The following is a 48,576-nucleotide window of genomic DNA, read 5'->3' as shown; positions in this document are numbered from 1 at the left end:
AGTTGTATTATTTCAAGATGAAAGCGATCAGTTTGTGGCCAAATTCCGATCCGTTTTCCTGTCCGAAAACCGATCAGTTTATTTTACCATTCACAGGGGTTCTACCCTTAGTAAATTGCTAATATAGATTACGACCACATTTGTGGCGAAACCCTGAAGATCTGAATATTCTAGAATATATTACCTATTATGGTATGATGTGGAGATGATATTATGTCTTATGATAGAATAAACCCATTTTGGAATCAACAATCCCTGCCCCAACAAAATCCAGGTTACCAACCTATGCCAATGGGGCAATTCAATCCTAATAACCAGACATGGAGGCCAGATCAGAGCTTTCAGCGATTTCCCTCGACAGGCAGAGGACAAAGTGGCGGAAATCCTAATTGGAGAAACAATCCACAAAACCCAGGTGGTCAAGGCTACTCGACACCTGGATACCCTCCTCAAGGATTTGGTACACTACAACGATCTCCTATACCTGGGATGCAAGGCCAGCAACTTCAAGGATATTCACCCTCACCCCAGAGATTTAAACAAGGGCATTATCCAGACCAACGCGGACAACTCCCTTTACAGCCACAGCCAGCCTGGGAAGAACCTAAAAAAGGTGGAATTAAAGGATTTATCAGCAATCTTATGGCAAAAAGAAAAAGATAATTTAGTACTATAAAAGAGCGGGGCGAGATACTAATCTCGCCCCGTTCAATCAAAAGCCAACCCCAGATACCCTAAGTCTTTCGGTGAAATTCTTACATCCGCTTCGTTATTTGATTTAATCAGTCCAAATAGACGTAAAGAACCTCCTAATTGTTCACCTAAGTAAGCGGGGGTGCGCAGTATATATTCCTTTGCTGTAATTTGTTGGACAATCCGCTTGATTGCTGGGTTTAGCAACTCTTCAGGAAGCAAGAATTCTTTGATCAAGACAACATCTGAAGAAACTCTTTCAACAGCAAAACATCCTTCAATTCCTTGTAAGTTAATAGCATAAATGTCAGCGCCGGAGTACTGGGATAGTTTTTTTTGGTAGACAATGTCTTGATCAAGATAAGAAATATAAAGTCGGCCTTTTAGCTGTCTATTCCTTATTCGATTATAGTTTTCCGGAGTTGCCGATCGTATTTCACAATTTAATTGCTTTTCGATTGGCAAGCAATCTACATCAGTCCGATTAAGAAAAGTCTCCCTAATGTAAAATCCATCTTGATAGCCACGCCTACGATAGTAAGCAAATAGCTCTTTTTTGGCCGGTACTAAAATAGAAAGTCCATATTTGTTCGCCCTAAGATATTGGTTACTAAAATCCATTAATTGAGTAGCAAAACCTTTGTTTTGGTAGCTTGGGTGGGTTCCAATAGCATATAACATAGCTGTATCAGTACTGCAATGATCCTTGAACACAGTTTTGACAGGCAACATAGTCAGCATTGCCGAAATGTCATTGTTTTTGAGCAAGATACAGGTATCTTCATTCTTATAACGATTGGCAAAGTATAAATCAATATAGTCTTCAGGATCACCGAAGCAAAGTCTCCATAACTCTTTAAGCTGATCAATCTCACCAGTCTGGGCTAGCCTTGTTTCAAGCATTTCTTGTATTAATCTCCATCTGCTTATTATTGGGTAAAACATGCTTCAATAAACGTAGGTCATCATCTGAACAATGATCTTAAGCCTCAAAATAAGTGGCAAAGTGTTTTTCTTCTAGGAATTCAGGATGGTAAGATGACTTGGCTTTTCTCAATCCTTCAATCCCCATATCTTCCTCGCGGTTTACATATACGAGCTCAGGATAGTTTTGCTGGATAAATGCAGCAAATTCACGGTTTACGATTTGATAGGCACCAGCTATCTCACCAAAGGCTTTTTCTATATGGATAACATAAGTATCAGAATTTAGTCTCTCCCCCATCGTGTAGGCAATTACTCTACCTTGTACACGAATTAGTCCTCCATCTAAACCCAGATCGGTATAATTCTCAAAACAACGTCGGACAGCACAACATTCTTTAGCGATCTCATCTTGCTCATGATCGCTATTTAGTTTACACCACTCTAAGTTCATCTCCCAGCACTCCGCAATATTTTCCGACGATATTTGTTCAAAACTCCAGTCAGGGTTTTCCTTAATAAATCGGTTGATGTGATTTCGCTTAGAATGTAGTTTATTACCGGTTAACTTCACTAACTTGTCCAATAAATATACATAATCGTAGCTTTCGCGCATCGGCTTATATTCGAAGTGTTCCGGAAACACCCTATTCATAATTGCCATGTTTTCGGGAGATACGCCTGCTAATACAAATTCATGACCGCAAGTAGCAGCGTCTTGCTTCATTGCTTCAAATACTGACAAAATATCATCTGACCCGGCCGGAAAAAAATAATAGGGGGAATCATTGATAACCCCTTTGACCACCAGGTGATGATTGACCTCGGCAATACGATAGTTATAGATTTTTGACCAGGCAAATATGTTTGTGTAGTTTTGATGACAACCACGACTATCTGAAGTGACAAGAAGAGGTTCCATCCACTTCTTATCAGCTAATTCTATTTCTTTAAACTCGATCATTTTATCACTCCAACACTTAACCTATTTTTGACTACTACTTAATATTTTGCTGCTTATTATAATTCGTATTCATAATTGCATAAGTTCTTATTGCCTAAAAATGTAGAAGTTTGAGTAGCTTAATTTATTTCAAGCGTTTGCCGACTCGATAATAATCATTCATTTCCCATGCCGGTACCATTTTACCGCCAGTTGCCCAGATAATATGCGAGGCATTCTGAATTCTATCTTGCAGTCCATTAGACTCAATGTATTTTTGACCAGCATCTGAGCCCAACAAATTAAAGATACCTGGGGCACCTGCCAGAGCAGAAGGTTCCAGAAATATCCCTTCTGTATCGACCATATTACTTAACAATCTATACAGAACTTGATCATTGACAGTGTAAATACCACTTAATAAATTTTCGATGGTTTTGCCCACAAATCTTGATGCTCTCCCGACAGCCAGCCCATCAGCATCAGTAAGGTTATCAATCCCAAAATCTTGTACACATAGGTTATCATGTTCCCCTGTCATACAGCCTAATAACATGCAAGGAGAATGAGTAGGCTCAGCAAAAAAGCAATGTACATTATCTTTGTAAATCAGTTTAAGCCCAAAAGATACCCCACCGGGTCCACCGCCAACACCACAAGGCAAGTAAACGAATAACGGGTGGGCATCATCGACAATAATATTTAGATGATTGAGTTGTTCTTTTACTCTTAATGCAGCCACAGCGTACCCTAAAAACAAGGTGGTTGAATTCTCATCATCAACAAAATAACTATTAGGAGTCATTTCAGCCTGTCTTCTACCCACCTCAACTGCTTTACTATAGTCCGACAGATGTTCAATTACGTTAACACCTTTACTCTTTAGAAGATCTTTCTTCCATTGTTTTGCCTCAGCAGACATATGTACAGTAACCTTAAAGCCTAATTTTGCACTGATAATACCGATACTGAGGCCCAAATTACCCGTTGAACCAACCACAATAGAGTATTTGGAAAAGAACTCCCGAAATTTATCGCTGTCAAAAATTACATAATCGTCTTCTCTTGATAATATCCCAAATTCCAGTGCTAATTTTTCAGCATAGTTGAGCACCTCATAAATGCCTCCTCTAGCCTTAATTGACCCTGAGATAGGCAGATGACTGTCACACTTAAGCAATAAGTTTTTGCAGACAACTGGTTTGTTGAATAAACTCTCCATTTTCTCTTTCATTCGAGGAATAGAAATTAGCGGAGACTCGATAATCCCAGCATTTTCTTTTGTTTCAGGAAATACTTGGGCAATATAAGGAGCGAATTTTCGCAAACGTTCTTCCGCATCCCTCACATCAGCTTCAGTCAAAGGAATCTTAGCAACTGCACTTTCATAATTTAGATAGTTTGGATTTAACCAGAATACCTCATTAGTCTTGAGCATTTCTATCAGAAGCGGATATTCCCGCTGCCATTCCTCTAAAGATTTACCTAAAATCATAGCTTACCTCCCACTAGCCGCTGCTATAAGACGTAATCATCAATCATTTTCCTTACGCATTCTTCACAATTCTTAATCTCAATCGAGTTTGGCAGTTTACTCTTTACAGTACAGTCTGGATGATACTGCTCGCAGGCAGCTCCGCCCACTGTGCCTCTGGATGATTTCATTAAAGTGATTCCTCTATAGAGGATCTCACATCCAGCTATACTTCTCGTTTCTTGAGTCCAATCATCAAAATCTGAAAGTGCTTCTTCAATTGAGTTATATTGATTATATTCTGGATTTCTGGCTCGTATAGGGCTAACAACCACCCATATTTTATTTGGATTATCTTTCATTTGATTACACCCTTCCATTTCTACATCTATTAATACAGTAATTCTAGAAAATAATCATCAACATTAGTTATCGTTAAATTTATTTCGTTGAACTAAGAGTTTAGAGCAGTATTCTATCATTTCTCGACGACGTACAATACCAATGAAAACTTCTTGATCGTCAACTACAGGCACAAAGTTCTGAACAACGGCTCTGGAAATTAAATCCTCCATTTGGGCATTAATCGTAACAGGTATATTTTGAACATGTTGCTTAACTTCGCTCAAACGAATATCCTCAGTATTTTGGAAAGTCAGACCGGGAGTATTTTTCAACTTCCAGAGTAGATCCCCTTCAGTTATTGTTCCAACGTATTTCCCTTCGTCATTAATAAGTGGAACAGCAGAATAACTATGATATTCCATTCTCTCTAAAGCCTGGCGCATGGTGGCACCTTCTTTAAGAAAGACGATATTCTTTTTGGGTATCAGAAAAAAAGCCACATTCATTCCTAAGCTCTCTCCATTTCCATGCAATACTACTACTAGTTTACTACGCACTAACATTAAGATTATATACTACGGCTTGTAAATTCGGTAAGGAAAACAATGGTTGAAGTATTTAGATATGATAACATCTTCAATCTATGGGTTAGTGCTGGCAAACTAACTAAAACAGCCACAAATTAAGCTTGTTCGTGAATAATAATAGCACTGAACATGCAAAAATAGCGTCAGTGCTACCATACATTGGTCTTACTAAGCTTTCGGTCAACATAGGATACCTACATCTTTATACACCATTTCCTATGTTTTTTCAAATGTAGGATAGGGTTTGTTAATGATTATGAATTAAAAAGATTTCTATTAACTAATTATACTACGTAATTATAATACTACAAAATAATAGTGAGTCTTTTTAGTTTTGAGACTCTCACTTCTTCAAGCGGTCATCAGCCCTTCCTTAACAATAGCTTTTAGCTGGCTACTATAACCTTCCACATAAAAATAGGGACTAGATGTACTCACACGAAACATCTGTCCCTAGATTATTTTATTTGTTGGTACTATGTTGTTTATTGGGGAGTTTCCGATCCGGATTTCCTTCACCTTGATTCTGATTATTCTTTAGAGTTTTCTCTTGAGATTTCTGCAATTTCTTTAAATCATCCATTTATTTTTCCTCCCTATATTTAAACCTTGTGTTACTTTAACCAAACCTTCCCCAAAAAATCCTTCATTTGTGAGGTTTTAATCTCGCTATATGAATACTTAGAATTTTACCGATTGCAAGAGTAAAAACCCTCTTGAAACTTTAACGAAAGGATGTATGCTAACTATTTCCTAAGAATGTCATTGACTTTTAGGCGATTATTCTGTAATATGTAAATCGTCTCTGCAATATCAATGGGCCATTAGCTCAGTCGGCTAGAGCACCTGACTTTTAATCAGGGTGTCCCGCGTTCGAGTCGCGGATGGCCCACCAAAAAACATCCTCTAATTAAAATGCCGATGTGGCGTAACTGGCAGACGCACGGGACTTAAAATCCCGCGGACTTAACATCCGTACCGGTTCGATTCCGGTCATCGGCACCAACATATTTTCATACATAGTATTTCAGTTTAAACTATTGACCAGCTCAATGGTTTTTTTGTTTATAGATCACTTCCTGAGTTTATCCGATGACTACCAGCCCTTATCTTATCTCCCATCCTCTACAAGTAGGAGATAAGGGCTGCAACGTCCCTGGATAAGTTCTTCTAAGCCTCAGATGGAGTATGTATTCCTATTAGGAAAACTCCATCTGAGGCTTAGAATCACTTGATCTTTTGCTTATAAATTGACAATTTCATAATTTTCAGTTGTTCGTATTTGAAAGCCCCAGCGAATATTATCTGGAGTTGTAACCTTTTTTCCCATGAGCAACTTGATACCTAGATCTAATAAGTTCACCCCTGTAAAACAGGATTTGTGAATGCCGGCTGACATGCGGGTATTAATTTCTATTAAATAAGCTTTTCCTCTATGGTATTTGATTTGAATATTAAATAAATAACTTAGGGAGAATTCTTTAGCGAGCTTTTGAGCCAGCTCAATGAGATCTTCTCGATATTCAATGTTCTGCCGATATAGGTCTAGCTTTCTGCGGGGAATTGCTATGATCAGTTCCCCCCTGTTTGCTAAACAATCAATAGAGTACTCGTCACCTTCTAAGTATTCCATTACCATAAATGGTTTTAGATTATTCGAATTCTTTAATATCCTAACGATTCTATCTTTAACAATTGTCGAACTTGTCGTTTTATAAAGTTCATCCTCTTCTGACATAGTGTCTATGATAAGTTTGAAGCCATCTCCTCCTATTCCAGAGATTGGCTTCAAACAAGTATTTCCGATTTTAGATATTTGATCTTCGGCCATCTGAAAATCCAGGTAATTTCTAACAGAAAAAGATTTCGGAATTCCTAAAATATCTTTGTTATTTAAAGCCTCATAAGTTTTCAATTTATTATCAAGAAGTTGATAAGTTTCACTGTTCCCCACAAACATTACTTTAACCCCAAGATTTTCAAAGCGATCCTTAAACTTAATCAATGTCGAAACATTATACCTGGGTATAAAAACATTAATATTGTGTTTCTGACAAAAGTCCAAACAATAGTTTGTATAGTCCTTTCCATCGATAACTGGCTCAACTTCAAAATAATCAGCGACTTCTTCCAAATAGCTATTGGGTGACACGTGTGAAATATAAAGTTCATACTTTTTGGAATCATTGTCTGCTAAAAACCTTTGGATAATTTTGTGAGTTGATGAAAAACAACGATTGAAATAGATTCTTGTTGTGGTTTCCTCCGAGTTTGTCTTTAAAGCTTGATTATTCATTGTAAAATGTTTACCTCCTATAAGCCCCTATAGGATTGGCAAAATACTCATATTCCATACATTTTCTTAATTAATTAATGCTTAAATACTACTTAGCACTGCTAGATTTTTTCTAAATATTACTTTTCGTACCCAATCTTTAAATCCCAATTTTACTGGCGTAGGTTTTCGTCCGTAAATTAGACCAAATCCGAAGTAACTCCGGTTACGCTTCATAAAGCCTGCATTCTTTTGCAATCTAGGCAAAAGAGTGGGCTGTCTTTTGATTTTATTGGTGAGATCCTTAATTAAAACCCAATCTTTTTTGAGCTCATTCATAACAATATTGCCATTATCCTTTAAGGCTTGGGGGTTCTTAATTTCCACATCCTGAAATCCGGCTTCTGCTAAACAGTTATGCCACTCTTCAAAAGATAACGGATTGGTTCCTGCACCAAAACAATCTTCCATTTGATGCCTAAGATTAACCGGCAATTCCTTTAGTAAGGCCATTTCCAAGTCAGCTATTCTTCCCTCAGGCTTTAGTACTCTAAAGAATTCTCGATAAACCTTTACTTTATCTAAAAATACTGTAATTGACTCTCCTATCACAATATCAAATTTATTGTCTGCAAAGGGTAGTTCATAAACATTGGCAATATTGAACTCGACCAAATGAGATACTCCCTCTTTTTCGGCCCTGATGCGCGCTTTTTCAATCATTTGAGAATTTATATCTATTCCCATAACTTTGCAGCCAATTGTTTTAGCTAAATAACATGCGGTGAGACCACTGCCACATCCAGCATCAAGCACATAATCATTGGGCAAGATTTGCAGGACAGCTAGATTTTGTTTGGTGGCAGGAAAGCCTCCTGGATGAGAACTGCCTATACCAAGCCAAGCAATTAATTCGAAATAGTTCATATCAGCCACGCGTTTGTTTTGACTTAACTCCATAGTGGCCCTCCTTCTGAGAATATATGGTATTATATTCCTGGAGCAAGCCTGCTTGAAACTTGTTCTTTCCTTTATTAAGGATCAGAAAACTAATTTGAGAACAGAAATACATGTCCACAAAAATACCATATAGGCTAAAAAACATATCCTAGATTCTTGATCCCTATTTGTTACTAAATCTCTGCAAAAGACTAATCCTAAGCCTGAAATTGTTAAATCCATTAGTACGGATATTATGTAATTTACTAAGGTGTCACCACTTAAATAAGCGAGCATAAGGTCTAGAGCGGTTAGTATTGACATGGAGATTAAAAAAGTATTTGCTAGTACTGGCCATTTTTGCGTTCCCCGCGAACTACTTCTTTTTCCAAACTCACCTAAACCGACTCTTGAAACTGCCATAATAGATACCTTCTTTCCATATAATAATGCTGCTATGTCTTAATCATTTATTTTATAGGTTTAACTCTAACACGAGGAAAAGACAAAAAAATGTTCAGCGAGATTATCGACCCCCGTAATAAAAAAGCCGGATAGATCAACTTTCGTTGACCTATCCGGCTACTGTTATCAAGCTTGCCTAAGGTATTATCGCTTACGCTATTTAGGAAATTTTTTTAGATTAATGGTTTCATGAACCTCTTCTGATCTTATATCGATAACTTCTCCAAAGGTATACATCTGGGATCTTGTACTATGTTTAGGAAATTTCTTTTTCGGGAAGTAATGTCGATATAATCCATATAGGCTCAGGGTGACTGCACCGACAATAAGGACTCCAAAGGAAAAAACAATCGTTGTGCTAACAATTAACAGAATCGCAAGGGACCAAATTATTCTACTGAATTTTGACATATCAAGACCTCCTTACTCCTCACTCTAATTGTATCACAAGTCCTAAGAGTTTAGAAATCATCTATTTCTATGAGTTCTCCGTCTTCAAAATTAATGTAAAAACTAGCTTGACGTGTACAACCCTGCACACCACAGGTTCCACTTCAAACGGGTTCCAGCATACTGCGGTTAATTTTATAGTTAGATACACAAATTCTACACACTTGGCTCCATGCTTTAGTACCATCGGAATGCTTTGGATTAGCATTTTTAAACTTAATGCCCTTATACTCGTACACTAGGATCCCTCTTTCTTAAAGATTACTCGGTTCACTTCATATTCCTATTCAGGATATCACGATCTCATTGGCATTTTTGTATAATAAGCAATTCCGATTGCACCGGGCCCGACGTGCAGACCGATGACTGGTCCAATATCCAATACTTCAGGATCTACGTTGATTTTTTCCTTAATCACTCTGGCAAGTTCCCTTGCTTCTGTCTGGCAATTGATATGGTGAACGATAATTTCTCCTAAACCATATTCTTTTATATCCTGCATCATCTTTTCAACCATAGCCAGAACAGCATTACCTTTAGTTCTAACTTTCATAAGTATATTTGTCTTGCCATTTTCTACTGTCAAGATAGGAATTATTTTAAAAAGGTTGCCAATTAAAGCACTAGCCCCTCCAATTCTGCCACCTTTTTTTAAATACTCTAGGTTATCCGGAATAAATATGAACCTGCTTTTTCTAATATTATCTAAGGCAGCTTCCTTAACTTGCTCAAGCGATTCTCCTGCTTGCGCGGCTCTTGCTGCTAACAGCACTGCAAAGCCAAGTTGCATGCAGTTTGATCTGGAATCAATAATCTCTATCTGGGCATCTTTATGCTTTTCTAATACCATAGCCTTGACAATTTGACCTGTTGAGAAAGTACCACTCATCTCTGCAGACAGAAAAATGCAGCATAGACTATCCCCCGTCTCTACGACACTTTTCATTTCCTGATAGAGTTCGCCAATTGAAGGCTGGGAAGATATGGGGATCCCTTTCGCAGACATCATTGGATAAAAAGTCTGGTTATCTATATCAACTTCTCTAAGACTGTCAGTTCCAAAGGTAAGATTTAAAGACACTGATCTTATATTGAATTCTTTTCTGGTGGCTTCAGGTAAGTAGCTTGTACTATCTGTTAATATCTGTACTGCCATTGTTTAGCTCTCTTTCATAATTATTCAGATCCGTTTATAGGCAGGTAGTTTCCGTAACTATGCTGCGGTCAATAGGCTTGATTCTAATTTATATTATACCCTTTCTTGAAGAGCAATGTGTAATATAAATATTGATTTTATCTTGCTTACTCCAGAGAGTAGTGGCTGGGGAGTCAAATATATCAAAAAAGCCCCGACGATGCGGTCATTATGATTCCGCTGTCGGGGCTTTCCGATCTATAAAAAGGATCTTTATCAAACTAAGCTAACATATAGACCTATGTTACTCTGCTGCCGGAGCCTCAGGAGCATCATCAGGCACTAAAGCATTCTCTATAAGAGTACTGAGATGGTGCATCTTCATACCCAGCTTATAGAATTTATTCATGTCATTAAACTGGTCAATACAGTTGTGGCAAGGGATACATCCGATTTTAGCACCGGTTGCCACTAATTGATCGACTTTTGGTTTAGCCTTAGCCATACGCTGTTGCTTTGTAGCTGCAACCGCTAAAGCTCCGCCTCCTGCTCCACAACAAATATTATACTTGCCCTCTGGATTCATTTCGCGATAATCTTCGACGACATGTTTAATAACATAGCGCTGTGGTTCATAGACTCCTTCTTTTCGAACCGTATTACAAGGATCATGAAGGGTCACTGGTAGAGGATTCTTGCTCTTATCCAGTTTCAGTCTGCCTTCCTTGATCCAATCAGCGTAAATTTCAACTATATGGCGTACAGGGAATTGTTTTCCCTTCCAGAAGCTGCGCTGAAACATTTTACTCGAGCGGAATGCGTGACCACATTCTGTAACGATTAATTCCTTAGCATTTAAACGTTCAACTTCTTCAAAAAGCGGACGGGAAATTTCTTGGAACTCATCGTTTTTACCTGTAAACAGGCAGATATTAGTAGCATCCCAACGCTTGCTGCTCAGGGTATAATTTGCTTTAGCTGCGTAGAAGACATGGAGGATCGTTTGCAGTTCGTGTGGGTAATGCTTGACCTCTCTGGCATTGAAGCCAAACATGAAATCTGCATCCGGCTTGTCGATAGGAATTTTGTAGTTTGGATCATTTAATTCTTTTTGGAGTTCCTCTTCGAGCCATTCTAGAGTTTCATCATAATCAAGTTGTTCGACTGCCATTTGGTTACCTGTACGTATATGGTCATCGGCAATGTGTTGTAAGTGACCCGGAGGCATAGCAGTTTTTCCACGGAAAGCTCTTGTGAGAGCTGCAATATTGACGCCCATTGGGCATTCAACAGTACATCGCTCACACATATTGCAGCTCCAGACAAAAGGATCATTTTCCACTTCTTCACGTAATCCTAGAGCAACTTTACGAATAAACTTACGTGGGTCATTATCCTCAACTAAATCACTGTACTTACATCCAGCCGTACACATACCGCAAGTAAGGCAGTTAGAGAAATCATATCCTTTTAATAATCCAGCCACTTCTTCTCTAAGGGTAGGATCTAAATCTTTAACTCTAATGGGTTCAGCCATTCTTACTATCACCTCCGACTTGATTAATATTCATTAGGCAGTTCTTTTAATTGAGCCATGGAGAAAACAGGGCCGTCTTTACAGACATATTCTGTACCGATATTACAACGTCCGCAGATTCCCAACCCGCATTTCATACGCATTTCTAAAGAAGTGTAGATTCGCTCGGGAGGGAAGTTTAATTTCTCTAAAACAGGTAAAGTAAATTTGATCATAGCCGGTGGTCCGCAGACAACAGCATAGGTGTCTACGGAAGAGGGAGCAATTTGTTCAGTTATACTGGGAATAAAACCTACGTGCTTAGTCCATCCTTCAGCCGGTCTGTCAATGGTAGTGACTAAGTTGATGTTGGGATTGTTTTCCCACTCTGCTAATTCTTCTTTGTAGAGCAATAAGCCGGGGTTTCTGGCACCGTAAATAACGGTAATATCGCCATAATCTCCGCGATGCTTATCATCAAGCATGTATTTTGCCAGGGAACGCAGGGTGGTAAAAGCAAAACCTCCACCAATGATAACGACATTTTTGCCTTTAAACTGTTCGATAGGATAATAGTTACCCATGGGGCCTCTAACCCCAACCATAGTTCCTTCTTCCATGAGGTGAAGAGCATTGGAGACACAGCCTACCTTAGCTACCGAGAATTTTAAAATTCCAGGCTCGGTGGGTGAGGTTGCGATTCCGAAAGGAGCTTCGCCATGGCCATAGGCACTAAGTTCTGCAAACTGGCCAGGCATGTATTTGAAGTTTTCTTCATCTTGTTTGTTCATAAATTCTAGGGTAAAGGTATTGATGAGTCTATCTTCAGTTTCCACTAAATTCTTAACTAGTTTCATGGTTATTGGGAGATATGGATTCTGTTGCATCATTCCACCACCAATTCTGCTTTGTTAGCCCCATCAACGACTTGTCGGATATCCATATTGACTGGGCAACTTTTTATGCAGCGACCACAGCCTACGCAGGACATAGACCCATTGTTGTGGACAAAATAGTTGAACTTATGCATCAATCTTTGACGCCAACGGGTTTTTTTGTTATCCCGCGGGTTATGACCCGATCCATGAAGTGTAAAGAGCGGAGCCATGCAAGCATCCCAAGTTCGTACTCTGGTACCTTCATTCTTGCGTACTTCCTCAGAAATATCGAAGCAATGGCAGGTAGGACAGGAGAAGGAACAAACATTACACCCCAGGCACTTTTCTTGCAGTGTATCCCAGTAAGGACTGTTAAACATTTTGTCAAGCTTACTGGTAGTGTTGGAAACATCAATCTTACTGGGGGTTTCAGCACTCTTGATTTTATCGACCAAGGCTTGCTCATCAGCAGTTAGTTCAGCAAGAGCTAAACGGTCAGCCAAAGCTTTCCCTTTCTCAGTAACAACCTCTACCTCATAGGAATCGCCGAGATCGATCAAAAACAGATCCGATCCTTCACTTCCTGCAGGAGAAATTTCAAAAGAAGAGCAGAAACAAGTAGGAGCTATCTTAGTGCAACCCAGCCCAATAATTACAGCTTTCTCACGACGCTCATAATAATATGGGTCTGTATACTGATCATTTTTAAATACTTTATCTAAGAGCAGCATTCCTTTGGCATCACAAGGTCTTATGCCAAAAAGGATGGTGTTCTCAACCTTCAGTTCGCTCTTAACGGTGACATCCTTACCCTCTTTCTTATAGGACATGAGTTTTTCATGTTGAGGAAAGAAAAAGGCTTTGGGAGGAAGTTTAGAATTTAGATAATCTTGCTTGACGTCTGAGAAGCTTTTGACTTCTGTGAAAGCAATTCCGCTGCCATCACTAACAGGAGCAATTACTTTATAATCAGCGACCAAAGCATCAAAGGCCTGGCCAAATTTTTCTTTACTTATCTTCATTATCTTCACCTCACTCCTTTACCAAGAACTGTTCTGGATCATTGGTTGTGTATTCGTTAAGAGCAGGTTTACCGTCTTCGCTGATACCGGCTTCATGATTATACATGGTGTATACATCTTTGGTCATTTTGCGGTTCAAGGCCCGAATGTCCACGCCTTGGGGACAAGCGCGAGTACAAGCGCCACAATCAACACATCGGCCTGCTAAGTGCAAGACACGTCCGGCTTGGAAGAAGAGATTTTCCGCACGATTTACGCCACCGGTAAGCCATCTGGGGGAGTTGCAATCCACAAAGCATTCTTGGCAATAGCACAAAGGACAGGCATTGCGGCAGGCATAACAACGGATGCACTTGCTCATTTGCTCTTTGAAATAATCTTGGCGCTCGCCAGCAGATTGTTCTTCCAAGGCTATAACATCTGCAAAGGCAGGTGCTTCTTGAGAAACAGCAATGGTTTCTCCAAGGTGAACATCTTCTAAGACCGGGTTAGGATAACGACAGGTTTGGCAGGTAGCATCTTTTAATTCAGCGAAGAGATACTCTTTGTCCCCAGCCATTCCTTTAACGGAAATTTTACCGTCATTGATGCCGGCTTCTAGGATTTCTCCCACCTCAGCGACAATTTTTCGTTGGTCGATAACACCGGTACAGGAAACCCCGATAATATATAAGTCATCTCTGACTAATTGGTTTTCTTGTAAGAGAACTGCTAAGGCACGACTGTCACAGCCTTTAGCCACAATAGCTTTTTTTCCGGGAGTCTTAGCAACATAAGTGGCTAAGTTATTCTCGCAGGTTTCATCCCAAATCAATGAGTCGACCTCGGCCGGAGAATGGGCGAAGAATGGTGTGGCCTTAAGAGGCAGGGAACCTTTTTCGTATCCAATAACTACGTCAACTTTGCCTTCTGCCAGCAACTGACGGGCTTTATCTCGGATATCGTTAATGATATTATTCATCCGCTGCTGCACCCCCGTCATCAACTACTTTAAATATTCCATTATTAGGGCCGAGGGCACTAACACGCTCGGTAACTCCTTTTACGACTTCTGCAAAGCGGATACCTTCCGCTGCTGATACCCAGGAAAAACTGATTCGGTCTTCCTCTAGCCCAACGTGGTTAAGCAGGGACTTAATGAGGGCAAATTTTCGGCGTGCTACATAGTTGCCGCTGATATAATGGCAATCTCCCGGGTGGCATCCGGAAACTAAGACTCCGTCAGCTCCATTGGCCATTGCTTTTAGTACATATAAGGGGTTGATTCTGCCGGAACATGGGACTCTGATAGTCCTAATGGTTGCCGGATATTGTACTCTACCAACCCCGGCTAAATCTGCTCCTGCGTAACTACACCAGTTACACAAGAAAGCTGCAATTTTAGGTTCATACTTTTTATTTTCAGCTTCTACCTGAATTTCTCCCATAATCATCTACCTTTCCCTAGTTATTCGGTGCCTAAAAATTTATAGGGAGTTTAACATCTCGACAATTTGCTCGTTGGTACATCCTCTGAGGCTTAAGGCTCCGCAACGGCAACTAGAAGCACAAGCTCCGCAGCCTTTACAGAGAGCATCATTGACAACTGCAACGCGATTTACTTGGTCAACTGTGATAGCTTTAGCTGAGCAAACAGCTTCACATGTTCCGCAAGCGGTACACTTACGTTTATTAACAAAGGCATTTAGACCCGCTGATTCTACTTGATCTTTAGACAGGGCTACTCCCGCACGTCCTGCAGCAGCCTTAGCTTGAGCTATGACTTCTTCCATGTTTTTCGGACTGTGAGCGATACCTGCCATAAATACTCCATCAGTACTGAAGTCAACAGGACGCAATTTCATATGTGCTTCTAAGAAGAAGCCTTCGGCATTTAAGGGGATTTTGAACCATTTAGAGAGTTTTTTACCATCGGCAGGAGCCTTGATAGCTGCTGCTAGGCAAAGGACATCAGTTTCTATTTCAATAGGTCTGTCTAAGACATGATCATTAACTGTAACAAGAAGTGTATCCCCTTCTTTGCTGACGACAGGTTTGGCGTTTTCACTATAGCGAACAAAGATGATTCCAATTCTTCTTGCTTCCTCATAGTCCTCTTCAAAGTAGCTATAAGTTCTCATATCTCTGTACAGAACAAAGACATTGGCAGCAGGATTTTTCTTTTTCATCTTCAGCGCTAATTTAACGGATTTAGTACAGCAAGTACGGCTGCAGTATGGATTTTCTACAGTACGTGAGCCTACACATTGAATGAAGACAAAGTTCTTGGCCCCTTCAACCTTGGGATCATGGTTGTAAATGGCTTCATCCATTTCGATTTGGGTCATGACGCGCTCGTCTTGACCATAGAGATATTCATTGGGCTTATACTCTTGACCGCCAATAGTGAGGAGTGCCACACCATGAGCGATTTGTTCGCCGTTTTCTAAGGTAGTGGTAAAGTTGCCTAAGAAACCGCCCACATCTTTAATTCCTACACCTACATGAAGCTTGATGTTGGCATGATTGCTGACCTTTTCGATAAGCTCCGCAACAAAGGCTTTCATGTCTTCTCCTCGGAAGCCGGTGGAGAATCTTCTGGCGACGCCGCCTAAAGCACTGTCTTTTTCTACTAAGTGAACTTCATACCCTTGATCGGCTAGGGACAGGGCACTGGTCATACCGGCAACTCCGCCGCCGATTACCATGGCTGCATGGTTCATGTCCATGAAGATCGGTTGGGTTTGTTGCTGCATGGAGGCCCGGACAATCGCTAATTTTGTGAGATCTTTCGCTTTCTCCGTCGCTTGTTCCGGTTGATTCATGTGAACCCAGGAACATTGGTCACGAATGTTAGCCATATCGAACAGGTGAGCATTCAAACCTGCTTCTTTTAAGGTTTCTTGGAACAAAGGCTCGTGTGTTCTTGGGCTGCAGGAGGAAACAACAATTCTGTTTAATTTTTGTTCACTGATTAAGGCTTTGATGGATGCTTGAGCATCTTGGGAACAGGCATAGATCTTATCCGTAGCATATGCTACAGTGGGCAGGGTTTTAGCATATTCAACGACGCTGGGCACATTAACAACACTGCCGATATTGACGCCACAGTGACAAATAAAGACTCCTGTGCGAATAATATCGCCGGCAACATCCATTTCCGGTGGATATTCTTTTTCACTGACTAAAGTTCCCCGTTCTTCCGCTAATAAAGCAGAGGCAGAACCGGCTGCGGCACTGGCTTGCATAACGGTTTCAGGGATATCTCTTGGTCCACTGAAAGCTCCTGCAGCAAAAATCCCTTCTTTAGAGGTGTTAACCCCACTCAAAGGCTCAAGCTCAGCGAAGCCATACTTATTGACTTTAAGGTCTAGAAGTTTAGCTAATTCCTTAGAGCTATCTCCTGGCTCTAAGCCGACAGACAGTACCACTAAATCAAATTGATCGGTTAAAATTTGGCCGTCTTCTGTGGAGTATCTGATAACTGCATCACCGGAATCATCCTTAGCTTCAGTGACCTCATATACTCTGGAACGGATGAAATTGACACCTTGTTGATTCTTGGCATTGTTATAATATTTTTCAAAATCTTTTCCGGGGGTTCTCATATCCATATAGAAAATAGTTGTGTCTACAGGAATATGACTGTGCTCTTTGGCAATTACAGCTTCCTTAATTGCATACATACAGCACACACCGGAACAGTAGTTATTTCCGATTTTTGCATTTCTGGATCCTACACACTGAATCCAGGCGATTTTTTGAGGTTCCTTTTTGTCAAAAGGTCTCACTAAATGCCCGTCGAAGGGTCCGGATGCGCTGAGCAGTCGCTCAAATTCTAAACTTGTGATGACACTTTTGATTTTTCCATAGCCGTAATAATCCAAGGAAGCGGCATCAAATATTTTGAAGCCAGGATTAAGAATCATTGATCCTACTTCGACTTCAAATTCCTTGTCTTCCATATGATGGTCGATGGCACCGGCTTGACATGCTTTAACACATTTCAGGCAGATGTCTTTCCCCTTGGCTTTTCCTCGGGTTTGATACAAGCAATTTTGTTCGTCAATGCCATAAGCATTAGGGAAAGCTTGGGAATACTGTTTGAAGGCAGCTTTACGCTTTCCTAAGCCTTGGTTGAACTCATCATCGACTTTGACTGGACATGCTTCAGCGCACGCTCCGCAACCTGTGCATTTTTCCAGGTCGATGTAACGTGCTTTTTGTTTAATGATGACTTTGAAATTTCCAGCTTCTCCTTCAGTTCTGACAACTTGTGAGTTGGTGTAGGTTCTGACATTCAGATGGCGTCCGCATTCAACTAGCTTTGGAGACAAAATACACATGGAGCAATCATTGGTTGGGAAGGTCTTATCCAACATCGGCATAGTACCGCCAATAGCTGACGATTCTTCTACCAGATGAACTAAGTATCCCGACTCTGCCAAATCCAGTGCTGCTTGAATCCCTGCAATCCCTGCGCCAACAATCAAAACAGAACCTATTTTATTTTGACTCATTACAACCCCTCTTTCATCCTTACTCCTTATTAAAGATAGTTACAACAATCACAAGGAATAGTAACTATGTTCGCCAAGAAATTAAAAAATCCTCTTTTAAAAAGACGAAATATTATGGAATTAAATAATTTTATAGCTAATTTGTTGATCCTTGACATATGTTCAATAAACCAATCCCCAAATGCCTGAATGATTTACCGCTCATCAAGACCCCCGCTTTATTAAAGCAGGGGATTTTAGTGCAAGTTGGTGGTTGAACAGCCATCATTCAACTACTTCTTTTGAGGTAATGTAACATTTCACATATTCTTAAAATTAGACTATCACTTTTGAACTTAATAATCAATAATTAATTAAATAGAATATTAATTATTATCAGAAAGGCAATACCTCATCCAAAGCGCTCTTCCGAAGTTCCCGAATGGCTACCTCCCGGCCAAGAGCAAATGAATAGAGGGTACAGCGTTGAACATCGATTTTAATTAAGCGCTCAATTGCTTGGGCATAGAGTGAAAGTTGAAGGGTATAGCGTTCTCTAAGAATCTGCTCAGGATCACTGTCTTCATCTTCAGGAAGCGAGTCCGTCTTATAGTCGAGAATTTCTGCTGAACTATTATCATGTTCATCCTTGTAGATAAGAACAACATCAATGACGCCCTGGACCAAAACTTTTGTCATGCTCTCTGATGGGAAGGTCAGAGTAAAGGGTACTTCCCTGAGAATCTGATTGGCCTTGAAAAATCTCTGCCCTAAAGGAGTGCCTAAAAAATGAACAATCTGTTCAGGCTGAATGATCATACGCTGTTCATAATTTAAAATTTCAGCTTGTTCAAGTTTATGCACAAATTCACTTATCTCATTAATTTGATCCTGATAAGACATTGTTGCCCAGATTTCAGCTAATTCTTTAAAGAGGAGATGTTGCATCACTGTATGCATTGCAGTCCCTCGTTCTGCAGCCGTTAAATGTTGGGCCGCTTGCATAAATTTCGGCCTCAGTACGGTATTTGATTGTTTCTTAAGAGTGGGCATGGCAGACGCCTGGTTATCCACGTGCCAGGTCTGCTGCCGTTTTAATTCACTGACGCTTGTTTTGGCCACTTGTCGAACTGATTTTGCATGAGGATACTGCCAGCTTAAGCGTCGGCTAACTTCAGTATACCACTCCTCTACAGACACAACTTCAGATGCCTCTTTGCAACTGCTTTCCTCTAATCCTTCTGTTGGCATGGATTCTCGGCAGTCCTCACGAGTTTCTTCGACACTATTATGAAGAAGAATTTTCCATTGTGAACTTGACTCCGGCAAAGTACAAGTCGTTTGAGGACTTGTTTCACCGAAGAGTTGAGCAGGATGACGTACTAAGGCTGGACCGATCCAATCCAGAAAGCACTTAGCGCTTCTTAGTTGACCCGTCGGTAAGGGTATATCCTGCCAGTCAAAGCTGCGAAACCATTTCTTAAGAGTTGTATCACAGTTATCCAGGCAGCCATAAAGAAACAGACGCTCCTTGGCCCTAGTAAGTGCTACATAAAGAATACGCAGTTCTTCGGCCAAAGATTCCTGAGCTAAGCGTTGTTTTACAGCATATTGAATCAACGACGGATAGCGCACATTGTTTTCCACATCAATAATCGGCATCCCCACGCCTAATTTAGAATGTAAAAGCATCTTCCCTTTGAGGCTTTGGGTGTTAAACGTCCTTCCCAGACCAACGACAAATACCACGGGAAATTCTAATCCTTTACTGGCATGAACTGTAATTAAGCGAACCACATCTTCATTTTCCCCTAAGGCTCGTGCACTTCCCAAGTCTTTACCTTGTCCCCGGAAGCGCTCTAAGAAGCGAAGGAAACGAAATAACCCCCGATAACGGGTTGCTTCATAACGACGTGCTCGGTCATATAGCACACGCAAGTTAGCCTGACGCTGTACGCCTGCCGGCAAGGTGCCCACATAGGCTAAGTACCCGGTTTCTTCATAGAGTGACCACAGCAAATCGGCAAGGGATGTTCGTCTGGATTTTGTGCGCCAGCCCTGGAGATTATGCCAAAAAGCCAAGGTTTTATCCTTTAACTGGGGAGCGCTTTCAAAAATCTGACGTGCCTGTAAAAGCTTTTCCGGCAGTGCATCCTCATAGAGGCCCAATATATCTCTGAAATCATTCTCTTGCTCAGACTTAAGGTTTTCAGCGCCAAACCCAGCCCATACCGCCATGGTTAAGGCTTCGTAGAAATCCCCTTCGGGAAGCATCATTCGGATTTTACCCAACTCGCTTCCATTGAGGCCGACTAAGGGAGAGCGAAGTACTGCTGCCAAAGGAATATCCAGATGAGGATTATCGATGATTTTAAGCAGGGATAATATGGTCTCTACTTCACTGGCGCCAAAATAGCCGCTGGTTGTTTCCGCGTAGACCGGAATGCTCCTGCTTTGAAATTCTTCGATATAAATTGGGGCAACTGCCGAGTAGGATCGCATCAAGACCACAATATCCGAATATCGAACAGGACGAAAATCCCCAATCTGCTTATCATAAATCTGAAATTCTGCTCCTTGAACAATACCTTGAATTCTCATTGCGACAAAACGGGCTTCCAGGCGGGCTTTATCCATGTCCTCTGTCGATATAGTTTCTTCTGAGTCCCTTTCGTTTTCCGTAGAGTTGCTGCTTTCTGCGCCTTCAGCTTGTCGCTGATCTTCGTTTGCCACAACGTCTTTTGTTCCCTCATCAAAGTATGTAGACAACTCGCCTTTTATGCTTTTCGAGTCAATTAAATGAACTTCAATAGGCCCTTCAGCTGAACTAATTTGATTCTGACCCGCAACAAAGGATGCACCATATTGTAAAGCTGCTTGATCATCATAGACTATTTCTCCGGCACTCAAGGTCATGATCTGGCGAAAAAGATAATTCACTCCCTTTACGACTTCAACCCGACTGCGAAAGTTGCGGTTTAGATCAATGACCATTGTCTTTGCCTCATTTGTCGGGTCAGTTATCTGGTCAGTCTGCCAATGAGGAAGGGTATTATATTTGGCAATAAAAAGGTTGGGGTCAGCCATACGAAAACGATAAATGCTTTGCTTTACATCTCCCACCATAAATAAATTAGGCGACTCCCCTTGTCTGGATACCTGATGTAAAATGCGTTCCTGAACCGGATTGATATCCTGATATTCATCCACCAATACTTCAGCAAAGAACTCCTTTAATCCTTGAGCGATCAAAGATGCTTCTCCCTCTTCTTCCAGCAAATTCAGCGCAAAATGCTCGAGATCCGAAAAGTCCACAATGTTACGCTGTCCTTTAGCCGTCAAATAGGCCCGTGAAAATTCAATGACCAATTCTCCCAGCGTCCCAGCCATCCCCCCCATCTCTTTCAAGGCAGGAAGCTGGGTCTCAAGGGGATAAGCGAATACTGCGTCTTTTATTGAATTAAGTTTCTTTTTAGCATCATCTCTTAATTTCTTACACTCTTCCTGCAATTCCTTTTGTGCGGATTCATCAACTATTGGTTGTTCAGGAGTATCGGCGGTGGTCTTCTTGGATTTAGAACGTATCGCCGGCAGTTTGGGGAAATTGATCGCAGAGTAATACTCCGCTTCTACCTGAGCCCACTCCCCTTTTTTTAAGGCACGGTCAAGTAAGCCTGCGCGGTTAAGATCATCCTGCAAAGCTAAAGCATAAGGCAGCGGTCCACCGGGAGATTGGCAGAGCTGTTCAGCTCTTTCGAACAAATTTAAACTTTCACTGACAAGATCAGAGAGTCCTTGGCGAATAGCTTGACCCCATTGGCTTTGCATCAAATTTTCTATATTTTCCCAGTTGTATCCCCCGGAAAGATCACTTAACCAGGCCTTAGGCTGGGGCTGACTATAGGCAAAGGAATAAAGACTCAGTACATACTCCATTAAGGGTTGGTCATCACGATCCGTGCCAAAGGCTTCAACCAGTTTAAGAAAGTCAGCGTCCTGTGCAGCATACCTAGCTTCAAAAAGATCTTCAATAACATCCTGACGAAGTAAGTCTGCCTCTGCTTGATCGGCTACTCGAAAAGCAGGATCCAATTCCAGTTGGTAAAAGTACTTACGGATTAATTCCAGACAGAAAGAATGCAAGGTAGTAATACTGGCTTGGTGAAGCAGGTTGCGTTGTTTGAGAATACGCTCAATTTCCCTGGGGTCTGGTTCCTGAAATAAAGCATCGTCTAAGGCTTTGCCGATACGCTCCCTCATTTCATTGGCCGCTGCTTTAGTAAATGTAACAACCAAAAACCGATCAACATCGACGGGGTCTTCAGTATTTAAAATTCTATGGATTAGACGTTCAACAAGTACAGCAGTTTTCCCTGAACCTGCAGCAGCAGCTACTAAGAGTTCCCCTTGCAACCTGATGGCGGCTGTTTGTTCTTGTGTCCATTTTGGTTTACTCACTTAGATGACCGCCTTTCTTCTTAGTAGATACTTGCTTTTGCACTTTCTTGAGAGAGTCTGTTGTTGCTTCGCCAAGCCAGTTTAAGACTCCATCCTTAGAATCCTTGGTTTCTAACTCTTGTTCTTGCTCTTGCAAAAGGTCATCTGAATTATCGGCCTTTAACCCTTCCAATCGTTCCCAGATTTCTTCAGGTTTCATAGCCGACAAGTCCCGATATTGATTTTCCGGCAGGTAGGGATCAAAGTGGCACACGGGCTTATAACTGCAGTACTGGCAGCCGGTACTCTTTCCTCGCCGATAAGGAGAAAGGGAAATATCACCGTCTAATATTTCTTCACCCTTCTGCCGAAACCACTGCTGAAGATAATTGCTTAGCAAAGAGAATTGATCCTCTGTAAGGACGTTTGTGCCTTTCTTAAAGGTTCCGTCTTTTTTTAACTTTAGTCCCAATAATTCAGATTGCCCGGTTGAAAATGTTGAATCCATGGCTTCTAAAACCTTTGGGTTGGCTAATAAATAGCCACTTACCTTAACTGCTTTGACACGGCGTTGATCTAACTCTTCTGAACTGAGGGGGAGTTTCTCTTCGAGCTGAGGTTCCAGTACGGGAAAATATAGAAAGCCCGCCGGAATCTTCTCCGGAAAGGGGTTATCCCTGCCGACAGCAATCTCACTAAAGGTGTTTTCCGAATCTGCTTCTTCAGAATCGGTTATCACTGTAGGAGTATTCAACAAGACTTCTGCTCCCTGTAAGGCCACGTGTAGATAAGTCAACAATTGAAGATTTAAGCCATAGTAAATCGAGTCTAGGGATAAGGACAATTCACGAGATTTATAATCCAGGATTCGCAAATAGACTTGTCCGTCTAAAAAGGCAGCATCGACTCGGTCGATTTGCCCGCAGAGCAACAGCGAATCGCTGTCGGTTAACGGGATCTCTACGCCGGGCAGTTTCTCCTGTGGCCCAAAACCAACTTCAAGTTGGATGGGAATGAACACCCCTTTGCGGGCATGCTCCCCCAGCACTCGTACTGCGTGATGAACCGTTCGTTTTAGCTTATGAGTCAAATAACGATATCGGGCGTTGCTGAGCAGTATTTCATGCTGCAGACTTGGGGCAATCTGATCCGCCAGTTCATTAATTAATGTCCACGATTCTTCCTTAGTCAATTTTCCCCAATCCAAACCCTTAGCCTTGAGCTGCTGAGCAAAATCATGCAAAAGGGTGTGAAAGAATTCTCCCATATTTGGACTGGACAATTGATAAGTCGATCTTTCGCGGAGTTTCAAACCATAACGAGCATAATGTCCGAAAGGGCATTTAGCGAATTGTTCCAAACGAGAGACACTAGCCATTAAGCGTTTACCATATAAACGTCGGGCTAGGGGACGTTGCAGTTTATCCTCTTGATTCTGGTTGGTAAGACTTTCTTGAAGTCTATCAACTTTACTCTTCCGAAGGGGATCTTGACTTAGCCACTTTTCAGCAGCCTCCCATAAAGGAGAAAGAGGTTCCCCTTGGCGGAGGAGACGAAGCTGTTCAGCATAGTTTTGTAAAGTTGAATCCGGTTGGCTAATTTGGTGGATATCCTCTTGGTTTCCTAAAAAATATCCGCTAAGCATCGGAAAAAGATGAGTCAGCCGGGTAACAACCGGAGAAACCGTCAGTCCTTTCCCCTCTTCATCCGTCAAAGGATAACAAACTATTAGCCTTTCAACGGCGCGAGTAAGTGCGGTATAGATAAAGAATTGTTCTTCAAAGGTCTGAGCCTTGCCTTTTGGAGCAAGGGCAACTCCGGCTTTTTCTAATTGTTCTCTTTCTTCAGCGTCAAGCACCCCATCAGAAACTGGGCGTGCCGGAAGTATTCCTTCATTAGCTCCTAAGATAAAGAGCACTCTAACTTCCGGATTGCGTGAGCGATCTAGGGATCCGACTAACACTTGGTCGAGTCCGGGAGGAATCAGACCCAACTCGATTCCTTCAATACCGGAAGAAAGAATTAGGGCATAGTCCTCAAGTTCTAAGTTCTCTTCCCCTAAACCAACAACGATTTCATCGAGGACCTGGACAACCGATTCCCAGATTTGCTCATGCAGCCTAGCCTCAGCAAGATCCCCTTCCTCTTGAGCTTTTTGCGACCACAACCTTAAGGTGCCGGGGACATCTAAGCCTTCAAGAAAATAATACAAGGCTTCTGTGACAATTCGTACATTCATAGCTCCCAATTGGTTTAATTCAGCCAAGGGCGCAATAATATCATACACAGTTTGGCGAGAGGAATTAAGTTCAGTCTGAAACTTAAGCTCTGAAGCTCGTTGTTCTTCCTTTTGTCCTAAAGTCCATTGTCGATGATATATCCAAGGCTGATTCCTCGTCCAACCATCACCATGAATGCCATATTCCAGAACATAATTTTCCAGGCGATCAACGGCGTCCCTTTGCAGAGGAAAAAAGTCGGTCTTTAAACAGCGAAATAAGGGTTCATATCCCCAATTGCTCTTGATTGCTTCTAAAATCGATTGCAGGAGTTCGATTAAGGGATGATGAAGGACAGGGCGTTTATAATCTAGGAAGTGCGGTATTTCATAAGCTGTAAACACTTGAGCAATCAGTTCGGCATAACCCGTAAGGTCACGACTTGTGACGGCCATTTCGTTCCAGCTATGACCCTCGTCTCTAGCCAAGCGCCTTAGTTCTCTCGCTGCACCTTCTACTTCAGCTCTGCGATTGACAGCCGAGAAGACCTGAATTCCATTGGTCAGGCTACCTGCTGTGGGAGAATTATTGCCTGCCTGAAGAGTAGCGAAAGCAACCGTAGGATAAGTAGAATAATACTTTTCCAGATGCCAGAGCCAAGGATGCTTATAGCGCTTAGAACCTAAGAGTATGGTTGGGGGATGTATCTGTACGCCTGTTTCTAAGACAATACGCTGCAAGTCTTGATAGGTTTTCCAAGGCCCGGTAAACATCTCATCTCCCGCTTGGAAAATCCCCGCCCCAGTCAGGCGTTCCTCCGTAAGGAAAACCGGATCTAAAGTAGAGGTTATGACAACTTCCTGAGCGGTTGACACCAGCCTCTTTAAAACCTCTAATTCTTGCGGGGTGAATCCTGTAAATCCATCAACCCATACTTTCGCCCCCTGAATGAGGGGAGCAGCGGGAATCTTTTCAGCCAAAACAGACAGCTCATCATCCGGGTCACGAATTCCCAGGCCTAAGGCTGCCTGAAATTCTTCGTAAATTAAGGCTAAATCACTAAGCTTATCTTCTAATAGACTACTTGTTGTTTTGACCTTAAGTAAATCATTGGGGCCGACGCAATAGATCTTGAACTCTCCAATGGCTTGAGCGAGAAGTTCAGCCATACCGGGACGAGTAGCAGATCGGGCAAATGCTTTGAGATCAAGGCGATGTTTTAAAAGAATTTTACGCAGAAGCATTCGTTTTCCTATCGGACCGATCAGCACCTTTTGCCCTCCACCGGTCTCAGAAAAAATTCTCCAGCCTAGACGACGAAAGCTTAAGACCTGGGCACGCAAGCTGCCACCGAGATCGGGAGTATCTGCTAAAGCAACCTCCATCTGATAAGTGGCCTGCTCCGGAACAAGAAGGATAAGAGGGGCTCCTCCGGGTTCTGTGCGGAGCTCATTCCGGATTTCTTCTAAGCATAATGTGCTCTTGCCGCTGCCTGCTCTTCCAAATACAAAACGGAAACCCAAAATCTATCCCTACCTTCTTTAAGTATTCGTTGCCCCCTGCTTCCGAGGGTCACTCGATAATATTTACGGTTACTTGAGGTTATAAAATGAACCGCAGAACCAGCAGAAGATGATTACTCGGGTCGGGCAGCTTTGTAGGCATAACCGTCTCTCCATGCAAAGGGTTCACTCCAGTGGATCGAAGCCACCCTGTCTCTCCGGTCTATTATGTTAAAAATGTTTTTGGGCTTTGATTTTTCAGAGTGGTTTTAGAGGAATGTAATTTGTTATTTATCCATAGGTATTAAAGAAGCAACTTGGGGGTGAAGGACATTTGCGTATCTATTTTTTAGCTCGCCGTAAACTTATTCTATTACTTATGTTCCTAATTACTATAGGAGGCTTACTGACAATTAATTTACTGACACTAACTATTCCCTCACTGGTACGAACTCCCGGAACTTACTATATGGCCAAAACCCAGGAAAAAGTCGTGGCTCTAACCTTTGACGATGGGCCTGATCCCGTCGATACACCGGATATTCTAAATATCCTAAAGGAAAAGGACGTAAGAGCCACCTTTTTTGTTTTAGGAAAGGCTGCAGAATCAAATCCTGCTTTACTTAAGCGTTTAGTCAAGGAAGGTCATGAAATAGGAAATCATGGTTTCACCCATGATTATCAACAACGCAAATTAGTAGAAGAAATGAATCAAACGAATCAAGTCGTCTTTAATTCAACAGGGAATCACACGTACTTCTACCGTCCACCAGGTGGACTGGTATCAAAAACTCAAATGGAAGCCACTAAAAGAAATGGTCATGTGGTAGCACTATGGAGCGTCGACAGCAAAGACTGGAGAAATCCGGGAGTCAAACAAATTATTGATAATGTTACTAAAAACGTCTTCCCAGGTGCAATAATTCTCATGCATGATGGAGGGTATCAACGTACTCAAACCGTGAAATCCCTGGTGCCTATCCTTAATGCCCTAAAGACTTCCGGGTATCGTTTCGTCACCTTGAGTGAACTTAGAACCCTCGATTCGGATCTCAAATAGAGATTACTTACTCATTGGAAAAACCACTGCCGAAAACCTCTCCGGCATTTTGAATAATCATAAAAGCTTGGGGGTCTACTTCCCGCACAGCTCGTTTTAAGCGCCCGATTTCAGGTAAGCTCACTACACAGATAATAACATCTTTGGGTTCACAAGAGTATGCTCCACGGCCATGCAAAAATGTTGCACCTCGACCTAGATCACCCATAATTCGTTCAACTAATGCTTCAGAATGATCGGAAATAATGGTAATTGATTTTGCCGGAACTCCACTCTGGATTAAATCCAGTACTCGCCCAAAAACAAATAGCATAACCAAGGTGTAAAGAGCGGCTTTTGAGCCAAGAACAGCCCAGGATATTAAGATAATAACTCCATTGATCGCCAGAGCAGAGGTTCCCATGGGCACACCATACCTCTGTTGAATGATTTTCGAAATTATATCCGTGCCACCTAAACTACCGCCAAAGTGGAAAACAATTGCTGATGAAACTCCGGAAATGAGCCCTCCGTAGAGCGCCCCTAAGAAAATATCACTGAAATCCAATGGGCGGACTCCATTAAATAAATCTAAGAAGACTGAAAAAACAGCGATACCCCAAATAGTCTTAAAAACGAACCCCTTATCGATTTCTTTCCAACCTAAGACCAGTAAAGGCACATTAAATAAAAAGGTCATAACTCCAATTGGAAGATTTAAGGTGTAGTAGAGGAGTAAAGCAATCCCGCCGACTCCGCCGCCACTCAAACCGGAATAGACAATAAAGCCCTGAATTCCATAGGCAGCCAGGATAGCACCGATAGCTATTCCTATAATCCCGCCAATAGACTTTGCTCGTTTTGAAAGTTTCAAATAAATGCCCCCCACTTAATTGGTGAAGTTATATTTACTAATTATACAGAGATATATAGTCGGCGTAAAGTTGAGGGGCGGAAACGTAGCCTTGACCTTGTGGAGTATGTAATGGAGCTTACATTAGGAGGTATTTTAAGCCGACATGTAAAAAGGGCTTAGACAAAAGCATAGTAAAATGCTGTCTAACCCCTAACCATTTTTGTCTATTCCTGACACCCATTTTCTAAGTGGGTGTTCTTTATTTTTCTTCGAGGTGCGTTTCCCCCGGAGTCTTAATGTTCAACTGATCATGATCAAAATCTGCTAACTGGCCCTTTTTCTCCATAGTCTATAAATACTCCAACCCAGAGCTCCTACTAAAAGATACGGTGAGGCATAGCCTATTCCGACAACTAAATAATTCAGTCCATTCCAGGTACTGCTCAAAGTTTTCAGCACCGCGTCCCCGGCAGCTTTCCAGGTTTCAGTCCAAGATATGGGTTGCCAGGGGTTTGTGACATTGAGATTTGGGCTTTGACGAGTCACGATTTGAATAGTCACTGTGGAGTAATCGACTTGGTGGTTCCAAAGCTTTAGCTGACCCTTTAATTGTTCAATTTGTTGGCGAGCGTTGCTTAGGGCACCTTCCACTTTAAGCACATCGTCAACCGTCACCGCCTGAGCCAGAATTTCGAGATAACGTTTCTCTTCAGCCTCAAGAATTGTCAAACGAGCTTGGGAATCGTAGTATTCATTCGTAATATCATTAGCCTGTAAGCGTTGATCAAGCACCTTACCCCAAGCAGAGAAGGAATCTTGCAGGCCGCTAATTTTATCGGAAGGGATTTTAACAGTTAAATTGGCGGAGGAGTAATGATCTGATTCACTTTGTTGAGATGTGACCACATACCCTCCTAGTTGTTGTACCTCCTGGCTAATCTGATTAACAGAGTCCTTGATGGCTGCGACTTCCAAGGTTAGATCTAAATTATGAGTTATCTTCCGTGCTAGCTCGGCATCCGCCGGCGGAGCATCTGTTTGATCCGGTGGAACCGGAAGAACTTCTTTGTTTTGGGCTGCTGAGGTGCTATCCATACTGAACTGCATCTCTGCCTGAGGTGCTGTACCTTCCTCCCCGTTATTGCTAGGCATTTTCCCTTTAGCCCTAATCTCTTGGTTCATATTCTTTGAATCTTGTAGAGCGAGATTAAAATTCCCATCCTGGGGAGAGCTACCCGCAGATTGAGTCGATTTTTCCATACTGCTCCCCATACGTGGAAGGATGTTCCCTGAGCCGTTCATAGCTTCCTGCCCAATAATCACAAAGAGCGCTAAGGCAGCCACAGAAATGCCGAGTTTCCAATGACCAAAATTGCTCATGGAAAGCAAACTTGTACGTATTCTCTGAAAAAGAGTTGCTTTTTGGCTAATAACCTTTTCCTGATCAAAAATATTTATTTGGGACTCTCTTGAATCCCCCAGTCCAGACATTTTTTCTAGGGCCTTTTGCTTTACACTAAGTTTGATTTTTTCATTAGCAGCAGAGTCAGCCTCAATCGATTGGAAGAATGTTTTCATACGCTGTAAATCACCATCCTCTTCCCAGAGAGCGGTGAGATCCGTCTTTTTGTCAAAAAACCTTTTCATCGGACTCTGCCTCCTCTGTCCAGGTTCCCCTGGTAGATTTTTCGGAACCCTTTCTTAGCCCGGTATAAAAGGCTGTCTACTGCTTGCTGAGTCGTACCTAGGATCTCCGCCACTTCTCCGGCACTAAACCCTTCAATTAACCGGAGTTGAATAACACTGACCTGTTGTGGAGAGAGTTTAGCTAAGGTCTCCTTAACACTTAATAGAGTAGCCCACGATTCACTTTGATCTAATTGCTCATGTGGGGGTAACGGGGTTTCTTCCAAAGGCATCATGGGAGTACGTTTATTACTTCTATAATAGTCTGCAATCTGATGGGCAGCAATTGTTAGGGCCCAAGACTTAAGCGCTGTCTTCTTTTCCATGGTAGGTAAACCGCGCCACACTTTCACGATAATTTCAGCGGTCACATCTTCTACATCTGCTTTAGGTATCCGAATCGAAACATATCGGTAGACTACCGGGAACAATAGTTCATAGGTCTCATCAAAGGACGAATTGGCCTCCACCTCGTCGTCAGCCTCCTGCCTTCTCTCTTTATATTTAATTCTGTATGTCCATTTTAGCTTAATCTATCTTAACATATATCTTAATCTATATTATTAACATATATATCGCAACCTAAAGTAACACTACTTATTATGAAGACGTATGCTTCCGGCAATTTCTGACGCGCAAATGAAAAAATTAAGATACGGGGACTTCTCCTGAATATAACTCAGACAGGAGAACCTTCCCGTATCTATAATAGTGGTGAGAACAAGCGAGCACAGGACTCTTTAAGTCGCTCTGTAAATGAGCGACTCTGTACCTCCTCCAGTGTAACTTCACTGCAGTCCTTTAGATCCTGCTCAAAGGATTCACTTAGATGCTCCGTCGTCGTCTCGTCATAGATATAGGCGCTGATCTCAAAATCTAAAAGAAAACTTCGCATATCCATATTGGCAGATCCTACTAAAGCTTGATTATCATCGACGATTAGGATCTTGGCATGCAGAGTCCCTTTCATATACTGATAGATTTTAACACCGGCCTGAAGTAATTCCTCGAAGTATGAATTCATTGCCAAGAACGTCAGTTGATGTTCCGGAATTCCTTGGACAATAAGACGCACATCTATACCGCTGAGAGCTGCTGTTTTAAGGGCCATAATCAGACCTTGATCCGGAATAAAGTATGGTGTTTCTATGTAGACTCTGTGTTGAGCCATGGTAATCGAGCTGAAGAAGCTATGTAAGATTGATTTCCATTTTGAATCAGGTCCACTCGCCAGGATTTGAATAGGTAGATTTTGAGAAATCCCAGTTTCGGGGTAATATTGTTCTCCGTTAATCTCCTGACGTGTGACGAAAAACCAATCATTGAGAAAAGTCCCTTGAAGAGTCTGTACTGCTTCTCCTTCAATTTTTAAATGGGTGTCCCGCCAAAAACCCAATTTGGAATCCCGGGATAAATACTCGTCTCCAATATTTAACCCCCCTAGAAAGCCGGTACTGCCGTCAACTACGACTATTTTCCGATGATAGCGCAGATTCAATTTAGCCGTTAGATAGGGAAATCGTAAGGGGAAAAACCAATTGGCCTGAATACCTGCTTTCCTCATACTTTTCATAAAGCTTCCGGAAATTGAAATACTACCCAGTCCATCAAGAATGACTCGCACCTCCACCCCCTCAGTTACTTTACGTGCTAGAATCTTTAAGACATCTTCACCAATTTCATCGTCATTAAAAATAAAATAACTGAGGTGTATATGATGGACGGCCTTTTCTAAAGCATTAAATAACTCTTGAAATTTCTCCCCGCCGTTCAGAAGTATTTCTACTTGATTATGCTGGGTTAAGGGAGCAAAGCCTGAGTTAATATGTAGATTGACCAATTTCAATTCAGAACCAGTATTAAGGCTCGGTTTCAATTCTTCACTGTTAGAGTAAGTTTGATGATCTCTGACCCATGGCCTTAACGGGGTGTCTTGAATATGTTTATTTCGAAAGATCTCCCCTCGAGTCTTCTTACCAAAAACGATATATAAAATGAATCCTAACCCCGGAAAGAGAGTGAGTATAAAGATCCAAGTCATTGTGTTACCCGGGGAACGATTTTCCAGGAGAATTATCGTTCCAATTAAAATAACCTGAAGAAGGTTAATTAAGAATATGAAATACCAAAGCAGGTTATATCCCTCCCTCTCAGTTAATTTTCAATTTCTTCACAGAATCTAGTTATTACCCAAAAGAGTCGTTAGTAGTCTGATTGTCTTAGATTACAAGGAAGAAGGACACTACTCATTAGTCAATGTCCTTCTCTCATATTTTTTCACTCGATAATTTGGACTTTCGCACCGGCAATATAACAATACTTGTGAACTTAAGATAATCTAAACACTGACCAGACGATGCCCGGTGCACCCGCACCGCCTAGATCAAGGGGTACTGTTAAGCCGTTTGCTTCGTAGAACAAACCTACAACATCGCCTGCAGTTAATTCAACGGAACCACTCAATGTTACGGTACCGTCGCCAAGGATGGTTCGCAAAGTTAATACAAGCGCAACGTTAACGTTTAAGATAGGGAAAAGCCCGCTTAATAAATCTGTTACGATGGGTGAAGTTCTGCGTACAACAAATGAGGGGGTAACTCCTGCGCCAAGGGATATTGTAATTGCTGCAGTCGTGGAATAATTAATTGTGGCCTCAATGGCGTAGGTTCCCGTCGCAGGGACAGTGTAGTTACCTGTAACTTCATCAAAGGTAGCACTGTCATAATAAGGCGAAGTTACCGTCCAACCTGACAACTGGGTACTCGCAGCCGTACTGACTGCCGGCAGAAAAGCCGCAAATCCTTCCGCCGACAAAGCCGAACCGGTTGCTCCCGTTGCTCCTGCATCCCCGGTTGCACCGGTTGCCCCCGTTGCTCCTGCATCCCCGGTTGCTCCTGTTGCTCCTATTGCTCCTGCATCCCCGGTTGCTCCTGTTGCCCCCGTTGCTCCTGCGTCTCCGGTTGCACCCGTTGCCCCCGTTGCTCCTGCATCCCCGGTTGCACCCGTTGCTCCTATTGCTCCTGCATCCCCGGTTGCTCCTGTTGCTCCCGTTGCTCCTGCATCTCCGGTTGCTCCTGTTGCCCCCGTTGCTCCTGCATCCCCGGTTGCTCCTGTTGCTCCCGTTGCTCCTGCATCTCCGGTTGCTCCTGTTGCCCCCGTTGCTCCTGCATCCCCGGTTGCACCTATTGCTCCTGCATCCCCGGTTGCTCCTGTTGCCCCCGTTGCTCCTGCATCCCCGGTTGCACCCGTTGCCCCCGTTGCTCCTGCATCTCCGGTTGCACCCGTTGCTCCTATTGCTCCTGCATCCCCGGTTGCACCTGTTGCTCCTGCATCTCCGGTTGCACCTGTTGCCCCCGTTGCTCCTGCATCCCCGGTTGCTCCTGTTGCCCCCGTTGCTCCTGCATCCCCGGTTGCTCCTGTTGCTCCTGCGTCTCCGGTTGCACCGGTTGCTCCCGTTGCTCCTGCGTCTCCGGTTGCACCGGTTGCTCCCGTTGCTCCTGCGTCTCCGGTTGCACCGGTTGCTCCCGTTGCTCCTGCATCCCCTGTTGCTCCCGTTGCTCCCGTTGCTCCTAATATGCCTTCTAACGGATCTAACTCAGCTGGTAACACACGATGCGCTGCGACTAAATTCCCTGCTGAATCCTTTCCCCACGCAGATACCTTTATTGCATTAGAACTTGTAATAAACTGAAACTCGAATGCATCTAGATGAGCATAATAATTTCTAGTCGCAACGTCACCAGTTGCTAAAACAAATTCTTCTAGTACATACATTATCTTAATTGTCCCGGAGATAAAAAAACCAACAATCTGAATGTTACCTTCGACTGTATCATCATTCGATATTTTCACTATGAAGGTAGTTGTCTTTCTTAGATCGCTGATTAAGGAATTTTCTATAATTCCAGTTGTTAGCTCAGCCACTTTATCTCTCCTCCGCCTCAAATATAACCATTTACTGGTACAATTGCTTCAACCTATAAAAAGGAACTTTGAATTATTCTATTGCATATTACATATTTTGTTAATAATTAACCAAAAACAATCTTTAACAGATATGGGAACGGTTCCTTGCTTGACCAATTGCGCAGGGCGACATAAGAGTTGATACTTTAGTACCAACACACTCATTTAAACTCACGACCTGCGTGAGTACGATTCTGTTGTTTTTGACTGTGCTATAAATGCTATTCTATTATCTCTAATCTTGTATATTTCTGTTACTCAAAAATGCATTAGGATACTCTTCATTTCGTAAAGTTTTTGAGACTTTATTACAAGTGTTGCGCTTCCTTGAGATTTCACCTCACGGTGAACACCCTTGACTTGTCCCAATGGTTGGCGCTACATACCCCCATAACGAACTTTCACCGTCTAGTTAATCGCCATGCGTGGCGCATGTTAAAAATCAAATGGTGCATCGATGCACCATTTGGCTTCTTTTCACCGACAGGGGTACCAACTCTTTGATTTCCGTCAAACGCCGTCCGCTTAGGCGTCCTGTTTGGAAATTCCATCCTGTAATATAGTAAGTACAACAATCCTTTTATTACCGCAAAATCATCGTCCAAAAGGAAACAATATTGCTAACTTTTCCCCTACCAAAGGAATTCTAAGGATATCCTTGCGTCGAATCACCTGAATATAAATTAGTATTATAAAATATATCCAGATTGAAAATATAAAGGTTAACATGACTGCTATCCCTAACTTCAGCTCGCTATCATTCAAATAAACGAATACAAGCTTTCCCACTAAACCCATGGAAATTCCCGCCACTAAGATCTTAATCATATCGTAATAATTCACATCAAATCCTATTAATTTAATTACGGAGAAAATGTGCAATAAAGTTTCTAAGATGACCCCTATACTTATCGCTAAGATTACTCCATAGATTCCCAGCTTAAGGTTCGCCGACAAAGGATAAATCAGAAGAAGGGTCGTTCCTTTAGAGATCATATTATTAAGCATGGCCGCTTTCGCATACCCTAATCCTACTAAAGCAGACTGCAGAGGAGTTTGCAGATAGTGAAATAAAAAAAATGGTGCAATGAATTTCAAGAAAGGTGCTGCCTGGGGAGATTTATAGATCACCGTCATCAATTCCTGGGCAAACAGATACAAGAGCGCTGTACTAGGAACCCCAACGCCGAGAGCGACACATATTGCTTGAGATAATCTACGCTGAATTAACTTTAGATGATTTTTAGCCTTCGCTTCACTAATGGCGGGAACTAAAGTAACTCCTAAAGACTGGTTGATAAAACCAGGGAAAAACAACAGAGGCATGACAAAGCCTGATAACATTCCATAGTCTTTAGCAATCATCATAGAGGTAAATCCTGCTATAGCTAAACTCTTAGTAATAATAATAGGTTGAATTGCTTTGGATACGGAAAATATCAATCCGTTGCCTGTAGTAGGAAGAGCTGTCGCTAATAATTCAATGAATATATCTCTTCCCTTCATCACTTTCTTCCAAAGAGGAAAACGAAATTTAGTTTGATGTGACAGTCTAAAGGAAATCATTAAAAATACTAGAGAGAGTGCTTCTCCGAGCACACTGCTAAGAACTGCTCCGGCTGCAGCAAACTCAATACCAAAAGGAATCAAGCGCTGAACCAAGTAATAGGTAAAACCAATTCGGGCAATCTGCTCAATAACTTGAGATAAGGCAAGAGGATTCATTGTCTGCATTCCTCTAAAATACCCTTTGAGGACACCAGAAACTGCAACAATGGGAATGATGGGAATCAAAGCCATGAATGAATAATAAGAGCGCTGATCCGTTAAAAAATATGCGGAACATACCTGGCCCAAGAAAACGGATAGACAGACAACTACAATGCTTAGGCTTCCTGTTATAGCACAAGCCACAATCAGGATTTTCTTAACCTTAGCTCCATTTCCTTGAGCATCGGCTTCCGCCACTAACCTAGAAATAGCAATAGGTAACCCTATTGTTGTCAGTGTAATCATCAATCCCATTAATGGCATAACCATCATTTTTATGCCTATTCCTTCAGACCCAAGAACTCTGGATTGAACAATTGAATTAACAAGTACTAATATTTTCGTAACGAAGGCAGCTAGGGTTAGAACAAATGCTCCTTTTACCAAACTTTGTTTCTTCATATGCATAAACCTTCCTGAATTAGGATTAGGTTTAATGTATATTCAATTGTCCCGTCATTAACACTTTATAAGTAAAGGCTTCCACACAAAAAAGCTAGGTTTTCTTACTTTCCAAGTAAGAAACCTAGCTGTCTTCATAAGCACAATCAACCAATTAGGGATTGTATTATTTACTGTTTCTTCTCATCAGGATGAGGATCTGGCAGTAAATGACACTCCCAACAATTCGGTTTTACAGCTGCGTAATTATGGCATGAAACACAGAATTGATCAGAGGTTTTTACTCCGGGGTTATAATGACAGTTCAAGCACGTTTGAAAGCTAAGTCTGTATGCCTTCCCTTTACTATTAATATACTCCGTTTTTCCATCACGCACGCCCTCTTCTCGCCATTGGTACAGAAGCTTCATGTGATTAGCCTTCATGAATTCCGTTGACTCTATACACTCCTTAACCTCTAGCTGCCTGATTGCTGGAGTATCCAAATTTATGACAGGCGCCTTGTTAGGCTTCCCTAAATTATAGAAGAAAGGTATGCTCAGTAAAGCAACACCGATAATAAGCCCTGCTATAATTTTACCGCCTTTGAACATTATCCATACCCTCCTTTAGCGGTGGGGATACCTTGGCCCATTACTCAGATTTCTCAAGGAACCCAGGACTAAGTCTTTAACATCTTCAATCTATTATCTCTAAATGTGGACTTTATTATGTAGCTGAGTTGGTTCAGGGATCGGCATACCTTACTCAGTTAGCATGAAAGCGACTAAGGGACAATCCTTAGCCGCTTTTAGAACTTTACTGCGCATACCAGCCTTCTTTACGGTAAATTTAACTCATAGGTATGTTCAATCAAGTTCTTTCCCCACACCTTATTTTCGTGTTCCGCCACTTTCCTAAACCCAATTTTCGTATACATTTTGATCGCAATTTCTTGGTCATCCGTAGTCACCAGAAATACCTGCTTATATCCTTTCTCCTTGCAGTATTTCATAGCTTCATTTACCAGGGTGTTTCCTAAGCCAATTCCTCTGAATAATGGATGGAGAATGAACCATCTTAACTGAGCCCGACTCGCAGATTGTCCAACAATAGCAATAGCACCTATTATTTCTCCATTCGCTTCTGCAAACCAGAATCTATCCTTTTCTACGTTGTAATTATTAAACAAATCAAAAATGGTTTTGCAGACATAGCCTTCAAACATATAGTTAAATTTACATTCTTGAGCATAAATCCAGCCATGCAGATGAATTAAAAAGCCCACATCTCCCGGTCTCAATTCATTGCGGATTATAATTTCATCTTTAATTTTGATAGGTTTTTCTGAGAGCGCGTTTTCGATAGTTTTCATACTTTCTACGACGCTTTTTTTATCTTGTTCCGGCAGACTGCTGATCATTTTATAGATTTGATCGTTTGACAGATCATCCAACTTGGAAAGAGTATCTTGTCCTTTATCTGTAAGGTAAAGATAATATAACCGACCATCCTCCTGGGACTGTACTCTGTATATAAGGTTATCCTTTTCAAAGCGTTTTATTATTCTGCTTAGATAGCCTGGGTCCATTTTTAGCTCTTCTATCAATTTCTTAGCTGTACAAACTTCCGTATGTCCAATATCGTATAATACCCGAACTTCCGCAAGCGAAAATTCGCTTTCATATATATGCTTATCCAGTAATCCCAAAATATTAATGTAGAACCGATTGAATCTTCGAATAGTATTTATCAAAGTAATGTATCGGGAACTCAAGATAGACCATCCTCCTCAATTTGCACTATATAATTATAATATATTGTATTTTATTTGACTTTGTCAACTATTTTAGCAAGCAAGTACCGTAATATTCACTCCGCGATTTTGGAATAAGTCTGTTCCTTTCCAAAGGTTTTGAATGTCAGACATAGCCGACATTCAAAACCTCAGAGGTCAATCTTCTCTATTGACTTTCCAAACCATTGAATTAATCCACACCTAGTACATACTAAAATCATTGCAGATTTGTTTAACCAATCTAGGTTTAAGAAGCTAGCACCAGCTGTATTCAATTGAGCAGATCCTTCTTCAAAAATATCATTTTGACAATGAGGGCAAATAATTTTGATATTAGCAGCCTTATATCGGCTGGGACCCAAAGAGCTTTTAAAGGCTATTGCGCCTCGCTTTATGCCTTCTAAGAAATCTGACATTTCCACGCCACCCTTCTAATAACCAATATACTATATTTTTATTATCTCGGATTCTTCAAATTACAAGTTATTTACTCGAAGTTCCAGACTTTAACCAGGCCATATGTCGTACAAATCAGGAAACAGCTATTTATTGAGCTGGTCAAAATTACGATAGAATCTACTTGCAATCTTAAAGTCTTAGGACTTTTTCTTTTATAATGAAATTTCCGTTCTTAATCTATTTCGTTATATTCATATTAACCTGATATTCAATGTATTGAAATAAGAAGTAGGTCACTATACTAAAACTTACGATTAAAACCAAGAAAAGAATAACCCTATGCCTATCGCTAACCCCTATCTTCCTTACTATTTTATAAAATACCAGTAATGGTATTACAAAATATATTGCTACCGCAATTGGTAATCCCATTTAACACACCCCCCAACCCACAAAAACAAAATAACTAGGAGGTCCCCTACAGTCTATGTAAAGATTCTCCTAGCTCTATACTAAGCACATATCGTAATATCCGATAAGCACCATTTATTCAATAATTACTGTACAAGCTGTAATGCTAAATCAACAGCTTTAAACACATCTCCTGCATACCCATCTGCTTTAATTGCCTGGGCAAAATCCTGGGTCGCAGGATTACCGCCAATTATTATTTTAACACTATCGCGAAGCTTATGACGTTCTAGCTCTCTGATTGTTTCAGGTATCATAGGTAACGTCGTCGTGAGCATTGCAGACATGGCCAAAATATCCGGTTGATGTTCGTTTACTGCTTCTACAAACTCCTCTGTTTGAACGTCTATACCCAAATCAATTACTTCTAACCCCGCGCCGCGAAACATCATGACAATTAAATTCTTGCCAATATCGTGCAGATCTCCTGCTACGGTCCCTATAACCACTTTACCAAGTGAGGAGTGCTGTGATTCTGAAAAAATAGGTTTTAAAACATGCAAGCCTGCATGCATTGCCCTGGAAGCTATAAGTACATCAGAAATATAGATTGTATTGTCTCTAAATTGACTGCCTTTGTTTGCATACCAGGCAGTAGGGCATGTTGAAAAATTCTTTGTGGATTGACACCATTTTCAATAGCCAAAAGAGTCAGGGTCTTAACTCGGTTGGCTTGCCCTTTAATCAAAGCTTTGGTGATTGATTCTAATTCCAATTCTGACCTTACCATACTCCCTCACTCTCCTTGGTATGTTAGTCATCAAGTGTTTTTATAAAGCATGTTGTTTAAACCGACTGGGTGTAACTCCCTCAAGCTTCTTGAATACTCTGGTAAAGTAGCCGGGATCTTCGAACCCGCTTTCTTCAGCAACTTGCATCACGTTATATTTCGGGTTCTTTAGCATAGTTTTTGCTTCCTCCACCCGCACCTGGGTTAGATATTCCATTAACGTACAACCTAAACCTTGTTTAAAGATTCTACTTACATAGCAGGGGCTTAAATAAACAGCCTGAGCAATATCATCGATTGTCAGTTTATTGCGAAAATTATTCCGAATATACTCTGCCGCCTTCTGGATTGCTTGCAAGTTCTTTTTATTTTTATTGCTCTCTAAGTAGCTCAGATAAGACTCTAACATTTTTTGGGTCCACAGGCACAGTTCATCTGATGAAGGTATATCATGTAATTCTTGATAGAATATGGCGTTTAGCTGCAGCACCTCACTTAGTTCAGCTCCCCCATCCACTGTTGCCCTCGATATTATAACGACGAGTTCCATAACTCTTGTCTTAAGTGTATCAAGATGATCGGAGTTTTTGGCGAATATATCTACCAATATTTTTTCTAGAAGTTTTTCAGCTGCTCGTTTTTCTCCATTTCGCACCATGGTTCTAAGTTCTTGCTCTTTCTCTAAGGAATTTATCCTGTTGGATCTAGATTCAATCGTACTCATAGCAACTTCTGCCCGTTTGCGAGCTTGGATTTCTTCAGCTAGTCTGGCTTGCTGAGCAGCAATTTCCCTTCGTTGCTCTAAGACAGTCATTCCGCTTTGCATGACTTGGTTAGCTACAACGAACAACAAGTCTGCCGCCGCTTGCACCTTGTCACTAGACATAATCTCCAGTTGAGAGGCTGCCCATTTGACCGCCGCTATATCTATATGGAGCCCCTTTACCATTTCCTCTATCTCTTCCAGAAAATAGTCCTCTGGTTCCCACATAAGAACCTGTCCGCAAATTATCGATCCTACGTATCCATCTAATAAAATAGGTGCTGCCCACATGATCAGACCTGCGTGACACCGAAAAATATAGGGTTCTCCATATTTCGAGGCCTCAATACAAGCTCGGGCATAAGAGCGCTGGCACTTTTTAGCACCATTGCTATCCGATTTTATCATTTGGCAAAAATCGCAGTCTTTGATAGCATGATCGGTAGAGATAAGTGTATTTCCTTTGTTGTCAACAAGAATTGCTTTTAATCCCGTTGACTTGGAAAATGAACACAGCATTTTGTCTAAAAGATCTCGCCCAACTAATTGTTCAAGCCATTGTACCTTTTTGTCTTGATTCACATCACTATGATTCACATTACCACCTCCAAATCCAGTTTACACGTATCTGAGCAAATACTTATTCATTCAACTCTTGAATACAAGTTTTTTGGAAGATAATGCGGATTAAGCTAAATATTCTATTAATATTATAACACAAGTAAAGATTTCCTTTTACCTTTAATTAAATAAACTCAAAGGGGCACTCTTATCTTCGGTACAAAAGGTAAATACGCAAAGATAAGGGCGCCATTAACTATTTAATCTCTTAGCGATTCATATCTAGCAAAAAATTTGTAACGACGGACTTGCCAGCAAGTTATTTTGCTGCAGAGTCGATGTTAAAATCGTACTTTGCTGGATCAAATTTATCAATAGTGTTATTTTTCAGCATCATTTTTGTAAATTCAGCTTCATCATCAGGAATAGATTTTAATTGTTTTTCCAATATATCTAAGTATTTTAATTCTTTAGCATCTAATTGCAGTAAACCATCTTGGAAAGCAGCGCGCAATTCTTTAATAGTCGCAGAAGCAGCAATTTTTGTCCGTTCAAAGTGAGTTTTTCCTTGGACAATCTCTTGGCTGATCCTTAGCACCACCCTTGGATCCAAGATGTAAGCTTGGGGATCAAACATTCTATCCGATTCTGCTAAAATATCTCGCATTTCCAGAGCTGACCCGCGGGAAGCTGCCACGTTCATTATCCGACAATCGTAGATAAGCTGCTCAATGTAGACAGTAGGAGCCATTCCGCCCAACAATCTTACATTTTCTACAGACTCATTACTCCAGCAGTCCGCTAAGCAAGCAGCAATATTTCCAACTGAACTTGAGTGAGCACAAGCCGCCGTTCTTCCTTCCATAGAAATGGGTGTTCCTGTGATTGCCTTGAGGTAGACACCTTCATAGCCACAATCCTTATCAGGTCCGATAGCACCACGCTCTACGGCAACTAAAGTTCTGACAGCACACATAACCCTGTCAATGGCTGCAAAGACCTTCGGGATAAAATTCTTGTGGGCCATGACCATGGAAGTATTAGCAAAGCCGCAAGCTGTATCACCCGAGGGAATGCAATTTGTTTCAGCAGCGATCTTGACAATTTCATCCCATAAAGTAATCATATCTCGGCATCCTACTACCCCTAAAGAAAATAAAGCTTTAGGCAGGTCACAGTTCATAACTGCCTCATCGTGGAGGTGCTTTCCACCAATGGATTCAATGGCCAAGAAGTCAGCCCCGGCTTCAGCACACCCTCTGAAGGTATTAACAACATTATCCCAGTGTTCTCCCTTGTACATATGAGTAAGGGTCTTTCCTTCACGAACATCAACAACAGTCATCCTCAGGAGACTTTTCAGGCCGAACTTAGTATAATACTCGTTCATGACACCTTTAACAACCTTAGTGACATCAATCCCCCATTGTGGATTAAAGGTACACGGAGGAAGCAGTTCTATCTCAATGATAATCCCTGGCGAAAGAAGCTCATGGGCTTTTGAGCAAATCCCGTGAATCATCTCTTCGTACTGGGATAATACTTTAGGCATAGTTTCTTCATCAATTAACATGGTCGGCAAGGTAAGATTTACCTCCGGATAGACAGTACCTCCACCTATGACCATACCATTACTGCAAACGACAGGCTTTTTAGCCTGACCATATATAAATTCATTCAAGTCAGTATATGCAAGTTCAGTAAATTGAAGATTAGCCACAATATTCCCTCCCCTTGATAATATTAAGACGCTAATAATTTAGCGACTAGTTCTACTGCAGCAGCAGCATCCCCGGCATATCCATCTGCACCAATTTGATCGGAAAACTCTTGAGAAATAGGTGCACCACCAATAATTACTTTAATGTCATTGCGCATACCTTGAGCAACACATTCTTCGATGGTTGATTTCATGGACAACATTGTGGTTGTTAACAAGGCGGAAAGCGCTAATACCTTACCGTCATTTTCTTTAATGGCCTGAATAAATTCTTCAGGGGAAATATCAACGCCTAAATCAACCACTTTAAATCCTGAGCATTCGAGCATCATACCGACTAAGCTCTTGCCTATATCATGCAGATCTCCTTTTACAGTTCCAATAATAACTGTACCCCTATTGGTCATTTCACCACCTGCCAGTAATGGCTTAACCAATTCGATACCATCATTCATGGCGCGAGCCGACATCAATACTTCTGGTACAAACATATCATTAACCTTAAAGCGTTGTCCAACGACATTCATACCACCGATAAGTCCTTGATTAATGATGACTAAGGGGTCAACCCTTGCACTAATGGCTTCATTAACTTTTGTCTGTACTTGGTCACTGTCACCTTCAATGACTGCATTGCTTAATCCAGAAAAATCAAACATTATATATCCTCCTCTGTATACGTTTCTTCACTATTGGTTTAGACTCATGGTTCAGTCAGTTAAGCTTTCAATAGGAGATTACCAAGTCACTAATTAAATAGTTGATTCCTTTCACCTCGCTCTTATTCTCACTCCAGAATAATTTTAGATGTTTGAATGTTCTAAATGTTTTGACTGTTGTCATGTTATTATTGTAGTCTTTTCAGGACTTCCTTTACCATGGACTATTTTGTTATATCTTGATAAATCTTTCCCTGTTCCCTTGTGATTGTTTTAAGGAAAACTAAGAAAATGGGACTATCTAACCCTATAAATCTAATCGAAAAGTCCCCATTAATACAGAATAATCCATGGTATAGTTGTGCAATTATCATTACGCTTACATCAATGATAACTTAGTGCTATTTTTGGATTATAGGGGGATAGGATAAATGGTTAAATTTGATATTGTTTCTGGATTTTTAGGAGCCGGTAAAACAACTTTAGTAAAAAAGATCCTACATTCACTGGATACCTGTGAAAAAATGGTCCTTATAGAAAACGATTTTGGTGAAATCAACGTAGATCGAGAGCTGCTGGAAATCGAAGGGTTCGAAGTTTACGAATTATCCAATGGCTGTGTCTGCTGTAAGCTTAAGGGAGATTTTCTGCTTACTCTCAAAAATCTATTGAGTCAGAAGATCGATCGGATTATTTTCGAACCCTCCGGGATCTTTATTTTGGAGGAAATCTTTGATGTGTTTAAGGACTCGGAAATCTCCGGCAAATGTTTTATAAACTCACTCACTACTGTGGTTGATGTCCAAAACTTTTCAAAGAATATCCAGGGATATTCAGAATTCTTTAAGAACCAAATCCGGCATGCCTCATCCTTAGTCCTAAGCAAAGTACAATTTGTAAATGACTATGATCTTATTCACGTTGAGAACTCATTAAAATCACTCAACGAGACCGCCCACCTTGTCACTAAAGATTGGGCACAATTATCGACAACAGATATAAAAGAATTAATCAATGGTAGTTATAATTGTGTATCAAACCGTCCTAAACAATATTTAAGCCATAACTTTGATTCCTTAGGACTTAAAACTTCGAAAAACCTAAGCCTGGACCAATTGAAAAACATCTTAGAGAAGTGTAAAAAGGGCCATTTTGGAGCTCTTATACGAGGAAAAGGTATTATAAATTCGGGGAGTCAGTACCTCGAGTTTAATTATGTTGCCGGTGAATATTCAATCATGGAAGGGAGTGAAGTTGCAGAGGGAATGGTAAGTTTTATTGGTAAGGGTATAGCAAAAGAAGCTTTGGCTTCGGCTTTTGTTTAACTTGATTAGCTGGAGGAGTTCGCTTTCGCCAACAAGACTGAAAGAAATGGGCCGTCAACAAATTCAATTTTGTTACAGCCCATCAAATCTTTTTAAATTATCACGCAAAACTAACCTAAGAAATCGAATTTCTTATTGCGATAGGCCTTGAGATAATTAACACTGTAGTTATCTCTGCCTGCCAGGGCCTCTGCCGTAACCAAACTGGCCATCATCATCTTATCCAAGGGGTTGATTATTAAACCATCTAAGCCTTTACCAATGGCCATAATGGCAAAGGCTTGGTTCATGAATTTCCGAACCGGCAGCCCATAGGATACATTGGATAATCCACACATGGTATGTACCCCTTTAAAGCGTGTCATAATTGCTTCAACTGAATTAATAAATTCTACAGCAAAGGTATTGTTCACCGAGATTGGCTGCACTAGGGGATCAACATAAATATTGTTTAAGGGAACATTGTTTTTAACGAGTCCTTCAATTAATTTCTCTGCTATTTTCAACCGAGCATCCATGGTTTCAGGCATTCCTTCATCGCTCATACATAGTGCCACAACCTTTAAGTCTGTTCCGGCAACTACCGGGATTAAAGCATCATATCGTTCCTTCTCCAGGGAGATTGAATTAATCATAGCCACTCCTTTGTGCACAGACAAAGCAGCATCAATGGCTTTGGGATCAGGACTGTCGATACAGCAAGGTGCATTGACAACCTCCTGTACTGTTTTAACCAACCACTGCAGGTATTCAGGCTCTTTGCCGACAAAAATCCCCGCATTCACATCAATATAATCTGCTCCTGCTTCAAACTCGTCTATTGCTATCTTCTGGATATAAGCAGCATCTTGAGCTCTGATCGCCTCCCCTATGGCCTTGCGACTAGCATTAATTAACTCGCCAACAACTAGCATTTTAGTTCCTCCTCGTCTTTGTTTAGCATCCCGTTGACCGGTACATGCTTAGAATTACTTTTTCACACCCAAAACTCCAATTAGACTCTTTTGAATTTTGTTGGTTTTTTTAATTTTAGTCATTAATTGTGCATTATGACAGGGATTTTTTTGCTTATTGTTGAGCTATTCTAACTAATATGTCTAAATCCCCATTTACATCTTTATAATGATTTCTTCATTTCCTATGACGTTTTCCACCGTCATACACTGGATTTGGTAGCAGAAGGTCTTATATTCTTTCATGGTTTACATCCCTTCATTGCATTTCTATACCATTGAAAACATCGAAGTAAAAGCGGTCTTTTCCACTCTCGACAGTGAAAAAAGACCGCTTTTATATAGAAATAACCATTTTTGAATTTTTGGAGCCAAGTTTTCATACGGCCCCTTTGAGAAAAAGTAACAATATCATGTAATCGACCTTACAATTTAAACATAGCAACACTTGTTTGAAATTCCATCGCCATTTTAGCTAGTTCACTAGATGCCCTTCTAATTTCCTCCATAGAAATACTTTGCTCTTCTGCCCCGGCTACGACGCCCTCTAAATTACTAGCGATCTCTTTAGGGATATTCGCTACATCCATGACTGAATCTACAATTGCTTCAGTACTTGTACTAACTTCACGTACTACATCTACTACAGCGTTGGTCAACATTGAAAAATCATTGACACCTTGTACAATGTCTTTGAATGCTTCCCCGGCGGAATTAACCATAGAAATACCTTCATTGACTGCTATAGAACCATCGTGCATAGTCTGTACAGCGTTAGTCGTCTCGTGTTGAATCTCATCGACTAGACTACGAATTTTACCTGCTGCATCACTGGATTGCTCCGCCAACTTACGTACTTCGTCGGCAACTACTGCAAACCCCCTACCTTGTTCGCCTGCTCTGGCTGCTTCGATGGCAGCGTTTAGAGCTAACAAGTTAGTTTGCGAGGCAATATTTGTGATTAGCGATACTATTTGCCCAATTTCATCCGATTTGCCACCTAACTCATTAACTACCTTTGAAGCTTCGGTTACTTTAGTACCTACTGACTGCATCTGATTGATAGCTTTTTTAACGACGTTATCTCCTGCAGCTGCTATTTCAGAGGTTCTAAGCGACCCTTCAGTTACTTTTTGTATATCCCTAGTTATTTTTTCCATATGCATAGAAACTTGTTTAGCTGAACCAGCTGTGGCTTCTACCCCGGATAATTTATTGTTTACCCCATCGGAGACTTCTTGAACTGAAGATGCCATTTGTTCAGTTGATGCACTAACTGAATCTGCACTGGCGGTTAACTCTTCCGCTGAAGCAGCTAATTGTTGAGAGTTATTAACTATTCCTACTAGGATCACTTTGAAATTCCTCACCATAACATTAAACGTATCGGCAAGTTGGGAACTCTCATCTTTCCCCACAACCTCGATCTCAACGGTCAAATCACCCTCTGCCACTGATTTGGCCTTATTATTTAGAGTTTCTAATGGTCTTGTTATTTTACGAGCCATTAGAAATGTCACGCCAACTACAAGCAGGACTAAAACCGATGTTAAAATACTAAACAGCAATCTTAAATCTGCTAAAGGTTTATTAATCACATCAACTGGTATTGATATAGCTAGTGTCCAACCCGTTGAAGGTACAACATCATACACAAGCAGCATATCTTGCCCTTGGTAAGTATAGTTTTTTATTCCTAGCTTTTCCCCCAAAACATCTTTTAGAACCACAGACATATCTTTCAGCTTAGGATTCTCAAAAATGTTTGTCGATACCGCCTCTACATCGGGATAGGCTAATAAAAACCCCTTCTTATCTACTAAAAGGGCATTCCCTTCACCATTCAAATTTAAAGCACTAACGTTTGCCACCAGAGTTTTTAATAGTATATCCTGACTGATTACACCACTTGTTTTTCCTGTAGTATCTTTTATTGGCATCGCAACAGCCACAGCCATCTCTTTTGTTACTTGATCTAAATAAGGGTCTGTAAAGACTAACTTGTCTTCTTGAGTCGCGCTCTTATACCATGCTCTTGCACGAGGATCGTAATCTTTCGGTGCCACCCAACCGCTGCCGTCGATCAACTTGCCAGATTCCGTTCCTACATACACATCAGATAGTTCTTTATCAGCAACTTTAAATCCAGCTAAATTGTTAACAGATGGCTCTTGTTCTCCAAGTGAACTCTTGAGTGTAGCAGCCGTCATTTCCAGCATCTTAGCCTTGCTTATCAACCATCCATCTAATTTGTTAATCCCAGAAGTCTCTGTTGCCTTCAATTCATTTTGAATACTCTGCTCAACCTGTTTCTTTGTGAAAGTGTAACCTGCAACTGATGATACGGCAAGAATAATAACCGATAATAACGAAAAAATTGCGATTAGCTTAGTTTTTAGACCCATAAACAAGAGCCCCTCTTTCTGATTCTCACTTTACACGTGCTAGAGATAATTAAATTAAATTTTGCACCTAAACTTCTCATATGTCGATTTGTGAATATTAGTAAGTTAATATTTAAAATGAAATAAATAATGCCTTTTAATAAAACCTTATGAAAGTTTAAAGGTATAGAAATTACAAATAAGTTCCTTACTAGTCTGATATAAACATATCTCTCTACTTGTTAAGGTCTAATTTTAACGTTATATCAAAAAACTACCCCCCTCATGCGCAATATAATTAAAATTAGCCCTTCATAACATCCCAATAATATCCGGCATGTTGATGAAGAGCTTCATTGCCCAAGTTACTAAAAAATTATATTATAGCTTTTTTTCCTCGAGGAGATAGTCGGGCTTCAGTTATCCAGTACTTACTATATTTCATTTCCTAAAGGCACTTTCAACTATGTTCCGCTATATACCATTATATCCTCATTGTTTGTAGTTATATTAATTCGACATACTTCGCTAATTTCCTTGTAAGTATAGAAATATAGAAGTTCATTTTTAAATTTAGAGGACAAAGCTAGTCTGTTATTTATATTCCGACTACATTCACTATTTTTCGTTTAGAAGTTTTTCCGATGTTGTGCTCTCTACTCACTCTCTACTAAAACCAAAATGCTTTGGCGAACGCCGCAAAAAACACTCCCATTTGGAAGTGTTTTTACGAATTTTTTTCTTACGAAAATACTCTCACTTTGGGTTCTGAGGCCAAGATCGAGTATCTCAGCGTAAAGTCTCAACTACAATAGGATGCCCGAGAGCCATTT

General features: G+C 41.1%; 39 protein-coding genes and 2 tRNA genes. 5 read left to right on the top strand and 36 right to left on the bottom strand.

Annotation, left to right across the window (positions count from 1 at the left end; translation table 11 throughout):
* Positions 1-213 precede the first annotated feature (213 nt).
* The gene (locus BLS16_RS20455) at positions 214-663 is read left to right on the top strand and encodes a hypothetical protein (RefSeq protein ID WP_092335482.1); all 450 of its coding nucleotides are present in this window, start codon (positions 214-216) and stop codon (positions 661-663) included.
* A gap of 45 nt (positions 664-708) precedes the next feature.
* On the opposite strand, the gene BLS16_RS20450 is transcribed toward BLS16_RS20455, so the two are convergent.
* The 6 genes from BLS16_RS20450 to BLS16_RS20425 all read right to left on the bottom strand — a co-directional run bounded on the left by BLS16_RS20450 (position 709) and on the right by BLS16_RS20425 (position 5,549).
* Positions 709-1,596 (bottom strand): GNAT family N-acetyltransferase, encoded by an 888-nt coding sequence (locus tag BLS16_RS20450; RefSeq protein WP_092335481.1) that lies wholly within the window; start codon positions 1,594-1,596, stop codon positions 709-711.
* A gap of 79 nt (positions 1,597-1,675) precedes the next feature.
* Entirely contained in the window at positions 1,676-2,581 is a 906-nt protein-coding gene (locus BLS16_RS20445) for a DUF2156 domain-containing protein (RefSeq protein WP_092335480.1), read from the bottom strand.
* Between the two features lie 124 nt (positions 2,582-2,705).
* Positions 2,706-4,052: a D-serine ammonia-lyase gene (dsdA, locus tag BLS16_RS20440; RefSeq protein ID WP_427846391.1), complete on the bottom strand. Its 1,347-nt coding sequence runs from the start codon at positions 4,050-4,052 to the stop codon at positions 2,706-2,708.
* 26 nt (positions 4,053-4,078) lie between these two features.
* The gene (locus BLS16_RS20435) at positions 4,079-4,396 is read right to left on the bottom strand and encodes a hypothetical protein (RefSeq protein ID WP_092335478.1); all 318 of its coding nucleotides are present in this window, start codon (positions 4,394-4,396) and stop codon (positions 4,079-4,081) included.
* A 63-nt stretch (positions 4,397-4,459) separates the two neighbouring features.
* Positions 4,460-4,885 (bottom strand): CBS domain-containing protein, encoded by a 426-nt coding sequence (locus tag BLS16_RS20430; protein WP_092335477.1) that lies wholly within the window; start codon positions 4,883-4,885, stop codon positions 4,460-4,462.
* Positions 4,886-5,429: 544 nt separating this feature from the next.
* Positions 5,430-5,549 carry a DUF4023 family protein gene (locus BLS16_RS20425; RefSeq protein WP_092335476.1) on the bottom strand — a complete coding sequence of 40 codons (120 nt, stop codon included), beginning with the start codon at positions 5,547-5,549 and terminating at the stop codon, positions 5,430-5,432.
* 235 nt (positions 5,550-5,784) lie between these two features.
* On the opposite strand from BLS16_RS20425, the gene BLS16_RS20420 reads away from it, so the two are divergent.
* Together BLS16_RS20420 and BLS16_RS20415 are read left to right on the top strand one after the other, a co-directional pair.
* Positions 5,785-5,861, top strand: a tRNA-Lys gene (locus BLS16_RS20420).
* A 22-nt stretch (positions 5,862-5,883) separates the two neighbouring features.
* Positions 5,884-5,971 (top strand) — tRNA-Leu (locus tag BLS16_RS20415).
* Positions 5,972-6,209: 238 nt separating this feature from the next.
* Here BLS16_RS20415 and BLS16_RS20410 read toward each other — a convergent pair.
* From BLS16_RS20410 to addB, 14 genes are all read right to left on the bottom strand, one after another.
* The gene (locus BLS16_RS20410) at positions 6,210-7,262 is read right to left on the bottom strand and encodes an ATP-grasp domain-containing protein (protein ID WP_092335475.1); all 1,053 of its coding nucleotides are present in this window, start codon (positions 7,260-7,262) and stop codon (positions 6,210-6,212) included.
* 81 nt (positions 7,263-7,343) lie between these two features.
* Positions 7,344-8,201 (bottom strand): class I SAM-dependent methyltransferase, encoded by an 858-nt coding sequence (locus BLS16_RS20405; protein WP_092335474.1) that lies wholly within the window; start codon positions 8,199-8,201, stop codon positions 7,344-7,346.
* Between the two features lie 81 nt (positions 8,202-8,282).
* On the bottom strand, positions 8,283-8,603 hold the full coding sequence (locus BLS16_RS20400; RefSeq protein WP_092335473.1) for a hypothetical protein: 321 nt from the start codon (positions 8,601-8,603) through the stop codon (positions 8,283-8,285).
* Between the two features lie 198 nt (positions 8,604-8,801).
* On the bottom strand, positions 8,802-9,056 hold the full coding sequence (locus tag BLS16_RS20395) for a hypothetical protein (protein ID WP_092335472.1): 255 nt from the start codon (positions 9,054-9,056) through the stop codon (positions 8,802-8,804).
* A 143-nt stretch (positions 9,057-9,199) separates the two neighbouring features.
* Positions 9,200-9,334: a hypothetical protein gene (locus tag BLS16_RS24725; RefSeq protein WP_282433781.1), complete on the bottom strand. Its 135-nt coding sequence runs from the start codon at positions 9,332-9,334 to the stop codon at positions 9,200-9,202.
* Positions 9,335-9,390: 56 nt separating this feature from the next.
* Positions 9,391-10,251: a DegV family protein gene (locus BLS16_RS20390; RefSeq protein ID WP_092335471.1), complete on the bottom strand. Its 861-nt coding sequence runs from the start codon at positions 10,249-10,251 to the stop codon at positions 9,391-9,393.
* A gap of 283 nt (positions 10,252-10,534) precedes the next feature.
* The gene (locus tag BLS16_RS20385; protein WP_034599625.1) at positions 10,535-11,767 is read right to left on the bottom strand and encodes a (Fe-S)-binding protein; all 1,233 of its coding nucleotides are present in this window, start codon (positions 11,765-11,767) and stop codon (positions 10,535-10,537) included.
* Positions 11,768-11,790: 23 nt separating this feature from the next.
* Positions 11,791-12,633: an FAD/NAD(P)-binding protein gene (locus BLS16_RS20380; protein ID WP_014903078.1), complete on the bottom strand. Its 843-nt coding sequence runs from the start codon at positions 12,631-12,633 to the stop codon at positions 11,791-11,793.
* Positions 12,633-13,646 (bottom strand): 4Fe-4S dicluster domain-containing protein, encoded by a 1,014-nt coding sequence (locus BLS16_RS20375; protein ID WP_092335470.1) that lies wholly within the window; start codon positions 13,644-13,646, stop codon positions 12,633-12,635. Before BLS16_RS20375 ends, BLS16_RS20380 begins: the two co-directional genes overlap by 1 nt.
* A 10-nt stretch (positions 13,647-13,656) precedes the next feature.
* Positions 13,657-14,607 (bottom strand): 4Fe-4S dicluster domain-containing protein, encoded by a 951-nt coding sequence (locus tag BLS16_RS20370; RefSeq protein ID WP_092335469.1) that lies wholly within the window; start codon positions 14,605-14,607, stop codon positions 13,657-13,659.
* Complete coding sequence (locus BLS16_RS20365) at positions 14,600-15,073, bottom strand: hydrogenase iron-sulfur subunit (RefSeq protein WP_052090620.1); 474 nt, start codon at positions 15,071-15,073, stop codon at positions 14,600-14,602. The genes BLS16_RS20370 and BLS16_RS20365 overlap by 8 nt, the downstream gene beginning before the upstream one ends.
* Before the next feature lie 39 nt (positions 15,074-15,112).
* Positions 15,113-18,145, bottom strand: a complete 3,033-nt coding sequence (locus tag BLS16_RS20360; protein ID WP_092335468.1) for an FAD-dependent oxidoreductase — start codon at positions 18,143-18,145, stop codon at positions 15,113-15,115.
* 375 nt (positions 18,146-18,520) lie between these two features.
* Complete coding sequence (locus BLS16_RS20355; protein ID WP_092335467.1) at positions 18,521-22,582, bottom strand: UvrD-helicase domain-containing protein; 4,062 nt, start codon at positions 22,580-22,582, stop codon at positions 18,521-18,523.
* Entirely contained in the window at positions 22,575-26,303 is a 3,729-nt protein-coding gene (gene addB, locus BLS16_RS20350; RefSeq protein ID WP_092335466.1) for a helicase-exonuclease AddAB subunit AddB, read from the bottom strand. Before addB ends, BLS16_RS20355 begins: the two co-directional genes overlap by 8 nt.
* 313 nt (positions 26,304-26,616) lie before the next feature.
* Between addB and BLS16_RS20345 the strand changes: the two genes are divergently transcribed.
* Positions 26,617-27,342, top strand: coding sequence for a polysaccharide deacetylase family protein (locus BLS16_RS20345; RefSeq protein ID WP_092335465.1), 726 nt, complete (start codon positions 26,617-26,619; stop codon positions 27,340-27,342).
* A 7-nt stretch (positions 27,343-27,349) separates the two neighbouring features.
* Here BLS16_RS20345 and BLS16_RS20340 read toward each other — a convergent pair whose 3' ends face one another.
* From BLS16_RS20340 to BLS16_RS20275, 14 genes are all read right to left on the bottom strand, one after another.
* Entirely contained in the window at positions 27,350-28,195 is an 846-nt protein-coding gene (locus BLS16_RS20340) for a YitT family protein (protein ID WP_092335464.1), read from the bottom strand.
* A gap of 306 nt (positions 28,196-28,501) precedes the next feature.
* Entirely contained in the window at positions 28,502-29,824 is a 1,323-nt protein-coding gene (locus BLS16_RS20335) for a DUF4349 domain-containing protein (protein WP_092335463.1), read from the bottom strand.
* The gene (locus tag BLS16_RS20330; protein WP_092335462.1) at positions 29,821-30,333 is read right to left on the bottom strand and encodes an RNA polymerase sigma factor; all 513 of its coding nucleotides are present in this window, start codon (positions 30,331-30,333) and stop codon (positions 29,821-29,823) included. Before BLS16_RS20330 ends, BLS16_RS20335 begins: the two co-directional genes overlap by 4 nt.
* Positions 30,334-30,566: 233 nt before the next feature.
* Positions 30,567-31,997 carry a cardiolipin synthase gene (gene cls, locus BLS16_RS20325; RefSeq protein ID WP_092335461.1) on the bottom strand — a complete coding sequence of 477 codons (1,431 nt, stop codon included), beginning with the start codon at positions 31,995-31,997 and terminating at the stop codon, positions 30,567-30,569.
* Between the two features lie 194 nt (positions 31,998-32,191).
* The gene (locus tag BLS16_RS20320) at positions 32,192-33,787 is read right to left on the bottom strand and encodes an exosporium protein (protein ID WP_092335460.1); all 1,596 of its coding nucleotides are present in this window, start codon (positions 33,785-33,787) and stop codon (positions 32,192-32,194) included.
* A gap of 636 nt (positions 33,788-34,423) precedes the next feature.
* Complete coding sequence (gene spoVB, locus BLS16_RS20315) at positions 34,424-36,001, bottom strand: stage V sporulation protein B (RefSeq protein WP_242876387.1); 1,578 nt, start codon at positions 35,999-36,001, stop codon at positions 34,424-34,426.
* Positions 36,002-36,171: 170 nt separating this feature from the next.
* On the bottom strand, positions 36,172-36,594 hold the full coding sequence (dsrJ, locus tag BLS16_RS20310; RefSeq protein ID WP_034602384.1) for a sulfate reduction electron transfer complex DsrMKJOP subunit DsrJ: 423 nt from the start codon (positions 36,592-36,594) through the stop codon (positions 36,172-36,174).
* A gap of 227 nt (positions 36,595-36,821) precedes the next feature.
* Positions 36,822-37,757 carry a bifunctional helix-turn-helix transcriptional regulator/GNAT family N-acetyltransferase gene (locus tag BLS16_RS20305; protein ID WP_092335458.1) on the bottom strand — a complete coding sequence of 312 codons (936 nt, stop codon included), beginning with the start codon at positions 37,755-37,757 and terminating at the stop codon, positions 36,822-36,824.
* A gap of 170 nt (positions 37,758-37,927) precedes the next feature.
* The gene (locus tag BLS16_RS20300) at positions 37,928-38,194 is read right to left on the bottom strand and encodes a hypothetical protein (RefSeq protein WP_092335457.1); all 267 of its coding nucleotides are present in this window, start codon (positions 38,192-38,194) and stop codon (positions 37,928-37,930) included.
* Positions 38,195-38,734: 540 nt separating this feature from the next.
* A complete protein-coding gene (locus BLS16_RS20290; RefSeq protein ID WP_345788548.1) occupies positions 38,735-39,163 on the bottom strand; it encodes a cobalamin B12-binding domain-containing protein in 429 nt (142 codons plus the stop codon).
* 11 nt (positions 39,164-39,174) lie between these two features.
* Entirely contained in the window at positions 39,175-39,378 is a 204-nt protein-coding gene (locus BLS16_RS24790; protein WP_345788547.1) for a B12-binding domain-containing protein, read from the bottom strand.
* A 40-nt stretch (positions 39,379-39,418) separates the two neighbouring features.
* Positions 39,419-40,738, bottom strand: coding sequence for a PocR ligand-binding domain-containing protein (locus BLS16_RS20285; RefSeq protein WP_092335455.1), 1,320 nt, complete (start codon positions 40,736-40,738; stop codon positions 39,419-39,421).
* 283 nt (positions 40,739-41,021) lie between these two features.
* On the bottom strand, positions 41,022-42,422 hold the full coding sequence (locus BLS16_RS20280) for a methyltransferase MtaB domain-containing protein (RefSeq protein ID WP_092335454.1): 1,401 nt from the start codon (positions 42,420-42,422) through the stop codon (positions 41,022-41,024).
* 23 nt (positions 42,423-42,445) lie between these two features.
* The gene (locus BLS16_RS20275; protein ID WP_092335453.1) at positions 42,446-43,081 is read right to left on the bottom strand and encodes a cobalamin B12-binding domain-containing protein; all 636 of its coding nucleotides are present in this window, start codon (positions 43,079-43,081) and stop codon (positions 42,446-42,448) included.
* Between the two features lie 431 nt (positions 43,082-43,512).
* Here BLS16_RS20275 and BLS16_RS20270 point away from each other — a divergent pair, with 431 nt between their 5' ends.
* On the top strand, positions 43,513-44,406 hold the full coding sequence (locus BLS16_RS20270; protein ID WP_092335452.1) for a CobW family GTP-binding protein: 894 nt from the start codon (positions 43,513-43,515) through the stop codon (positions 44,404-44,406).
* Positions 44,407-44,516: 110 nt separating this feature from the next.
* Here the strand turns inward: BLS16_RS20270 and BLS16_RS20265 are convergent, their stop codons facing one another.
* Both BLS16_RS20265 and BLS16_RS20260 read right to left on the bottom strand, forming a co-directional pair.
* On the bottom strand, positions 44,517-45,320 hold the full coding sequence (locus BLS16_RS20265; protein WP_034602399.1) for a methyltetrahydrofolate cobalamin methyltransferase: 804 nt from the start codon (positions 45,318-45,320) through the stop codon (positions 44,517-44,519).
* Between the two features lie 464 nt (positions 45,321-45,784).
* The gene (locus BLS16_RS20260) at positions 45,785-47,764 is read right to left on the bottom strand and encodes a methyl-accepting chemotaxis protein (protein WP_092335451.1); all 1,980 of its coding nucleotides are present in this window, start codon (positions 47,762-47,764) and stop codon (positions 45,785-45,787) included.
* Between the last annotated feature and the right edge of the window lie 812 nt (positions 47,765-48,576).

It is taken from the genome of Desulfosporosinus hippei DSM 8344, from assembly GCF_900100785.1.
Taxonomy (GTDB): Bacteria; Bacillota; Desulfitobacteriia; order Desulfitobacteriales; family Desulfitobacteriaceae; genus Desulfosporosinus; species Desulfosporosinus hippei.
The sequence above is the reverse complement of the archived record's forward strand: the minus strand, read 5'-3'. Positions and strand labels throughout refer to the sequence as shown.

Bases quoted from the DNA above. Each gene is read 5' to 3' on its own strand.
- BLS16_RS20455 (WP_092335482.1), top strand. From the start codon at position 214: ATGTCTTATGATAGAATAAACCCATTTTGGAATCAACAATCCCTGCCC.
- BLS16_RS20450 (WP_092335481.1), bottom strand. From the start codon at position 1,596: ATGCTTGAAACAAGGCTAGCCCAGACTGGTGAGATTGATCAGCTTAAA.
- BLS16_RS20445 (WP_092335480.1), bottom strand. From the start codon at position 2,581: ATGATCGAGTTTAAAGAAATAGAATTAGCTGATAAGAAGTGGATGGAA.
- BLS16_RS20435 (WP_092335478.1), bottom strand. From the start codon at position 4,396: ATGAAAGATAATCCAAATAAAATATGGGTGGTTGTTAGCCCTATACGA.
- BLS16_RS20430 (WP_092335477.1), bottom strand. From the start codon at position 4,885: ATGAATGTGGCTTTTTTTCTGATACCCAAAAAGAATATCGTCTTTCTT.
- BLS16_RS20425 (WP_092335476.1), bottom strand. From the start codon at position 5,549: ATGGATGATTTAAAGAAATTGCAGAAATCTCAAGAGAAAACTCTAAAG.
- BLS16_RS20410 (WP_092335475.1), bottom strand. From the start codon at position 7,262: ATGAATAATCAAGCTTTAAAGACAAACTCGGAGGAAACCACAACAAGA.
- BLS16_RS20405 (WP_092335474.1), bottom strand. From the start codon at position 8,201: ATGGAGTTAAGTCAAAACAAACGCGTGGCTGATATGAACTATTTCGAA.
- BLS16_RS20400 (WP_092335473.1), bottom strand. From the start codon at position 8,603: ATGGCAGTTTCAAGAGTCGGTTTAGGTGAGTTTGGAAAAAGAAGTAGT.
- BLS16_RS20395 (WP_092335472.1), bottom strand. From the start codon at position 9,056: ATGTCAAAATTCAGTAGAATAATTTGGTCCCTTGCGATTCTGTTAATT.
- BLS16_RS20390 (WP_092335471.1), bottom strand. From the start codon at position 10,251: ATGGCAGTACAGATATTAACAGATAGTACAAGCTACTTACCTGAAGCC.
- BLS16_RS20385 (WP_034599625.1), bottom strand. From the start codon at position 11,767: ATGGCTGAACCCATTAGAGTTAAAGATTTAGATCCTACCCTTAGAGAA.
- BLS16_RS20380 (WP_014903078.1), bottom strand. From the start codon at position 12,633: ATGCAACAGAATCCATATCTCCCAATAACCATGAAACTAGTTAAGAAT.
- BLS16_RS20375 (WP_092335470.1), bottom strand. From the start codon at position 13,646: ATGAAGATAAGTAAAGAAAAATTTGGCCAGGCCTTTGATGCTTTGGTC.
- BLS16_RS20370 (WP_092335469.1), bottom strand. From the start codon at position 14,607: ATGAATAATATCATTAACGATATCCGAGATAAAGCCCGTCAGTTGCTG.
- BLS16_RS20365 (WP_052090620.1), bottom strand. From the start codon at position 15,073: ATGGGAGAAATTCAGGTAGAAGCTGAAAATAAAAAGTATGAACCTAAA.
- BLS16_RS20360 (WP_092335468.1), bottom strand. From the start codon at position 18,145: ATGAGTCAAAATAAAATAGGTTCTGTTTTGATTGTTGGCGCAGGGATT.
- BLS16_RS20335 (WP_092335463.1), bottom strand. From the start codon at position 29,824: ATGAAAAGGTTTTTTGACAAAAAGACGGATCTCACCGCTCTCTGGGAA.
- spoVB (WP_242876387.1), bottom strand. From the start codon at position 36,001: ATGAAGAAACAAAGTTTGGTAAAAGGAGCATTTGTTCTAACCCTAGCT.
- dsrJ (WP_034602384.1), bottom strand. From the start codon at position 36,594: ATGTTCAAAGGCGGTAAAATTATAGCAGGGCTTATTATCGGTGTTGCT.
- BLS16_RS20300 (WP_092335457.1), bottom strand. From the start codon at position 38,194: ATGTCAGATTTCTTAGAAGGCATAAAGCGAGGCGCAATAGCCTTTAAA.
- BLS16_RS20290 (WP_345788548.1), bottom strand. From the start codon at position 39,163: ATGCATGCAGGCTTGCATGTTTTAAAACCTATTTTTTCAGAATCACAG.
- BLS16_RS24790 (WP_345788547.1), bottom strand. From the start codon at position 39,378: ATGGTAAGGTCAGAATTGGAATTAGAATCAATCACCAAAGCTTTGATT.
- BLS16_RS20275 (WP_092335453.1), bottom strand. From the start codon at position 43,081: ATGTTTGATTTTTCTGGATTAAGCAATGCAGTCATTGAAGGTGACAGT.
- BLS16_RS20270 (WP_092335452.1), top strand. From the start codon at position 43,513: ATGGTTAAATTTGATATTGTTTCTGGATTTTTAGGAGCCGGTAAAACA.
- BLS16_RS20265 (WP_034602399.1), bottom strand. From the start codon at position 45,320: ATGCTAGTTGTTGGCGAGTTAATTAATGCTAGTCGCAAGGCCATAGGG.
- BLS16_RS20260 (WP_092335451.1), bottom strand. From the start codon at position 47,764: ATGGGTCTAAAAACTAAGCTAATCGCAATTTTTTCGTTATTATCGGTT.